General features: G+C 70.3%; 47 protein-coding genes, 1 tRNA gene and 1 pseudogene (2 of these 49 only partly in view). 36 read left to right on the top strand and 13 right to left on the bottom strand.

All coding sequences use genetic code 11. The annotated features are described in order from the left end of the window. Positions 1–372, bottom strand: the 5' portion of a protein-coding gene (locus OIC96_RS07310; protein ID WP_330308678.1) for a 2-dehydropantoate 2-reductase. It extends 600 nt beyond the left edge of the window; 372 of the gene's 972 nt are visible here — the first part of the coding sequence; the start codon lies at positions 370–372; its stop codon lies off the left edge, out of view. A gap of 257 nt (positions 373–629) precedes the next feature. On the opposite strand from OIC96_RS07310, the gene OIC96_RS07305 reads away from it, so the two are divergent. From OIC96_RS07305 to OIC96_RS07295, 4 genes are all read left to right on the top strand, one after another. Further along, a complete protein-coding gene (locus OIC96_RS07305) occupies positions 630–1,961 on the top strand; it encodes an OFA family MFS transporter (protein WP_330308679.1) in 1,332 nt (443 codons plus the stop codon). Further along, positions 1,930–2,064: an MFS transporter small subunit gene (locus OIC96_RS49830; protein ID WP_417851931.1), complete on the top strand. Its 135-nt coding sequence runs from the start codon at positions 1,930–1,932 to the stop codon at positions 2,062–2,064. The genes OIC96_RS07305 and OIC96_RS49830 overlap by 32 nt, the downstream gene beginning before the upstream one ends. Before the next feature lie 157 nt (positions 2,065–2,221). Continuing rightward, complete coding sequence (locus tag OIC96_RS07300; protein ID WP_330308680.1) at positions 2,222–3,169, top strand: beta-ketoacyl-ACP synthase III; 948 nt, start codon at positions 2,222–2,224, stop codon at positions 3,167–3,169. A gap of 146 nt (positions 3,170–3,315) precedes the next feature. Continuing rightward, complete coding sequence (locus tag OIC96_RS07295; RefSeq protein WP_330310357.1) at positions 3,316–3,990, top strand: GntR family transcriptional regulator; 675 nt, start codon at positions 3,316–3,318, stop codon at positions 3,988–3,990. 51 nt (positions 3,991–4,041) lie between these two features. On the opposite strand, the gene OIC96_RS07290 is transcribed toward OIC96_RS07295, so the two are convergent. Continuing rightward, on the bottom strand, positions 4,042–5,241 hold the full coding sequence (locus tag OIC96_RS07290) for a low temperature requirement protein A (protein WP_330308681.1): 1,200 nt from the start codon (positions 5,239–5,241) through the stop codon (positions 4,042–4,044). Positions 5,242–5,465: 224 nt separating this feature from the next. On the opposite strand from OIC96_RS07290, the gene OIC96_RS07285 reads away from it, so the two are divergent. The 15 genes from OIC96_RS07285 to OIC96_RS07215 all read left to right on the top strand — a co-directional run bounded on the left by OIC96_RS07285 (position 5,466) and on the right by OIC96_RS07215 (position 24,744). Next, positions 5,466–6,647, top strand: a complete 1,182-nt coding sequence (locus tag OIC96_RS07285) for an ROK family transcriptional regulator (RefSeq protein WP_330308682.1) — start codon at positions 5,466–5,468, stop codon at positions 6,645–6,647. A 197-nt stretch (positions 6,648–6,844) separates the two neighbouring features. After that, entirely contained in the window at positions 6,845–8,383 is a 1,539-nt protein-coding gene (locus tag OIC96_RS07280) for a sugar ABC transporter ATP-binding protein (RefSeq protein WP_330308683.1), read from the top strand. After that, positions 8,380–9,399, top strand: a complete 1,020-nt coding sequence (locus OIC96_RS07275; protein WP_330308684.1) for an ABC transporter permease — start codon at positions 8,380–8,382, stop codon at positions 9,397–9,399. The genes OIC96_RS07280 and OIC96_RS07275 overlap by 4 nt, the downstream gene beginning before the upstream one ends. 52 nt (positions 9,400–9,451) lie before the next feature. Continuing rightward, on the top strand, positions 9,452–10,510 hold the full coding sequence (locus OIC96_RS07270) for a substrate-binding domain-containing protein (protein WP_330308685.1): 1,059 nt from the start codon (positions 9,452–9,454) through the stop codon (positions 10,508–10,510). A gap of 121 nt (positions 10,511–10,631) precedes the next feature. Next, positions 10,632–11,840 carry a Gfo/Idh/MocA family protein gene (locus tag OIC96_RS07265; RefSeq protein WP_330308686.1) on the top strand — a complete coding sequence of 403 codons (1,209 nt, stop codon included), beginning with the start codon at positions 10,632–10,634 and terminating at the stop codon, positions 11,838–11,840. Positions 11,841–11,852: 12 nt separating this feature from the next. Beyond that, positions 11,853–12,857, top strand: coding sequence for a sugar phosphate isomerase/epimerase family protein (locus tag OIC96_RS07260; RefSeq protein WP_330308687.1), 1,005 nt, complete (start codon positions 11,853–11,855; stop codon positions 12,855–12,857). Positions 12,858–12,950: 93 nt separating this feature from the next. Then, complete coding sequence (locus OIC96_RS07255) at positions 12,951–15,467, top strand: PQQ-dependent sugar dehydrogenase (protein ID WP_330308688.1); 2,517 nt, start codon at positions 12,951–12,953, stop codon at positions 15,465–15,467. A 189-nt stretch (positions 15,468–15,656) separates the two neighbouring features. After that, on the top strand, positions 15,657–16,880 hold the full coding sequence (locus tag OIC96_RS07250) for an inositol-3-phosphate synthase (RefSeq protein ID WP_330308689.1): 1,224 nt from the start codon (positions 15,657–15,659) through the stop codon (positions 16,878–16,880). 170 nt (positions 16,881–17,050) lie between these two features. Beyond that, positions 17,051–18,184, top strand: a complete 1,134-nt coding sequence (locus tag OIC96_RS07245) for an SCO3242 family prenyltransferase (RefSeq protein ID WP_330308690.1) — start codon at positions 17,051–17,053, stop codon at positions 18,182–18,184. Beyond that, positions 18,181–19,176, top strand: coding sequence for a sugar phosphate isomerase/epimerase family protein (locus OIC96_RS07240; protein ID WP_330308691.1), 996 nt, complete (start codon positions 18,181–18,183; stop codon positions 19,174–19,176). Before OIC96_RS07245 ends, OIC96_RS07240 begins: the two co-directional genes overlap by 4 nt. After that, entirely contained in the window at positions 19,173–19,949 is a 777-nt protein-coding gene (locus tag OIC96_RS07235) for an EboA domain-containing protein (RefSeq protein ID WP_406502182.1), read from the top strand. Before OIC96_RS07240 ends, OIC96_RS07235 begins: the two co-directional genes overlap by 4 nt. Continuing rightward, positions 19,949–20,797, top strand: a complete 849-nt coding sequence (locus OIC96_RS07230; protein WP_330308692.1) for a TatD family hydrolase — start codon at positions 19,949–19,951, stop codon at positions 20,795–20,797. The genes OIC96_RS07235 and OIC96_RS07230 overlap by 1 nt, the downstream gene beginning before the upstream one ends. A gap of 3 nt (positions 20,798–20,800) precedes the next feature. After that, a complete protein-coding gene (gene eboE, locus OIC96_RS07225) occupies positions 20,801–21,970 on the top strand; it encodes a metabolite traffic protein EboE (protein WP_330308693.1) in 1,170 nt (389 codons plus the stop codon). Beyond that, positions 21,967–23,394, top strand: a complete 1,428-nt coding sequence (locus tag OIC96_RS07220; protein WP_330308694.1) for a nucleotide pyrophosphatase/phosphodiesterase family protein — start codon at positions 21,967–21,969, stop codon at positions 23,392–23,394. The genes eboE and OIC96_RS07220 overlap by 4 nt, the downstream gene beginning before the upstream one ends. 189 nt (positions 23,395–23,583) lie before the next feature. Continuing rightward, positions 23,584–24,744, top strand: coding sequence for a sugar phosphate isomerase/epimerase family protein (locus OIC96_RS07215; RefSeq protein WP_330308695.1), 1,161 nt, complete (start codon positions 23,584–23,586; stop codon positions 24,742–24,744). A 38-nt stretch (positions 24,745–24,782) separates the two neighbouring features. On the opposite strand, the gene OIC96_RS07210 is transcribed toward OIC96_RS07215, so the two are convergent. From OIC96_RS07210 to frc (OIC96_RS07195), 4 genes and pseudogenes are all read right to left on the bottom strand, one after another. Then, a complete protein-coding gene (locus OIC96_RS07210) occupies positions 24,783–26,189 on the bottom strand; it encodes an OFA family MFS transporter (protein ID WP_330308696.1) in 1,407 nt (468 codons plus the stop codon). After that, positions 26,189–27,577 carry an OFA family MFS transporter gene (locus OIC96_RS07205; protein ID WP_330308697.1) on the bottom strand — a complete coding sequence of 463 codons (1,389 nt, stop codon included), beginning with the start codon at positions 27,575–27,577 and terminating at the stop codon, positions 26,189–26,191. Before OIC96_RS07205 ends, OIC96_RS07210 begins: the two co-directional genes overlap by 1 nt. A gap of 118 nt (positions 27,578–27,695) precedes the next feature. Beyond that, positions 27,696–27,806: pseudogene (locus OIC96_RS07200) on the bottom strand (hypothetical protein); the annotation flags it as partial. Between the two features lie 31 nt (positions 27,807–27,837). Continuing rightward, the gene (gene frc / locus OIC96_RS07195) at positions 27,838–29,070 is read right to left on the bottom strand and encodes a formyl-CoA transferase (RefSeq protein ID WP_330308698.1); all 1,233 of its coding nucleotides are present in this window, start codon (positions 29,068–29,070) and stop codon (positions 27,838–27,840) included. A 166-nt stretch (positions 29,071–29,236) separates the two neighbouring features. Between frc (OIC96_RS07195) and sucC the strand changes: the two genes are divergently transcribed. From sucC to OIC96_RS07180, 3 genes are all read left to right on the top strand, one after another. Next, complete coding sequence (sucC, locus tag OIC96_RS07190; RefSeq protein ID WP_330308699.1) at positions 29,237–30,367, top strand: ADP-forming succinate--CoA ligase subunit beta; 1,131 nt, start codon at positions 29,237–29,239, stop codon at positions 30,365–30,367. A gap of 11 nt (positions 30,368–30,378) precedes the next feature. Beyond that, positions 30,379–31,311: a succinate--CoA ligase subunit alpha gene (gene sucD, locus OIC96_RS07185; RefSeq protein ID WP_330308700.1), complete on the top strand. Its 933-nt coding sequence runs from the start codon at positions 30,379–30,381 to the stop codon at positions 31,309–31,311. A 150-nt stretch (positions 31,312–31,461) separates the two neighbouring features. After that, the gene (locus OIC96_RS07180; protein WP_330308701.1) at positions 31,462–33,018 is read left to right on the top strand and encodes an aldehyde dehydrogenase family protein; all 1,557 of its coding nucleotides are present in this window, start codon (positions 31,462–31,464) and stop codon (positions 33,016–33,018) included. A 49-nt stretch (positions 33,019–33,067) separates the two neighbouring features. Here the strand turns inward: OIC96_RS07180 and OIC96_RS07175 are convergent, their stop codons facing one another. Genes OIC96_RS07175 through OIC96_RS07150 form a run of 6 tightly spaced genes read right to left on the bottom strand, consistent with a single transcriptional unit; the run spans position 33,068 to position 41,963 of the window. After that, on the bottom strand, positions 33,068–34,585 hold the full coding sequence (locus OIC96_RS07175) for a metallophosphoesterase family protein (protein WP_330308702.1): 1,518 nt from the start codon (positions 34,583–34,585) through the stop codon (positions 33,068–33,070). Then, positions 34,582–35,691: an endo-1,3-alpha-glucanase family glycosylhydrolase gene (locus tag OIC96_RS07170; RefSeq protein WP_330308703.1), complete on the bottom strand. Its 1,110-nt coding sequence runs from the start codon at positions 35,689–35,691 to the stop codon at positions 34,582–34,584. Before OIC96_RS07170 ends, OIC96_RS07175 begins: the two co-directional genes overlap by 4 nt. Further along, positions 35,688–36,674, bottom strand: a complete 987-nt coding sequence (locus OIC96_RS07165; protein ID WP_330308704.1) for a hypothetical protein — start codon at positions 36,672–36,674, stop codon at positions 35,688–35,690. Before OIC96_RS07165 ends, OIC96_RS07170 begins: the two co-directional genes overlap by 4 nt. Beyond that, positions 36,671–37,972, bottom strand: a complete 1,302-nt coding sequence (locus tag OIC96_RS07160) for an alkaline phosphatase family protein (protein WP_330308705.1) — start codon at positions 37,970–37,972, stop codon at positions 36,671–36,673. Before OIC96_RS07160 ends, OIC96_RS07165 begins: the two co-directional genes overlap by 4 nt. Further along, positions 37,969–39,498 carry an ArnT family glycosyltransferase gene (locus OIC96_RS07155; RefSeq protein ID WP_330308706.1) on the bottom strand — a complete coding sequence of 510 codons (1,530 nt, stop codon included), beginning with the start codon at positions 39,496–39,498 and terminating at the stop codon, positions 37,969–37,971. Before OIC96_RS07155 ends, OIC96_RS07160 begins: the two co-directional genes overlap by 4 nt. Then, positions 39,495–41,963 (bottom strand): glycosyltransferase, encoded by a 2,469-nt coding sequence (locus OIC96_RS07150; RefSeq protein WP_330308707.1) that lies wholly within the window; start codon positions 41,961–41,963, stop codon positions 39,495–39,497. Before OIC96_RS07150 ends, OIC96_RS07155 begins: the two co-directional genes overlap by 4 nt. A gap of 414 nt (positions 41,964–42,377) precedes the next feature. On the opposite strand from OIC96_RS07150, the gene OIC96_RS07145 reads away from it, so the two are divergent. The 7 genes from OIC96_RS07145 to OIC96_RS07115 all read left to right on the top strand — a co-directional run bounded on the left by OIC96_RS07145 (position 42,378) and on the right by OIC96_RS07115 (position 49,334). Beyond that, entirely contained in the window at positions 42,378–42,749 is a 372-nt protein-coding gene (locus OIC96_RS07145; protein WP_330308708.1) for an ANTAR domain-containing response regulator, read from the top strand. Positions 42,750–42,957: 208 nt separating this feature from the next. Further along, a tRNA-Leu gene (locus OIC96_RS07140) sits at positions 42,958–43,042 on the top strand. Positions 43,043–43,248: 206 nt separating this feature from the next. After that, entirely contained in the window at positions 43,249–44,043 is a 795-nt protein-coding gene (locus tag OIC96_RS07135) for a maleylpyruvate isomerase family mycothiol-dependent enzyme (RefSeq protein WP_330308709.1), read from the top strand. A 230-nt stretch (positions 44,044–44,273) separates the two neighbouring features. After that, complete coding sequence (locus OIC96_RS07130) at positions 44,274–45,194, top strand: immunity 49 family protein (protein WP_330308710.1); 921 nt, start codon at positions 44,274–44,276, stop codon at positions 45,192–45,194. A 316-nt stretch (positions 45,195–45,510) separates the two neighbouring features. Further along, positions 45,511–46,368, top strand: coding sequence for an AAA family ATPase (locus OIC96_RS07125; RefSeq protein WP_330310359.1), 858 nt, complete (start codon positions 45,511–45,513; stop codon positions 46,366–46,368). Beyond that, a complete protein-coding gene (locus OIC96_RS07120) occupies positions 46,365–47,735 on the top strand; it encodes a VWA domain-containing protein (protein ID WP_330308711.1) in 1,371 nt (456 codons plus the stop codon). Before OIC96_RS07125 ends, OIC96_RS07120 begins: the two co-directional genes overlap by 4 nt. A 177-nt stretch (positions 47,736–47,912) precedes the next feature. After that, positions 47,913–49,334: a DEAD/DEAH box helicase gene (locus tag OIC96_RS07115; protein WP_330308712.1), complete on the top strand. Its 1,422-nt coding sequence runs from the start codon at positions 47,913–47,915 to the stop codon at positions 49,332–49,334. An 85-nt stretch (positions 49,335–49,419) separates the two neighbouring features. Here the strand turns inward: OIC96_RS07115 and OIC96_RS07110 are convergent, their stop codons facing one another. Further along, on the bottom strand, positions 49,420–50,343 hold the full coding sequence (locus OIC96_RS07110) for a helix-turn-helix domain-containing protein (protein ID WP_330308713.1): 924 nt from the start codon (positions 50,341–50,343) through the stop codon (positions 49,420–49,422). Between the two features lie 158 nt (positions 50,344–50,501). Between OIC96_RS07110 and OIC96_RS07105 the strand changes: the two genes are divergently transcribed. The 7 genes from OIC96_RS07105 to OIC96_RS07075 form a co-directional block, all read left to right on the top strand. Next, positions 50,502–51,479 carry an aldo/keto reductase gene (locus OIC96_RS07105; protein WP_330308714.1) on the top strand — a complete coding sequence of 326 codons (978 nt, stop codon included), beginning with the start codon at positions 50,502–50,504 and terminating at the stop codon, positions 51,477–51,479. Between the two features lie 85 nt (positions 51,480–51,564). Next, a complete protein-coding gene (locus OIC96_RS07100) occupies positions 51,565–52,416 on the top strand; it encodes an aldo/keto reductase (protein WP_330308715.1) in 852 nt (283 codons plus the stop codon). A gap of 96 nt (positions 52,417–52,512) precedes the next feature. Further along, positions 52,513–52,896 carry a DoxX family protein gene (locus tag OIC96_RS07095; protein WP_330308716.1) on the top strand — a complete coding sequence of 128 codons (384 nt, stop codon included), beginning with the start codon at positions 52,513–52,515 and terminating at the stop codon, positions 52,894–52,896. A gap of 119 nt (positions 52,897–53,015) precedes the next feature. Further along, positions 53,016–53,171: a hypothetical protein gene (locus tag OIC96_RS07090; protein WP_330308717.1), complete on the top strand. Its 156-nt coding sequence runs from the start codon at positions 53,016–53,018 to the stop codon at positions 53,169–53,171. Beyond that, positions 53,168–54,091, top strand: a complete 924-nt coding sequence (locus OIC96_RS07085; protein ID WP_330308718.1) for an RNA polymerase sigma-70 factor — start codon at positions 53,168–53,170, stop codon at positions 54,089–54,091. The genes OIC96_RS07090 and OIC96_RS07085 overlap by 4 nt, the downstream gene beginning before the upstream one ends. Before the next feature lie 335 nt (positions 54,092–54,426). Further along, the gene (gene frc, locus OIC96_RS07080; RefSeq protein WP_330308719.1) at positions 54,427–55,656 is read left to right on the top strand and encodes a formyl-CoA transferase; all 1,230 of its coding nucleotides are present in this window, start codon (positions 54,427–54,429) and stop codon (positions 55,654–55,656) included. Positions 55,657–55,887: 231 nt separating this feature from the next. Beyond that, positions 55,888–57,671, top strand: partial view of an FdhF/YdeP family oxidoreductase gene (locus tag OIC96_RS07075; protein ID WP_330310360.1) — the 5' portion only. Its footprint extends 508 nt past the window's final position; the window shows 1,784 of its 2,292 coding nt (coding positions 1–1,784); the start codon lies at positions 55,888–55,890; the stop codon falls past the right edge of the window.

The following is a 57,671-nucleotide window of genomic DNA, read 5'->3' as shown; positions in this document are numbered from 1 at the left end:
CACGCTCTCGATCCGGTGGCCGTCGTGCGGGCCGCCGTGCCGGTGGAAGTACCACCAGGGGATGCCGTTCTGGGCGGCGATCACCGCCGTGGTGTCGTGCAACAAGGGCTCGATCAGCGGCCCGCACGCCGCGTACGAGTTGGCCTTGAGGCCCAGGAACACGTAGTCGACCGGACCGATCTCGGCCGGGTCGTCGGTGGCGTGGGCCCGTGCGGTGAAGTCTCCGCGCGGGCTGAGGACTCTTACTCCGTGCTGCCTCATGGCCGCCAGATGCGGTCCACGGGCGACGAGGTGCACATCGGCGCCTGCGCGGTGCAGCGCGGCGCCGACGTAGGCGCCGATCGCACCGGCGCCGAGAACTGCGACTTTCACTGTGTGGCGCTCCGTTCGGTCGAGGGTACCGAGGGGCTGCCGAACTTTGTCGACGGAATATTGTCTACAGGATGGAAGGGGTGGCAGCAAGAGGTCGGGCGGTACCCGGGGGGGGGCTTTTGTACGGCGGCCTCGGGGCCGTCCGTCCGGCTCCACCGACCGTTCGTCGCGCCAGGAGTACCGCTCATCGCATACGGTCGACCAGTTTCCGCCGTGCGACTTCCCCATCGGACAACCGCTTCCTATCGTTCGGGATCATGAGCCCCCCTGTCGCACCGCCCGGTTGGAGCCGCTGGCTCGTCCCGCCGGCCGCTCTGTCGGTCCATCTCTCCATCGGTCAGGCCTACGCCTGGAGCGTCTACAAACCGCCGCTCGAATCCGCGCTCGACCTCAGCGGAACCGAGAGCGCTCTGCCCTTCCAGCTCGGCATCGTCATGCTCGGCCTGTCGGCCGCGTTCGGCGGCACGCTCGTCGAGCGCAACGGGCCGCGCTGGGCGATGACCGTCGCCCTGATCTGCTTCTCCTCCGGCTTCCTGATCGCCTCGCTCGGCGCGGCCACCGAGCAGTACTGGCTGATCGTCTTCGGCTACGGCTTCGTCGGCGGGATCGGCCTCGGCATCGGCTACATCTCGCCCGTCTCGACCCTGATCAAGTGGTTCCCGGACAGGCCCGGCATGGCCACCGGCATCGCGATCATGGGCTTCGGCGGCGGCGCGCTGATCGCCTCACCGTGGTCCACGCAGATGCTGAAGTCGTTCGGCTCCGACTCCTCCGGGATCGCGAAGGCGTTCCTCGTGCACGGGCTGACGTACGCCGTCTTCATGTCGCTCGGTGTCCTGCTGGTGCGGGTGCCGCGCACCGAGAAGCCGGTCGCGTCCGGCCCCAGCTCGCTGGACGGTGTGCAGGTGTCCGCCCGGAACGCCGTACGCACCCCGCAGTTCTGGTGCCTGTGGGTCGTGCTCTGCATGAACGTGACCGCGGGCATCGGCATCCTGGAGAAGGCCGCCCCGATGATCACGGACTTCTTCGCGGACACCTCCACGCCCGTGTCCGTCTCCGCGGCCGCCGGATTCGTCGCGCTGCTGTCGGCCGCCAACATGGCGGGCCGTATCGGCTGGTCCTCGACGTCCGACCTGATCGGGCGCAAGAACATCTACCGGGTCTATCTCGGGGTCGGCGCGCTGATGTACGCGCTCATCGCCTGGTTCGGGGACTCCTCGAAGCCGCTGTTCATCCTCTGCGCGCTGGTGATCCTCTCGTTCTACGGGGGCGGCTTCGCGACGATCCCCGCGTACCTGAAGGATCTCTTCGGCACCTACCAGGTCGGCGCGATCCACGGCCGGCTGCTCACCGCGTGGTCCACGGCGGGCGTCCTGGGCCCGCTGATCGTCAACTGGATCGCGGACCACCAGGAGGCGGCGGGCAAGCACGGCTCGTCCCTCTACGGCCTCTCGTTCCTGATCATGATCGGCCTGCTCGCCGTCGGCTTCGTCGCCAACGAGCTCGTACGACCCGTCCATGTCCGGCACCATATTCCCGCACCGAGGGAGGCCGTCGATGTCGAACAGCAGCAGCCAGAGTCCGCCTGACCGGAGGCCGTTGATCGTCTTCGCCTGGCTCTGGGTGGGCGCTCCGCTCGGTTACGGAGTGTACGAACTTGTGCTGAAAGCGAAGCAATTGTTCACAGGGTGATCCAGGCACACGTACGGACGGTGTTCGGGCGTCCGAGGGTCTGACAGAAGCCGACAAGCCTGGCGCCCCTTTCCTGTGGCATCACCTGCCGCCGTACCCGCGAGTCACTGATCAGACTGGTGGATCCCGCTACCCAAGGCAACGAGGGGGACCACTCATGAACGGCTCACGGATCGCCGCCGTCGGCCATTACCAGCCCGCCAAGGTACTCACCAACGAGGACCTGGCGGGCCTGGTCGACACCAACGACGAGTGGATCAGGAGCCGGGTGGGTATCCGCACCCGCCATATCGCCGGGCCCGACGAGCCGGTCGACGAGCTGGCCGCGCACGCCGCCGCCAAGGCACTCGCGGCGGCGGGCCTTGTTCCGGCCGACATCGATCTGGTCCTGGTCGCCACCTCCACGGCCGTCGACCGCTCCCCGAACATGGCCGCCCGGGTCTCCGCCCGCCTCGGCATCCCGTCCCCCGCCGCCATGGACGTCAACGTCGTCTGCGCGGGCTTCACACACGCCCTCGCCACCGCCGACCACACCGTGCGCGCGGGTGCGGCGACCCGGGCGCTGGTGATCGGCGCCGACAAGATGTCCGACGTGACGGACTGGACCGACCGCACGACGTGCGTGCTGGTCGGGGACGGGGCGGGAGCCGCCGTCGTCGAGGCCTGTCCTTCCGGAGAGGAGCCCGGCATCGGTCCGGTGCTGTGGGGCTCGGTGCCCGAGATGGGGCACGCGGTGCGCATCGAGGGCACGCCGTCGAGGTTCGCGCAGGAGGGGCAGAGCGTCTACCGCTGGGCGACGACCCAGCTGCCGTCGATCGCGCGCAAGGCCTGCGAGCGCGCGGGCTTCGCCCCCGAGGAGCTCGCCGGAGTCGTACTGCACCAGGCGAACCTGCGCATCATCGAGCCCCTCGCCGGGAAGATCGGCGCCGTGAACGCCGTCGTCGCACGGGATGTCACCGACTCGGGGAACACGTCCGCCGCGAGCATTCCGCTCGCCTTCTCCAAGCTCGTCGAGCGCGGGGAGATCTCCTCGGGCGACCCCGTCCTGCTGTTCGGCTTCGGCGGAAACCTGTCGTACGCGGGCCAGGTCGTCCGCTGCCCGTGAGCTGCTCGTACGATCCCTCACAGGGCCCCATGCGACAAGCCCAACTCCTGTGCCTCCCGGCGTTTGTGCGCCGTAGACTGTAGGCGAAAGACAATTCATAATTGACTTTCCTATCGCGGCGACGGCGCTGCCCAGGAGGGACCGTGATGTTGTCGACAGGACTGCCGCAGGGAGCGGTGCCCAAGCTCGAACGGCCCGGTCCGCTGCGTGACCGTGTCTACGAAGCACTGCTCGAACTCATCACCACCCGAGCCCTCCAACCCGGCCAGCACCTCGTCGAGAGCGAACTCGCCGGGCACCTCGGGGTGTCCCGGCAGCCCGTGCGCGAGGCCCTGCAACGGCTCAGCACCGACGGCTGGGTCGATCTGCGGCCCGCCCAGGGCGCGTTCGTGCACGAACCCACCGAGGAGGAAGCGGACCAGCTCCTCACGGTCCGTACGCTCCTGGAGGCCGAAGCCGCCCGGCTCGCCGCCGCCAACGCGGGCAGCGAGGCCATAGCCACACTCGAAGAGCTGTGCGCGGAGGGCGAGCGGGCGGTCGCCGCCGACGACGTGGACGCCGCGGTCGCGATGAACGCCCGGCTCCACGCCAAGGTCATGGAGCTCGCCGGCAACACGGTCCTCGCCGAGCTCGCCGCCCAGGTCGACCGGCGTGTCCGCTGGTACTACACGCCGGTCGCCCGGCAGCGCGGCCGGCAGTCCTGGATCGAGCACCGTGAGCTGATCGCGGCGATCGCGGACCGCGACGGGCAGCGCGCCACGGCGGTCATGCGCGCCCACACGGAACACACGCGGAAGATGTACCACGAGCGCGAGAAGTAGCCGGCCGGTTCCTGGAGCGTGGTCGGCCGGTTCCTGGAGGGTGCGAAACCGTCAGGCCACGGCCGCCGGGGACTCGGCAACGGGCCGGCACGGTGACCACCGAGCCTCCGCGCCCAGCATCGCCACCAACACACCGACCAGCGCGAGGAGTTCGACGACCGCCGACAGGCGGATGCCGAGCAGCGCGGTGGCCAGGGCGACGGGCACGGCCGCCGCGCGGTAGCTCACCGGGAAGAGCCGCAGTACCGCGCGGAACGCCACGTCCCCGGTGAGGAACAGGGCGACCCCGCCCGCGAGCGCGAGAGCAGGACCGGTGTGCAGATGCTCGGTGAGATGCCCGAGCGTCCTCTTCACACCCGCCGCGATGTAGGCGATGCCGAGCAGCATGGGCAGGAAGGCGTAGTAGTAGGCGTTCATGGCCAGGCGCCAGCGCCGGTCCGGCGCCGTCGCCGTGAACGCGACCTCCGCGCCGTGCTCGTCGCGCACGAAGTACGTCCACCACAGCGCGGCGGCCAGCGCGAGAGCGAGAAAGGCTCCGCCGAACAGGTCCGCCGTGAGCGGCAGATGGCCGATGCCGATGCCGATCGCGATGACGGACTCGCCGAACGCGACGATCAGCAGCAGCCCGTGCCGCTCCACGAAGTGGGCCGGGTCGAGAGCGCCCAACTGGGTGCGCAGCCGCGCGGCGTCGCGTCCGTCCCGGCGCCGCGGACCGTGCTCGGCGATGAACGGCGTGACGAACTGCAGCACCAGCGCGAGCAGCCACAGCCCGTCGGCGACGAGGCCGTGGAACAGTCCCGCCGCCGTGACCGACAGTGCGGCCAGGGAGTTCGGCACCGCGTACCAGATGACATCGCGGCCATGGCTACGGGTGTAGAGCGCGCTGTGCACGAGGACCACGGCCAGGAAACCGAGGCCGAAGACGACTCCGCCGTCGTCGAAGGCGCGCGGGATGGCCAGCGCGCACACCAGGAACGCGCCCATGCCCAGCATCAGGAGGAGCCGCCGCGAAGGCCGGTCGGGCGGTACCTGGTTGGTGAGATACGCGTACGCGCCGTACATCCAGAACAGCACCACGAAGATCAGCGCCACGCGCGCCGCCGTCGCGAACGACAGGTCGGCGGTGAGTAGCACGGTGAGCTGGGTGAGGGTGAAGACGAAGACCAGGTCGAAGAAGAGCTCCAGGGTGCTGACTCTGCGCCCTGCCTCGTCGGATGCGGTGTACTCCGCCGCGTCCACTGCCGTGTTCATGTTTCCCCCTGAACCGATCGATGCGCAGATCGTAAGCCGCCTCCGCGGCTGATTGCAGACCTCGCTTTGTCCTGTGAGTGGAGAAAGTTGACGGCAATTCGTGCGCAACTTCTTCCCACTCCCGGCAGCCGCTGCTACGTTCCCCTCGAAAGCACGACCGGCGAGGTGGCCGGAACTCGACGCAGGCGCAAGCCGATTGAGGCGGGGAGGGGCTCGTGAGACGGATGACGGCACGACCCGCGAACGCGCACCAGGCCCGGCTGCTGCGCCTGTTGCGCGACGGTGGCCCCAACTCCCGTGCCCAGCTGGGCGATCAGATCGACCTCTCCCGGTCGAAGCTGGCCGTTGAAGTGGACCGGCTGCTGGAGACGGGCCTGATCGTGGCCGACGGACTCGCCGCATCCCGTGGCGGCCGCCGCTCCCACAACATCCGGCTCGCGCCCGCCCTGCGCTTCCTGGGCGTCGACATCGGCGCGACCTCGATCGACGTCGCCGTCACCAACGCGGAACTCGAAGTACTCGGGCACATCAACCAGCCCATGGACGTACGCGAGGGCCCGGTCGCGGTCTTCGAGCAAGTCCTCGCCATGGCCGCCAAGTTGAGGACCTCAGGACTCGCGGAGGGGTTCGACGGCGCCGGGATCGGCGTACCCGGCCCCGTCCGCTTCCCCGAGGGCGTCCCGGTCGCACCGCCGATCATGCCCGGCTGGGACGGCTTCCCGGTCCGCGAGGCGCTCAGCCAGGACCTCGGCTGTCCGGTCATGGTCGACAACGACGTGAACCTGATGGCCATGGGGGAGCAGCACGCGGGCGTCGCACGCTCCGTGGGCGACTTCCTCTGCGTCAAGATCGGCACGGGCATCGGCTGCGGCATCGTCGTCGGCGGTGAGGTCTACCGCGGTACGACGGGCAGCGCCGGCGACATCGGGCACATCCAGGCCGTGCCCGACGGGCGACCGTGCGCCTGCGGCAACCGGGGTTGTCTGGAAGCCCACTTCAGCGGCGCGGCGCTCGCGCGGGACGCCACGGAGGCCGCCCAGCAGGGCCTTTCGATGGAACTCGCGACGCGGCTGGAGACCAACGGCAGCCTCAGCGCCGTCGACGTCGCCGCCGCGGCCGCCGCGGGCGACGCCACCGCGCTCGATCTGATCCGCGAGGGCGGCAATCGTACCGGTCAGGTCATCGCAGGCCTTGTCAGCTTCTTCAATCCGGGCCTGGTGGTGATCGGGGGCGGGGTGACGGGTCTCGGCCACACCCTGCTCGCCGCGATCCGCACCCAGGTCTACCGCCAGTCGCTGCCCCTGGCGACCGGCAATCTCCCCATCGTCCTCGGAGAGTTGGGACCCACCGCCGGAGTCATCGGCGCGGCCCGGCTCATCAGCGACCACCTGTTCTCACCCGCGTAAGGCCCCGAGCGTTCCCACCCGCGTAAGGCCCGAGGCCGGTACAGCCTCACGTCACTTACCTCCCGTCACGTACCTCATGCCACTTACCTCATGTCACCTCACCAGTACAGCGCCCTGCTCTGCCACGCCCTGAAGTCGCTTGCCCTGTAAGCGCCCTGCCCTGAAACCGGCCCGCACGCCCGCCAAGGGGAACCGTCATGGCACCAGAACCACCGCTGCTCACCATGTCCGGCATCACCAAGTCCTTCCCCGGAGTCCGGGCCCTCGACGGCGTCGACCTCGACGTCCAGGCCGGCGAGGTGCACTGCCTGCTCGGCCAGAACGGCGCCGGAAAATCCACGCTCATCAAGGTCCTGGCCGGCGCCCACCAGCCCGACGACGGCGCCATCGGCTGGCGCGGTGAACAGGTCACCCTCAGGTCGCCGATCGCCGCCATGCGCCTCGGCATCGCCACCATCTACCAGGAACTCGACCTGGTGGAGGGCCTGTCGGTCGCCGAGAACGTCCACCTCGGCCATGAACCCACGGCCGCCGGCTTCGTCGTACGAGGAAAGACCGCACGGGCATCAACTGCCGCTCTTCTCAAGCGACTTGGGCATCCGGAGATCGACCCGGCACGACTCGTCGGCGAGCTGTCGGCGGCCCAGCGGCAGATCGTCTCCATGGCCCGGGCGCTCTCCCACGACGTACGCCTGATCGTCATGGACGAACCGTCCGCGGCCCTCGACCCCGACGAGGTCGACAACCTCTTCCGCATCGTGGGCGATCTGACCGCGGACGGAGTCGCCGTCGTCTACATCTCGCACCGTCTGGAGGAGATCCGCCGCATCGGCGACCGCGTGACCGTGCTGAAGGACGGGCGCGCCGTGGCGGGCGGACTCCCCGCGAAGTCCACACCGACGCGCGAGGTCGTGGCGCTGATGACGGGGCGCAATGTCGAGTACGTCTTCCCGGAACGGCCCCGGTCACGGCCACCCGGTGAGCCCGTCCTCACGGTCCGAGGTCTCGCCCGCGAAGGCGAGTTCGCGCCGCTCGATCTCGATCTGCGTCCCGGCGAGATCGTCGGACTGGCCGGACTTGTCGGCTCCGGCCGCTCCGAGATCCTGGAGACGATCTACGGAGCCCGTAAGTCGACGGCCGGTCAAGTGAGCCTGAACGGCCGCGTGTTGCGCCCCGGCAGCGTTCGCGCCGCCGTCCGCGCCGGACTCGGGCTCGCCCCCGAGGAACGCAAGGCGCAGGGCCTGCTGATGCTGGAGTCCGTCACCCGCAATGTGTCGGTGTCCTCCATGTCCCGCTTCGCGTACGGGGGTTGGATCGACCGGCGCGCCGAACGCGGCGCGGCGCGGGCGGCGACACGCGAGCTGTCCCTGCGCCCCGACAACCCGTCGGTGTCGGTCCGGACGCTGTCCGGCGGCAACCAGCAGAAGGCCGTCCTGGCGCGCTGGCTGCTGCGCGGCTGCCGCGTGCTGCTTCTCGACGAACCCACCCGAGGGGTCGACGTCGGCGCCCGCGCCGAGCTGTACGCGGTGATCCGCCGCCTCGCCGACGAAGGGCTCGCCGTGCTGCTGGTCTCCAGCGAAGTGCCCGAAGTGCTGGGGCTCGCCGACCGCGTCCTGGTGCTTCGCGAGGGGCGCGTCGTCCATACGGCGCCCGCCCGCGAACTCGACGAACACCGTGTACTCGATCTCGTCATGGAAGGAAGCCCGGTGGCCGATGAAGGGAGCCCGGCGTCGTGACGCAGCCCGTATCCCCGCCCAGGGATGACACCCCCAAGGTGTCACCGCTCAAGGAACACGCCCCGTGGCGCACGCTCGCGGCCGCCGCCGACGTCCGTACCCTCTCGCTCCTCGGCGTACTCGCCGCCCTGATCGTCATCGGCGGCATCACCAAACCCGACGAGTTCCTCGACACCCGCAACCTCCAACTCGTCCTCACCCAGGCCTCGGTGATCGGTGTCGTCACCGTCGGCATGACCTTCGTCATCACCTCCGGCGGCATCGACCTGTCGGTCGGCGCGATCGTCGCGCTCTCCTCGGTGTGGGCGACCACGGTCGCCACCCAAGAGTACGGTTTCGCCGGCATCCTCTTCACCGCGGTGCTCGTCGGCGTCGGCTGCGGCCTGGTCAACGGCGTGCTCATCGCGTACGGCGGGATGGTTCCGTTCATCGCCACCCTCGCCATGCTCGCCTCGGCCCGCGGACTCGCACTCCAGATCACCGACGGCAAGACCCAGATCGTCAGCGTCAACGGGATCCTGAAGCTCGGCGAGCGCGACTCGTACGTCCTCGGCATACCGCCCCTGGTACTCGTCTTCGCCGTTGTCACCGTGATCGGCTGGCTGATCCTCAACCGCACCACCTTCGGCCGCCGCACGATCGCCGTCGGCGGCAACGCGGAGGCGGCCCGGCTCGCCGGCATCGACGTACGGCGCCAGCGGCTGTACCTCTATCTGCTCTCCGGACTGTGCTGCGGCATCGCCGCCTTCCTGCTGATCATCCTGTCCGGCTCGGGTCAGAACACCAACGGCAACCTGTACGAACTCGACGCGATCGCGGCGGCGATCATCGGCGGCACGCTGCTGAGCGGCGGCCGCGGCACCATCACCGGCTCCGTGCTCGGCGTCCTGATCTTCACGACGATCACCAACATCTTCGCGCTGAACAACCTCCAGAGCGACGTCCAGCAGATCGCCAAGGGCGCGATCATCGTCGCCGCGGTCCTGGTCCAGCGGCGCACAGCGAACACCGCCTGAGCCGTAGCGCATCACGCGCACCACAGACCTGACATGGGAAGGGTCCACCGTCATGCCAGAACCCACCAGCCTCACCAGCCGCAGAGGACTGCTCTTCGGGACCGCCGCCGTCTCGGCCGGTGCCTTCCTCGTCGGCTGCACCAGCAACGACACCAAGAACACCGATAACGGGGACCCTGCCGCGAACAGCCGGCCGGCCGCCGACGACAAGCCCGGCAAACACGTCACCATCGGCTTCGCCGGCCCGCAGGCCGACCACGGCTGGCTCAACGCGATCAACGACAACGCCAAGAACCGGGCCAAGAAGTACTCGGACGTCACCCTGGAGATCACCGAGGGCTCCAACGACACGGCCGCGCAGATCGGCCAGATCGAGACGCTGATCAACAAGAAGGTGGACGTCCTGGTCGTCCTGCCCGCCGACGGCAAGGCGCTCACCCAGGTCGGCCTGCAGGCGATGCGCGCCGGAATCCCCGTCGTCAACCTCGACCGGATCTTCAACTCCCCGCAGGCATACCGCTGTTGGATCGGCGGCGACAACTACGGCATGGGCCTCAGCGCCGGGCACTACATCGGCGAGAAGCTCAAGGACAAGCAGGACGCCCGCGTCATCGAACTCGCCGGGCTCGACAACCTGGAGCTCACCAAGCAGCGCACCCAGGGCTTCGACGCGGCCCTCAAGAACTACCCGAACATCAAGAAGGTCGCCCGGCAGGCCGCCGAGTTCACCGTCGAGTCCGGGCAGGCCAAGATGGCCCAACTCCTCCAGGCCCAGTCGAAGTTCGACGCCCTGTGGAACCACGACGACGACCAGGGCGTGGGCGCGCTGCGCGCCATCAAGCAGGCCGGGCGCGACGACTTCCTGATGGTCGGCGGCGCGGGCGCGCTCTCCGCCTTCCAGGCCATCGACGCGGACGACAGCGTCCTCAAGGCCACCGTCCTGTACCCGCCGACGATGGCCGCGTCCGCGATCGACCTCGCCCGCGCGCTCGGCCAGGGCAAGGGAGTCGGCGGCCTCGCCGAGTTCGAGATCCCCGCGTCGCTCACGCTGTACTCGGCCGTCGTCGACAAGGACAACGTCAAGCAGTACATGGCCACCGGCTTCAAGTGAGGAGTCCTGCCCCGGGGATCTGTCCGGCGGGTCCGGCCGCGGCGGCGAGCGCCCCCGGAGCCCGCCCGGTGAGTCAGGCCCCACCCCCCACCGCGCCACGACGACGAGGAGGACATTCCGCATGGCACAGCCGCAGCAGTCAGAGGGGACCGAGGGCGAGAAGCCGCCGCTCCGTGTCGGCATGGTCGGCTACGCCTTCATGGGCGCCGCCCACTCCCAGGGCTGGCGCACCGTAGGGCGCGTCTTCGACCTGCCCCGACGTCCTGTCCTGGCCGCGCTCTGCGGGCGGGACGGCGCCGCGGTGCGCGCGGCGGCCGACCGGCACGGCTGGGCGGCGGCCGAGACCGACTGGCGCGCCCTGATCGAACGGGACGACATCGACCTCGTCGACATCTGCACCCCGGGCGACAGCCATGCCGAGATCGCTCTCGCCGCGCTGGCCGCCGGCAAGCACGTGCTGTGCGAGAAGCCCCTCGCGAATACCGTCGAGGAGGCGAGAGCCATGACGGCGGCGGCCGAAGAGGCCTGCGGGCGCGGCCAGTTGGCGATGGTCGGCTTCAACTACCGCCGCGTGCCCGCGACAGCACTGGCGCGCCGGATGGTGGCCGAGGGCAGGCTGGGAAGCCTGCGGCACGTCAGGGTGACGTACCTTCAGGACTGGCTGGTCGACCCGGAGTTCCCGCTGACCTGGCGGCTGCGCAGGGAGCAGGCCGGGTCGGGTGCGCTCGGTGACCTGGGCGCGCACATCGTCGACCTCGCGCAGTATCTGGCGGGGGAGCGGCTGACCGGGGTGTCCGCGCTCACCGAGACCTTCGTACGGGAACGGCCGCTGCCCGGCGGCCCGACCAGCGGCCTGACCGCCGTCTCGGCCACCGGCACCGGACAGGTCACCGTGGACGACGCCGCCCTGTTCACCGGCCGCTTCGCCTCGGGCGCCCTGGCCTCCTTCGAGGCCACCCGCTACGCCACCGGCCGCAAGAACGCCCTGCGCATCGAACTCAACGGCGAGCGGGGTTCGTTGGCCTTCGACCTGGAGCGCCTCAACGAACTCTCGTACCACGACGGTACGGAGCCCGGAGCGCACGCCGGCTTCCGGCGCATCCTCGTCACCGAACCCGACCACCCCTACCTGGACGCCTGGTGGCCGCCGGGGCACGGCCTCGGCTACGAGCACACCTTCGTCCACCAGGCCCGCGACCTGATCCACGCGATCGCCGAGGGCCGCCGGCCCGAACCCTCCTTCGCCGACGGGCTGCAAGTGCAGCGCGTGCTGGCGGCGGTGGAGGAGAGCGCCGAGAAGAACTCCGTCTACACCCCCATAGCGGTCTGAGGAGGCCCGGGAATGCCGCGCGACTTCACGCTCTTCACCGGCCAGTGGGCCGACCTGCCCCTCGAAGAGGTCTGCCGCCTCGCCCGCGACTTCGGCTATGACGGACTCGAACTCGCCTGCTGGGGCGACCACTTCGAGGTCGACAAGGCACTCGCCGACCCCTCGTACATCGAGTCCCGGCACGCGATGCTCGACAAGTACGGCCTCAGGTGCTGGGCGATCTCCAACCACCTGGTCGGCCAGGCGGTCTGCGACGCCATCATCGACGAGCGTCACCGGGCCATCCTGCCCGCCCGCATCTGGGGCGACGGCGAACCGGAGGGCGTACGCCAGCGGTCCGCCGCCGAGATCGCCGACACCGCACGCGCGGCGGCGGCCTTCAGCGTCGACACCGTCATCGGGTTCACCGGCTCGGCCATCTGGCACCTCGTCGCGATGTTCCCACCCGCTTCCGAGTCGATGATCGAGCGCGGTTACGAGGACTTCGCGACGCGCTGGAACCCGATCCTGGACGTCTTCGACGCGCAGGGCGTGCGGTTCGCGCACGAGGTCCACCCGAGCGAGATCGCGTACGACTACTGGACAACGCACCGGGCGCTGGCGGCAGTTGACCACCGTCCCGCCTTCGGGCTGAACTTCGACCCCTCGCACTTCGTGTGGCAGGACCTTGACCCGGTCGGCTTCCTCTACGACTTCCGCGACCGGATCTACCACGTCGACTGCAAGGAAGCCCGCAAGCGGCTGGACGGACGCAACGGCCGCCTCGGCTCGCACCTGCCCTGGGGTGACCCGCGCCGCGGCTGGGACTTCGTCTCCGCGGGCCACGGCGACGTCCCCTGGGAGGACGTCTTCCGGATGCTGCGCTCCATCGACTACACGGGCCCCGTCTCCGTCGAGTGGGAGGACGCCGGCATGGACCGGCTCCAGGGCGCACCCGAGGCCCTGACCCGCCTCAAGGCATACGACTTCGAGCCGCCGTCGGCTTCGTTCGACGCGGCGTTCGGCGGCAACGACTAGGCCGCGACACAGAGTTCCCATGCTTCCGGGGTGACGGCGCACCCCGGCGTCACGCACCCACCCGTACGACCAGCCCCTTCATGGAGGCATTTCGTGCACCCGTACGCCAGAAACACGAAGAACAGGAAGAGCAGGAAGAACACCAGCCACTTCAGACGTCCGAGACTCCGCGGGGCACTCGCCCTGCTGAGCGGCGCGCTGCTCACGGCCGCCTCCCTCACCCTCACCACACCCCAGGCCGGCGCAGCCGTCGCCGACCCGTCCGCCACCACTGCCGCCGCGGCCGAGGACTTCCAGCAAGTCACCCTCGCCAAGGGCGAACCCGAGGTCGGCGAGCCCATGTCGCTCGCCGTGCTCCCCGACCGCTCGGTCCTGCACACCTCACGCGACGGCGAACTCCGCCTCACCGACGCGGCGGGCAACACCAAGCTCGCGGGCAAGCTCGATGTCTACTCGCACGACGAGGAAGGCCTGCAGGGCGTCGGCATCGACCCCGACTTCACCGCCAACCGCTACATCTACCTCTACTACGCACCGCCCCTGAACACCCCCGCGGGCGATGCCCCGGAGACGGGCACCGCCGCGGACTTCGCGCCCTTCGACGGCGTCAACCGCCTCTCGCGCTTCGTCCTCAAGGCCGACGGCACCCTCGACAACGCCAGCGAGAAGAAGATCCTCGACGTCCAGACCTCGCGCGGCATCTGCTGCCACGTCGGCGGCGACATCGACTTCGACGCGGCCGGGAACCTCTATCTCTCCACCGGGGACGACTCCAACCCGTTCCAGTCGGACGGCTTCACCCCCATCGACGAGCGCGCCGACCGCAACCCGGCCTTCGACGCCCAGCGTTCGGCCGGCAACACCAACGACCTGCGCGGCAAGATCCTGCGCATCAAGGTGAACGCCGACGGCTCGTACTCCATCCCCGACGGCAACCTCTTCGCCCCCGGCACCGACAAGACGCGCCCCGAGATCTACGCGATGGGCTTCCGCAATCCGTTCCGCTTCAGCGTCGACAAAGCGACCGGCATTCTCTACGTCGGTGACTACGGCCCGGACGCCGGCGCGGCCGACCCCACGCGCGGTCCCGGCGGCCAGGTCGAGTTCGCCCGCGTCACCGCCCCCGGCAACTTCGGCTGGCCGTACTGCACCGGCAAGAACGACGCCTACGTGGACTACGACTTCGCGACCAAGACCTCCGGCGCGGCCTTCGACTGCGACGCGCCGAAGAACACCTCCCCGCACAACACCGGCCTCACCGACCTGCCCCCGGCCCAGCCCGCCTGGATCCCCTACGACGGCGCGTCCGTCCCGGAGTTCGGCAGCGGCTCGGAGTCCCCGATGGGCGGCCCGGTCTACCACTACGACGCCTCGCTCGACTCGCCGGTGAAGTTCCCGCAGGCGTACGACGGGAACTTCTTCGCCGGAGAGTTCGGCCGCCGCTGGATCAAGCGGATCGTGAGCGATTCCTCCGGCGCCGTGCAGTCCATCAACTCCGTTCCGTGGACCGGCACTCAGGTGATGGACATGGCGTTCGGACCCGACGGCGCGCTGTACGTCCTCGACTACGGCACCGCCTGGTTCGGCGGCGACGAGAACTCGGGCCTGTACCGCATCGAGAACGCCACCGACGGCCACTCGCCCGTGCCGCAGGCGGCGGCCGACCGCACCTCGGGCCAGGCACCGCTCAAGGTCCGCTTCTCCTCCGCCGGTTCGACCGACGCCGACGGTGACGCCCTCACGTACAGCTGGGACTTCGGCGACGGAGGCAAGTCGACGGCACCGAACCCTACGCACAAGTACAAGAAGAACGGCACGTACACGGCGACGGTGACGGCCAAGGACCCCGGCGGGCGCACGGGAAGCGCGAGCGTGCAGGTCGTGGTCGGCAACACCGCGCCCAAGGTGACGCTCGAACTTCCCCGTGACGGCCAGCTGTTCAGCTTCGGGGACACCGTTCCCTTCAAGGTGAAGGTGACCGACCCGGAGGACGGGACGATCGACTGCTCCAAGGTGAAGGTCAACTTCATCCTCGGCCACGACAGTCACGGCCACCTGCTGACCTCGGCCAACGGATGCAGCGGCACCATCGACACCGGCGCGGGCAACGGCCACGACGACGACGCCAACATCTTCGGAGTCTTCGACGCCGAGTACACGGACGGCGGAGGAGGCGGCCAGGCCCCGCTGACCAGCCACGACCAGAATGTCACCCAGCCCAGGCACCGCCAGGCCGAGCACTACGGCAACGCCTCCGGGATCACGGTCCAGTCGAAGGACACCGCGCACGGCGGCAAGACGGTCGGCGACATCGACAACGGGGACTGGATCTCGTTCACGCCGTACGTCCTGAGCGATGCCAAGAAGATCACGGCACGTATCTCGTCCGCCGGTTCGGGCGGCACCCTGGAGGTCCGCGCGGGCTCCAAGACCGGCCGGGTACTGGGCACCGCGACCGTGCCGGTGACCGGTGGCTGGGACACCTTCCAGGACGTGACCGCGGATCTCTCCGGTGCGCCGCGCGGCACCACCACGCTCTACCTCGTCTTCAAGGGAAGCGGACCCGGCGCGCTCTACGACGTGGACGACTTCACCTTCACGACGGGCTGACGGGAGGGGTGACCAAGGAGCTGCCCTGGAAGCCCTCGGCTGGTACGGCTTCGCCGGGCGACTGAACGGCGGCGGGCGGGAGACGCCGTACTCCCGCCCGCCGTCTCCACCCCTCGCTTTCTCCATGGCCGACGCACGAGCTGACGCAGGAACCGACGTTCGAGCTGCCGTATGACAAGGAGGCTGCCCATGCCCGCGTCCCTTTCCGAACCCCGGGTGGGGGTGTGGCTGATCGGAGCGCGCGGCTCCGTCGCCACCACCGTCATCGCGGGCTGCGCGGCCGTCACCGCCGGCCTGCATGCCCCGACGGGCATGGTCACCGAAACCGACCTCCTCGCCGACTGCGGTCTGCCCGCCCTGCCGTCCCTCGTCTTCGGCGGCCACGACACGGTGGACTGCCCGCTCCCCAAGCGCGCGGAGGCCCTGGTCGCCGGCGGCGTACTCCCGCACGGCCTCCCCTCGGCGATCACGGCCGAACTGGCGGCCGCCGACCGGGAGATCCGCCCCGGAGGGCCGGCCCCTGGCGACACCCGCGAGCCGACCGAGCTGGTGGACGCCTTCGCGACGGACATACGGGACTTCGTACGCCGGTGCGGACTGGCCCGGGCGGTGGTGGTGAACGTGGCCTCGACGGAGCCGACGCCCGTCGGGATCGCCTCCACGGAGTACGCGCCCACCGAGACGGCATCCCTGGAGCGCGCGCACGGAGGGACGGCCTTCGTGGCGGGGGCTCGCGGAGGGACGCCGCTGCCACCGAGCTCTCTGTACGCGGCGGCAGCGCTGCGGGCCGGCTGCCCCTACGTGAACTTCACCCCCTCGACGGGCCTGCACCACCCGGCTCTGGCGTCCTTGGCCGAGTCCAGCGGGCTGCCCTACGCGGGGCGCGACGGCAAGACCGGCCAGACGCTGCTCCGGTCGGTGCTCGGCCCGATGTTCGCCCAGCGCGCGCTGGCGGTCCGCGCCTGGTCCGGCACGAACCTCCTGGGCGGCGGCGACGGAGCGGCCCTCGCCGACCCGGCCGCCGCCGCGGCCAAGAACGCCGGCAAGGAGCGCGTGCTGGCGGACACCCTCGGCACGGCCCCGGAGGGCGAGACCCACATCGACGACGTCCCCGCCCTCGGCGACTGGAAGACCGCCTGGGACCACATCGCCTTCGACGGCTTCCTCGGCACGCGGATGTTCCTCCAGACCACCTGGCAGGGCTGCGACTCCGCGCTCGCGGCCCCCCTGATTCTCGACCTCGCCCGCCTGACGGCCCGCGCCCACGAGGCAGGCCTCACCGGCCCATTGACCGAACTCGGCTTCTACTTCAAGGACCCGGTGGGGAAGGGGCCCGCTGCGCTGGGGGAGCAGTACGCGGCGCTGGGCGGGTTTGCGGCTCGGCTTCGGGCCCTCTCCGGGGAGGTCCGGTGACGGTGCGAGGGGTGGGAGCGGGGAGGTTGGCCAGGTCGGGTGTGACGGCCTGGTCGAGTGGGTCTAGTGGGTCGGCCGGGTCAGGCACGTTGGCCGCGAGTGGCGGGTATTCCGGGGCGATCGGGGCGACCGGGGTGGCCGGGGTGGCCGGGGCGACCGGGTTCGCTGGGTTGGCCCGACTGGGCCCGCGGGCGTGGGAGCAGGCCCGGGCCTGGGCTGAACTTCTCCGGCTGCCCGCCCTGTTCACCGTCCCCGGAGACGCTCTCGCGGGGGCCGCCGCCATCGGCGTCCGCCCGAACTCCCGCACCCTCCTCGCCATCGGTTCCTCCGTCTGTCTGTACGAGGCGGGCATGGCCCTGAACGACTGGGCCGATCGCGCCGAGGACGCCGTGGAACGCCCGCACCGTCCGTTGCCCTCCGGCCGCGTACGCCCGGCCGCAGCGCTGGTGGCGGCCGGAGCTCTGACGGCAGCGGGCCTCGCCCTGGCGGACCGCGCGGGCCGTCCCGCCCTCGCGGTCGCCGTGCCCCTCGCCGCCACGGTCTGGGCGTATGACCTGGCGCTCAAACGAACGCCCGCCGGACCTGCGGCGATGGCCACGGCGCGGGGCCTGGACGTACTGCTCGGCGCTACGGCGACCGGAGGTACCTCTCCGAGCGCGCACATGCTCCCCGGCGTGACCGCCGCCTGCCGCACCGCCCGACGCGCCCTCCCCTCTGCCCTCGCCGTGGCCACCCACACCCTCGCGATGACCATGGTGTCGCGCGGCGAGACGCAGGGTGGTTCGCCGGTGGCACCGCTGACCGCGCTGGCCACGACCGGTGCGCTGGCCTGGGCATTGGCGAACAGCCCGGCAGGCACAGGGCAGCCCGGGCACCCCGCGGCTGCACGGTCACAGCCCGCCGGGGACACCCCAACAGCCCCTGAGTCGACGCCCCTTGGCGGAGCGAGAGCGAGCCTCGACCAAACACCCGGCGTCACCCCAAGTCCAAGTCCAGGCCCAGGCCGCCCAGGTCCAAGTCCAAGCCCTGGCCCCGCTCCCCGCCTTTCACCGACCCCTGTGACAGACACCCTCCGCGGAGCCCTCACCCTCGCCTACGCCGCGACCTCCGCCCGCCCGCTCTTCCACGCCGTCCTGAACCCCTCACCCCCGCTCACCCAACGAGCCGTCGGCGGCGGAATCCGCGCCATGATCCCCCTCCAGGCCACCCTCGCCGCCCGAGCGGGCGCCCCCGTCACCGCTCTCCTGACGGCCGCGCTCGCCCCAGCTGCCCGCAAGTTCGCGAGGAAGGTGAGCGTCACATGACCGCGAGCCCCCGCCCGACCGGCCAGGCGAGCCCCCACTCGACCGGCCGAGCGAGCCGGCGACCGACCCCGCGGACGAGCTTTGGCTCGACCGTCCACGCGAGCCCCGCCCCGGCCCCCCACCCCCTCCGCTTCGGCTACGGCACCAACGGCCTCACCGACCTCCGTCTGGACGACGCCCTCGCCCTCCTCGCCGACCTCGGCTACGACGGTGTGGGCCTGACCCTCGACCACATGCACCTCGACCCGCTCGCCCCGGATCTGGCTGCCCGCACCGGGAAGGTGGCACGCAGGCTGGCGATCCTCGGCCTTGGCGTGACGGTCGAGACCGGCGCCCGCTATGTCCTCGACTCGCGACGCAAACACGGCCCCTCCCTCCTGGACCCGGACCCGGACGCCCGCGCGCGCCGTGTCGACCTGCTCATCCGTGCCGTGCGGGTCGCCGCCGACCTCGGCGCCCACGCCGTGCACTGCTTCAGCGGAGTCACCCCGGTCGGCACGGACGAGGACACCGCCTGGAAACGCCTGGCGGAGGCGCTCGCCCCCGTGCTGGACGCTGCCACCCGTGCCGGCGTCCCGCTCGCCGTCGAGCCCGAACCCGGTCACCTGCTCTCCTCCCTCGCCGACTTCCACCGTCTGCGCCGAGCACTCGGCGACCCGGCCGCCCTCGGTCTCACCCTGGACATCGGCCACTGCCAGTGCCTGGAACCTTTGCCGCCCGCCGACTGCGTGCGCGCCGCCGGCCCCTGGCTGCGGCACGTCCAGATCGAGGACATGCGCCGCGGCATTCACGAACACCTCCCGTTCGGGGACGGGGAGATCGACTTCCCGCCCGTACTCGAAGCCCTGGCCGCCACCGGCTACCAGGCGCTGACCGTCGTCGAACTGCCCCGCCACTCCCACGCGGGCCCCCACTTCGCCGAACAGTCCCTCCCGTTCCTCCACCGCGCGGCCCGGGCGATCCCCACCGGCCCCGAAGGGAGAACCCCGTGAACCACCACCCGCACCGAACTCAGCGCGGCCACCACAGCCAGGCCGGCCGGGACCGTCAGCCCGGCCGCACCGTCCAGCCCGCCCTCGCCGCCCTGCGCACCCGCCTGAACACCCACCTGGGAGGAGCCGCCCGCGCCTGGCTCGACCAGGCGCTCGACGAGGCGGCCGCCCACCCCGGCATCCACGGCCCCATCTCCGTCTGGGAGTTGCGGATAGCCGAGGCCGGGCGCCGATGCGGGCCCGAGTACGCCGACGCCGCCCGCGTACTCCTCCTGCATGCCGCCCGAGCCGACCCGGACGCACTCGCCCGCGTCTACCGTCAGGGCACCGCCGCCGAACGCCGAGCCGTCCTGCACGCCCTGCCCCACCTGGTGCCGGGACCGGAGGCGCTACCCCTCGTCGAGGACGCCCTGCGCACCAACGACACCCGGCTGGTCACGGCCGCCGTCGGCCCGTACGCCGCGCGGCACCTGGACGCGCACAACTGGCGCCACGCCGTCCTGAAGTGCCTGTTCACCGGCGTCCCCGTCGACGAGGTGGCCGACCTGCCCCGGCGCGCCCACTCCGACGCCGAACTCGCCCGGATGCTCGGCGACTACGCCGACGAACGCGCCGCCGCGGGCCGTCCCGTACCCGAGGACCTGTACCGCGTCCTGGCCCTGACCGAGCCCACCGCCACCCCCACCGGCACGCCCGGAAGCCCCGACGTGCCCGGAGTCCACGGAATCCCCGGAACCTCCGGCACGTCCGGCACCCCCGGCAAGGAGTCCTGATGCGCATCTTCGATCCCCACATCCATATGACGTCACGGACCACCGACGACTACGAGGCCATGCACGCCGCCGGCGTCCGTGCCGTCGTCGAACCCTCCTTCTGGCTCGGCCAGCCCCGCACCTCGGTCGCCTCCTTCCTCGACTACTTCGACTCGCTCCTGGGCTGGGAACCCTTCCGCGCCGCCCAGTACGGCATCGCCCACCACTGCACGCTCGCCCTCAACCCCAAGGAGGCGAACGACCCCCGCTGCGTCCCCCTCCTCGACGAGCTGCCCCGCTATCTCGTCAAGGACCAGGTCGTGGCCGTGGGCGAGATCGGCTACGACTCGATGACCCCCGCCGAGGACACCGCGCTCGCCGCCCAGCTCCAGCTCGCCGCCGACCATGAGCTGCCCGCGCTCGTGCACACCCCGCACCGCGACAAGCCGGCCGGCCTGCGCCGCACGCTGGACGCCGTCCGCGCGTCCGCCCTGTCCCCGGACCGGGTCCTGGTCGACCACCTCAACGAGACCACCGTCAAGGAGGCCAAGGACAGCGGCTGCTGGCTGGGCTTCTCCGTCTATCCGGACACCAAGATGGACGAGGAGCGGATGGTCGCGATCCTGCGCGAGTACGGGCCGGAGCAGGTGCTCGTCAACTCGGCCGCGGACTGGGGGAGAAGCGACCCCCTCAAGACCCGCCGGGTCGGCGACGCCCTGCTGAAGGCCGGGTTCACCGACGACGACGTCGACCGGGTGCTGTGGCGCAACCCCGTGGCCTTCTACGGGCTCAGCGGGCGGCTGGATCTGGGGAGCACGACTACGGACGTCACCCACGAAGGCAACTCCATCCTCCGCGGCGGGGAGTGAGCGATGCGCTTCCGCCACCCCGACGGCTCCACCGTCCACCTCGCCTACTGCACCAATGTCCACCCGGCCGAGACCCTCGACGGCGTCCTCGCCCAGCTCCGCGACCACTGCGAACCCGTCCGTCGCCGCCTCGGCCGGGACCGCCTCGGCATCGGCCTGTGGCTCGCCAAGGACGCCGCCCACACGCTGGTCACCGACCCGTCCGCGCTGCGCGGCCTGCGCACCGAACTCGACCGCCGCGGCCTCGAAGTGGTCACCCTCAACGGCTTCCCGTACGAGGGCTTCGGCGCCGAAGAGGTCAAGTACCGCGTCTACAAGCCGGACTGGGCCGACCCGGAGCGACTCGACCACACCACCGCCCTGGCCCGCGTCCTCGCCCAGCTCCTCCCCGACGACGTCACCGAAGGCAGCATCTCCACGCTGCCCCTCGCCTGGCGCACCGTGTATGACGACCAGCGCGCGGCGACCGCCCACACAGCGCTGACCACACTCGCCGAACGCCTCGACGCCCTTCAGGAACTCACCGGCCGCTCCATCCGTGTCGGCCTGGAACCCGAACCCGGGTGCACCGTCGAGACCACCGCCGACGCCCTCGCCCCGCTCACCGTGATCGGCCACGACCGCATCGGCATCTGCGTCGACACCTGTCATCTCGCCACCTCCTTCGAAGACCCGCACACCGCCCTGGACGCGCTCACCGAAGCCCGCGTCCCCGTGGTCAAGTCACAGCTCTCGGCCGCCCTGCACGCCGAACACCCCCATCTCCCCGAAGTCCGCACGGCCCTCGCCGCCTTCGACGAACCCCGCTTCCTGCACCAGACCCGCACCCGTACGTCCGCCGGCCTGCGCGGTACCGACGACCTCGGTGAGGCGCTGGCAGGCGACGCCCTGCCCGACGCCTCCCCGTGGCGCGCCCACTTCCATGTCCCGCTGCACGGGGCCCCCGCCGCGCCCCTCACCTCCACACTCCCCGTCCTGAGGGCCGCGCTGGCCCAGCTCGTCGGCGGCCCGCACCCGCTCACCCGCCACCTGGAGGTCGAGACCTACACCTGGCAGGCCCTCCCGCCCGAGCTGCGCCCCCGAGCCCGCGCCCAGCTCGCCGACGGCATCGCCGCCGAACTCACCCTGGCCCGCGATCTGTTGACGGACCTCGGCCTCAAGGAGCTGCCGTGACCCAGCCGCCGGTACCGACACCGCGACCCGAGCACTCCAGCGGCCGGCCCCGACCCACCCCTCTCCTCGTCCTGGACGTCGTAGGTCTCACCCCCCGTCTCCTCGACCACATGCCGCACCTCAAGGCCCTCGGCCAGTCCGGCTCCCGTGCCCCGCTCGGCACCGTCCTGCCCGCCGTCACCTGCGCCGCCCAGTCCACCTTCCTCACCGGCACCCACCCCTGCGAGCACGGCATCGTCGGCAACGGCTGGTACTTCCGCGAGCTCGGCGACGTACTCCTGTGGCGTCAGCACAACGGCCTGGTCTCCGGCGACAAGCTGTGGGACGCCGCCCGGCGCGCGCATCCCGGTTACACGGTCGCCAATATCTGCTGGTGGTACGCCATGGGCGCCGACACCGACATCACCGTCACTCCCCGTCCCGTCTACTACGCCGACGGCCGCAAGGAACCCGACTGCTACACCCGGCCCCCAGCCCTGCACGACGAACTCACCGAGAAATTCGGCACGTTCCCCCTCTTCCACTTCTGGGGTCCCGGCGCCGACCTCGTCTCCAGCCGCTGGATCATCGACGCGACCCGCCACATCAACCGCACCCGCCGGCCGGACCTGACCCTCTGCTACCTCCCTCACCTCGACTACGACCTGCAGCGCTTCGGCCCCGACGACCCGCGCTCCCTCCAGGCGGCCGCGGACCTCGACGCGGCCATGGCTCCCCTCCTCGACGACGCGAAGGCCGAGGGCCGTACCGTCGTCGCGCTCTCCGAGTACGGCATCACGCGCGCGGACCGCCCCGTCGACATCAACCGCGCCCTGCGCCGCGCCGGCCTCCTCGATGTGCACACGCAGGACGGCATGGAGTACCTGGACCCGATGGCATCCCGCGCCTTCGCGGTCGCCGACCACCAGATCGCCCATGTCTATGTGCGACGCCCGGAGGACCTGGAGGCCACGAAGGCGGCGCTCGCCGGCCTGCCCGGCATCGAGCGACTCCTGGACGACGAGGGCAAGAAGACCCATCACCTCGACCATCCGCGCTCCGGCGAACTCGTCGCCGTCGCGGAGCCGGACGCCTGGTTCACGTACTACTACTGGCTCGACGACGCCCGCGCGCCCGACTTCGCGCGGCTCGTCGAGATCCACCGCAAACCCGGCTACGACCCGGTCGAACTCTTCATGGATCCCCTCGACCCCTACGTCAAGGTGAAGGCGGCCACGGCACTGGCCCGCAAAAAGCTCGGCATGCGCTACCGCATGGCGGTCGTGCCCCTGGACCCCTCACCTATCCGCGGCAGCCACGGCCGCCTCCCCCTGAGCGACGACGAAGGTCCGCTCATCATCTGCTCCACCCCCCGCGCAGTCACCGGCCGCGTCGCGGCCACCGATGTGAAATCCCTGCTGCTCGACCTGGCAGGCCTCACCTGAAGAGTCCTGACGGGCTGTGACGAGCCCGTGTCGAGCGACTACGGAAAGTGAAACACGCGCCACTGACAACGCGTCCGGTCACGCGTCCCATACGCGCCCGGCCCGTGTCCCGCACACCTCTGACCTGCACACGAGCCGCACACAGCCCGGCACCGTCAGAGCCCACCAGCGACCCGAAAGAGAGAAACCGTGACCGCGTTCAACGACGAATCCGGAACCGGCGACGCCCTGCGCCGCACTCTCGGCATCGACCGCCGCCGCTTCCTCAGCACCTGCACCGCCGCCGCGACCGCGGCGATCGCCGCACCCGTCTTCGGCGCCTCGCCCGCCGTCGCCCAGGACCGGGACAGAGGCCAGGACAGCGGCGGCGACGTCCTCGTCCCCCCGGACAGGCGCGGCATCATCCTCTACACCGTCCGTGACGCGACGGGCCGCGACCCGCTCGCCACCGAACTGCCCTCCGGTTTCCGCGAGGTCTTCCAGCAGCTCTCGCGATTCGGCTACCGCCAGGTGGAGTTCGCGGGGTACGGCCAGCACGCCAACGCCCCGGGCGGCGCGAGCCTGGAGTCCGTGGAGGGCGCCAAGCTGCTGCGTTCGTGGCTCGACGAGTACGGGCTGCGGGCGCAGGGCAACCACGGCTTCATACCGCCGTCCTGGCCCTTCACCACACCCGACCTGGACACCTTCAAGAAGCACCTGGAGATCGCCAACATCCTCGGCATGGCGCACATGGGCACCGGCGGCGACCCCACCGGCAGCGCCTACCGCGCCGACTGGGACGTGGCCGCCGACAAGTGGAACGCGCTCGGCGAGATCGCCCGTCGCGAGGGCATCAAGCTGTACACCCACAACCATGACGCGGCGTACGGCTTCCTGCTCGACGGTGGCCCGCTGGACGCCCAGGGCCGTCCGACCCGCAGCTCCGGCATCCGCAAGCTGGAGTACTTCCTGAAGATCACCGACCCGAAGGTGGTCTGGCTGGAGATGGACATCTTCTGGGCGCACGTGGCCCAGTACAAGTTCCACACGTACACGGCCCAGGACGGCTCCACCCAGGAGAACGTCTTCGATCCCGCGGGGCTCGTCGCCCGCAACAACAAGCGCTACCCGCTCTTCCACGCCAAGGACGGCACCGTCAACACGACGAACGGCATGGGGTACGACATGGTGCCGTTCGGCACCGGAGTCATCGACTACACCACGTTCTTCTCTCGTGTCGGGGCCCGGAACTACCACAACCCGATGGTCGAGCAGGACAACGCCCCGAGCGCCACCGACCCCGCTCAGTCGCTGAAGCACGCGAAGATCGGCTACGACAACCTCGCGGCCCTGCGCAAGAAGTGCGGCTAGCCGCAGCCGCGCCCGCCCGTTCACGTGATCTTCCCTGCTCAGCCCACCGGTTGCGGCTGCGGAACCGCTGTGTCCGCCGTGCTCCGCCCCGGCTGCCGCAGCAGCAGAGCGATCGCCGCCGCCACCATGGAGATGCCGCCGGCCAGCGCGTAGGCGCCGTTGTAGCCCCAGGCGGCCACCACCATCGAGCCGAGCCCGCCGCCGAACAGTCCGCTGATCAGCTTGCCGCTGTACACCAGCCCGTAGTTGGTGGCGTTGTAGTTCTCGCCGAAGTAGTCCGGGGTCAGGGCCGCGAACATCGGGTAGAAGGCCCCGCCGCCGAACCCGGAGAGGAAGGCGAAGAACAGGAACAGGGCCTCGCTGTGCATGTCACCGGCCCAGATCACGCCGAACTGGGCCAGACCCAGGACGACAATGACGAACACCAGGGTCTGCTTGCGGCCGTACCTGTCGGACAGCCAGCCCACCACGCCCCGGCCGATGCCGTTGATGACGGCCATGACGCCCATGGACGACGCCGCCACCAGCGGGCCGAAGCCCACCTCCTTGGCGAAGTCGACCTGGAAGGAGATCCCGAAGATCGACACACCCGCGGTCATGACGAGAGCGATCCACATGAGGGGGAGCATGCCGGTCCTGATGGCCTCCTTCGGTGTGTACTGCTTCACCGCGGGAGGGTTCTTGGCAAGGCTCGCCGCGCCCTTCTCGGTACTGCCGTAGGTCAGCGGGTCGATGTCCGCCGGCCACCAGTTCTTCGGCGGGTCCTTGAAGAAGAACGCGGAGGACAGCACCACGATCATCACGTAGCAGCCGATGAGGTCCAGTACCCGGTGGTAGTTGGCCGTGTCGAACGCGTAGTTGAAGATGAAGATGAACGGCAGTGAGCCGTACGCGAATCCGCCGTTGACGAATCCGGTCTTCGCGCCACGTCGCTCGGGGAACCACTTGCCGACCATGTTGATGCAGGTCGCGTACACCAGGCCGGATCCGATGCCGCCGATGACACCGAAGCCGAGGATCGCCAGGAGCACATTGCTCAAGTGCGAGAGGGCGAGGAAGCCGAGCAGGCACATGACCGACCCTGTGTACATGGCCTTGCGGGCGGTCAGGATTCCCTTCTCCCGCAGCCAGCCGGCGGGGAAGGCTATGCCGGCCTGGAAGAAGACCCAGACGCTCAGGATCCAGAAGGTGTTGCTCTGCGTCCAGCCGTGGGCGTGGGACAAGGTGTCCTCGGCCGAGCCGTACGCGTACTCGAAGACACTGATCGCCATCATGGCGAGCCATGGCAGATACACCATGAACTTGCGTGAGTGGCCCAGGATGTCCCGGTCCGTCTCGCCGATCCGGTAGACACGGCCCCGGGGGTCGGTGACTTCACGGTACGCGCGGTGCGAGGCGTCGGGGTCGTCCGACGCTTCCTTCGCGGCGATGGGTTCCGCCGTCATTACGCCATCTCCTCGCCAAGCGGTTGCGGGTTGGGAACGATGCTGCGGGCCTGCGGGCGGCCCGGAGACTTCAGGAACAGCGCCAGCACGGCGGAGGCCAGGCCGACGGATCCGGCGAGCACGAAGGCGCCGTGGTAGTCCCACGCGTCGACGACGATCGCGCCCATACCGGATCCCACGAGGCCGGAGATCAGCTTCGAGCTGTAGACCATTCCGTAGTTGGAGGCGTTGTGGTTCTCGCCGAAGTAGTCCGCCGTCATGGCCGCGAACAGCGGGAAGATCGCCCCGCCGCCGAAACCGGAGACCATGGAGCAGAACAGGAAGAACGGCATGCTGCCCATCTGGCCGGAGACCAGCACACCGAACTGGGCGGAGCCCAGCACGAGACAGACGATGATCAGTGTGTGGCGGCGGCCGACGCGGTCGGATATCCAGCCGATGACGCCGCGTCCGGTGCCGTTGACGATGGCCTTCAGGGACATCGCCGTGGCCACGATTCCGCCGGCGAAGCCCATGTCCTTGCCGAACGGCACCTGGAAGGCGATGCCGAAGATATTGATCCCGGCCGTGCACAGCAGACAGAACCACATCATCCAGAGCACGGGGGTACGAGCGGCCTCCTTGGGGGTGTACTGCTTCACCGCCGGCGGGTTCTTCTCCAGCGCCCGCCGGATCTTCGGGTCGTCCGACGCCTTCAGGGGGTCCACGTTCGCGGGCCACCAGCCCTTCGGCGGGTCCTTGAAGAACCAGCCGGCGACGGCGACGACGGAGCAGCACAGCAGGCCGACCGCCACCAGGACGCCCTTGTAGTTGCTCAGGTCCATGTACGAGGTGAACAGGAAGACGAAGGGCACGGATCCGTAGGCGAAACCGCCGTTGACGAAGCCCGTCTTGCCGCCCTTGCGTTCCGGATACCACTTGCCGACCATGTTGACGCAGGTCGCGTAGACGAGACCGGCGCCGATGCCGCTGCACATGCCGAAGCCGAGATAGGCGACGATCACATGCGGCGCAAGGGCCAGTGACAGATAGCCCAGCAGGGTGCCCAGCGCACCCAGCAGCATCGCCGTACGGGCGGGGAGGCGGCCGCTCTCCCGCAGTTGCCCGGCCGGGAAGGCCACGGCCGCCTGGAAGAACACCCAGACGCCCATCAGCCAGAAGATGTGTCCGCTGCTCCACAGGTGAGCCTCGTGGAGTGTGTCCTCCGCCGACGTGAACGCGTACTCGGCGGAGCTGATGCCCAGCATTCCTGCCCAGGGCAGGAAGACCATCCATTTGCGTTTGCGGCCCATGATGTCGACATCGGACTCGCCGACGCGATACACACGGCCGTTGTGGTCCGTCACCTCTTGATAGGGGACGGATGTGGAGACATCGGTGGTTGTCATATAGCTCAAGCACCCCTTGCGTCGAAAGATCTGGTCAGCGCCCCCTGCCAAATGCCTTTCGTGCGCTCACGGGTCCCGGGGGTGGCCGACGCGCACCGTCGGCCGCCCCCGTGCACACTCATGTCATGAACGCTCCCCCCAACAGCCCTGCCGCGCGGGCCCAGCGGTACTTCGCGCCGAGTACGGTCACCGGCTTCTCGGTCGTGTACGGGTAGGCGACGACCCCCCGCGCCCTGGACGCCCGGTCCTCGGCCGCCACGTCAGATCACCCCGCTCGACTTGAGGAGGCGGAGTTCCTCGTCCCCGAGGCCGAGCTCGCCGATGTAGACCTCTTCGTTGTGCTCGCCGAGCAGCGGCGAACTGGTCACATCCACGGGGGAGTCGGAGAGCTTCAGCGGGCTGCCCACGGTCACGAACTCGCCCCGCTCGGGGTGCGCCACCTTCACGACCATCTCGTTGGCGATCAGCGACTCGTCCTCGATGATCTCCTTGGTGGAGAGGATCGGGCCGCACGGAACGTTGTGGGAGTTGAGCTGCTCCAGCACCTGCCATTTGGGGAGGGTGGAGGACCACTCCTCGATGAGCTGGAACATCTTCTCCAGCTTGGGCAGCCGGGCTTCCGGGGTGGCCCACTCGGGGTCATCGGCCAGCTCGGGCCGGCCGATGAGTTCGCTGAGGGGCTTCCAGCCGACGGGCTGGACGATGACGTAGACGTAGTCGTTCGGTCCGCCGGGTGCGCACCTGATCGCCCAGCCGGGCTGACCACCGCCGGAGGCGTTCCCGGACCTGGGAACCTCGTCGCCGAAGTCCTCGTTGGGATATTCGGCGAGTGGGCCATGTGCCAGTCGCTGCTGATCGCGCAGCTTCACCCGGCAGAGGTTGAGCACAGCATGCTGCATGGCCACATTGACCCGCTGACCACGCCCGGTGTTCTCCCGCTGGAACAGCGCCGCGAGAATCCCCGCCACGGCGTGAATGCCCGTGCCCGAGTCACCGATCTGGGCCCCCGTCGCCAGCGGTGGCCCCTCCTCGAAGCCGGTGGTCGACATCGACCCGCCCATGGCCTGCGCGACGACCTCGTACGCCTTGAAGTCGGTGTACGGGCCTTCGCCGAAGCCCTTGATGGAGGCGTAGACGATACGGGGGTTGATCTCGCGGATGCGGTCCCAGGTGAACCCCATGCGGTCGATGGCGCCGGGTCCGAAGTTCTCGACCATGACGTCGGAGCGGCGGATCAGTTCGGTGAGGATGTCCTTGCCGCGTTCGGTCTTGGTGTTGAGGGTGATGCTGCGCTTGTTGCTGTTGAGCATCGTGAAGTAGAGGGAGTCGACGCCGGGCAGGTCCCGCAGCTGCTTGCGGGTGATGTCGCCGGCCGGCGCCTCCAGCTTGATGACGTCCGCGCCGAGCCAGGCGAGGAGTTGGGTCGCCGAGGGACCGGACTGGACGTGTGTCATGTCGAGGACGCGGATGCCTTCGAGAGCCTTGGTCGTCACAGGTCACCTCACTTGTCCGTTGCTTCGAGCCACCCTGGCGTCGCCACTCCCGGGCCACGTCCGGCACATTGCATACAGTCGACGGATACTGTATGAAGATTGTTATCCCGCATCCGATGGGTGATGTCCAGGGGTCGTGCAGCACTTTTAAGACAGGAGCCGAATCATGGACCTGTACGAGCATCAGGCGCGGGGACTCTTCGAAGAACACGGCATCGTGGTGCCGCGGGCCGAGGTCACGGACTCGCCCAAGGAAGCGCGGGAGATCGCCCGCAGGCTTGGGGGACGCGTCGTCGTGAAGGCCCAGGTCAAGACGGGTGGGCGCGGCAAGGCGGGCGGCGTGAGGCTTGCCGCTGACCCGGCCGCCGCCGAGCTCACGGCACGGCAGATCCTCGGCATGGACATCAAGGGCCACAAGGTCCGCAAGGTGATGCTGGCTCAGCCCGTCGACATCGACAGCGAGTTCTACGTCTCGTACGTGCTCGACCGCGCCGCCGGACGCTTCCTCGCGATCGCCTCGGCCGAGGGCGGCATGGACATCGAGGAGGTGGCCGCGACGCGGCCGGAGGCGGTGGCACGCGTTCACATCGACCCGGCGCAGGGCGTCACCTCGGCGAAGGCGACCGAGATCGCCGAGGCGGCCGGGCTGCCGCAGCAGACCGTCGACGTCCTGGTGCGGCTCTGGGAGGTACTGACGCGCGAGGATGCCGTCCTCGTCGAGGTCAACCCGCTCGTCCGCACCGCCCAGGGGCAGATCCTCGCCCTGGACGGCAAGGTCACCCTTGACGACAACGCCCGCTTCCGACAGGCGCGTTGGGGTGAACAGGACGCCGCGCACGACGATCCGCTGGAGGCGCTGGCCGCCGCCAAGGGCCTCAACTACGTCAAGCTGGACGGCGAGGTCGGCATCATCGGAAACGGCGCGGGCCTGGTCATGTCGACGCTCGACGTGGTCGCCGGCTGCGGCGCCCGGCCCGCCAACTTCCTCGACATCGGCGGCGGCGCCTCCGCCCAGATCATGGCCGACGGCCTCTCGGTCATCCTCTCCGACCCGGCCGTGAAGTCGGTCTTCGTCAACGTCTTCGGCGGCATCACCGCCTGCGACGCGGTCGCCGACGGCATCGTGCAGGCCCTGGAGACCGTGCGGCTGACCAAGCCGCTGGTGGTCCGCCTCGACGGCAACAACGCCGTGCGCGGCCGCGCCGTGCTCGACGACCGCGCGCACCCTCTCGTCCAGCAGGCCACCACCATGGACGACGCCGCCCGCCGCGCCGCCCAACTCGCCAACACCAGCTGAAGGAGCGGGGCATGGCCATCTTTCTCACCCAGAAGTCCAAGGTCCTCGTCCAGGGCATGACCGGCGGCGAGGGTATGAAGCACACCCGGCGCATGCTGGCGGCCGGCACGGACGTCGTCGGCGGCGTCAACCCACGCAAGGCGGGCCAGACCGTCGGCTTCGACGTCCCCCAGAGCCTGACCGGCCGGGGAGGTGCCCCCATCGCCGTGCCCGTCTTCGGATCGGTGCGCGAAGGCATGGCGGCGACCGGCGCGGACGTGAGCGTCGTCTTCGTGCCGCCCGCCTTCGCCAGAGCGGCCGTGATGGAGGCCGTCGACGCGGGCATCGAACTCGCCGTCGTCATCACCGAGGGCATCCCCGTCCACGACTCCGTCGCCTTCCACGCGTACGCCGCCTCGAAGGGCACCCGGATCATCGGCCCCAACTGCCCGGGCCTGATCACCCCGGGCCAGTCGAACGCGGGCATCATCCCCGCCGACATCACCAAGCCGGGACGCATCGGCCTGGTGTCCAAGTCCGGCACGCTCACCTACCAACTCATGTACGAACTTCGTGACATCGGCTTCTCGACATGCGTAGGCATCGGTGGTGACCCCGTCGTCGGCACCACCCACATCGACTGCCTGGCAGCCTTCCAGGACGACCCCGACACCGAACTGATCGTTCTCATCGGGGAGATCGGCGGCGACGCCGAGGAGCGGGCGGCCGTGTTCATCCGCGACCACGTCACCAAGCCCGTCGTCGGCTACATCGCCGGATTCACCGCGCCCGAGGGCAAGACCATGGGACACGCGGGCGCCATCGTCTCCGGCTCGTCGGGCACCGCCCAGGCGAAGCAGAAGGCCCTGGAGGCGGTCGGGGTGCGCGTGGGCGGCACACCGAGCGAGACGGCGCGGCTGGTGCTGGCCCAGCTGGAAACGGAGCGTGACGTCACTCATAGTTAATGCGAGGTGACTGCCGGAAACAAGGCGGCCTCACTACCTTCCCCCTTACGTACGCGACGCGACCACTGCTCGCGCGGGCCCGCGCATCCTGCGGTTCGGCAGCTGCCAGGCCCCCCGCCCCCGACTGTGCACCGAGAGCGGAGACACCGAATGACCACCACCCTCAACCCCACCCACCTCGTCGTGAAGTCCGGTACCTCCTGGACCGACGCCTGGCAGCGGTGCCTCACCGTCGCCCCCGAGGCGTTCCGTGACGACCGTGTCCTCAACCTCTGGGGCGCCGCCTGGCAGGCGGACGGCCGGGCGCTGCCCGCCACCAGCCCCGTCGACGGCAGCCCCATCGCGGGCCCGCCGCGGCTGGACGGCGCCACCGCCCAGCAGGCCGTGCGCGCCTCGCTCGACCAGCACCGCGCCTGGCGCCATGTGCCGCTCGCGGAACGCCGTGCCCGCGTGGCGGCCACCCTCGACGCCCTCACCGAGTACCGCGAACTGCTCGCCCTCCTTCTGGTCTGGGAGATCGGCAAGCCCTGGAGGCTCGCGCAGGCCGATGTGGACCGGGCGATCGACGGCGTGCGCTGGTACGTCGACGGCATCGAGTCCATGGTGGACGGCCGGGCTCCGCTCGACGGACCCGTGTCCAACATCGCGAGCTGGAACTACCCGATGAGCGTGCTCGTTCACGCCATGCTGGTACAGGCATTGGCAGGCAACGCGGTCATCGCCAAGACCCCGACCGACGGCGGTGTCGCCTGCCTCACCCTGGCCGCCGCGCTCGCCGCGCGCGAAGGGATCCCCGTCACCCTCGTCAGCGGCAGCGGCCGCGAGCTCTCGCAGGCGCTCGTCCGCGCCCCCGAGATCGGCTGCGTCTCGTTCGTCGGCGGCCGGGACACGGGCGCCGCGGTGGCCACCGCCGTCGCCGACCTCGGCAAGCGGCATGTACTCGAACAGGAGGGACTCAACACCTGGGGCATCTGGAACCACACGGACTGGGACGCGCTCACGGCGGTCATCCCCAAGCTCTTCGACTACGGCAAGCAGCGCTGCACGGCCTATCCGCGCTTCGTCGTCCAGCGTGAGCTGTTCGACGAGTTCCTCGCCGCGTACCTGCCGGCCGTCCGCACCCTGCGGGTCGGTCACCCGCTCGCGGTCGAGCACCCCGACGACCCGTACCCCGTGCTGGACTTCGGCCCTGTCATCAACGCGGCCAAGGCCAAGGAGCTGCACGACCAGGTCGCCGAGGCCATCGACCGGGGCGCCGTCCCGCTGCACCGCGGCAAGCTGTCCGACGCACGCTTCCTGCCCGGACAGGACACGGCGGCGTACGTCCAGCCCGTCACGATCCTCAATCCGCCGCCGTCCTCACCGCTGCACCACGCGGAGCCCTTCGGCCCGGTCGACACCATCGTCCTGGTCGACACCGAGGCCGAGCTGCTCGCCGCGATGAACGCGTCGAACGGCGCGCTCGTCGCCACGCTGTCCACGGACGACGAGTCGACGTACGACCGGCTCGCCCCGCAGATCCGCGCGTTCAAGGTCGGCCACGGCAAGCCCCGCTCCCGCGGTGACCGCGACGAACTCTTCGGCGGCTTCGGGGCGTCGTGGAGCGGTGCGTTCGTCGGTGGGGAACTGCTGGTGCGCGCGGTGACGCAGGGGCCGGCGGGGGAGCGGCTGCCCGGCAACTTCCCGGACTATCACCTCATGCCGTGAGGTGAGGGCGGGCGGCGTCCATGACGGGGTGCCGCCCGCCCCCGGCTGGTCACGGAGTGACCGTGTAGGTCTGCACGTCGAAGGTCTGCCCCAGCGAGTCGGTGGGCGCGACCGTCACCGAGGTGCCGTCCACCGTCACCTTCAGGAAGTGGTAGACCTGCGCGTCGTCCGTGGGAGCGGTCGCCGCGCCGCAGGCCGAGCCGCGGTTACGGCTGTACGACCAGCCGATCCCGTACGCGTCGGTCGCCGAGCAGCCGTTCTCGCCCACGGAGTGCACATCGGCGCCGCCGCCTCCCGTGACATACGAGACGATCCGTCCCGCGCCGGCGCTGTTGCGCTGGTACAGATGCGAGTGGCCGTTGAAGACGAGGTCGACACCGCCGTCCAGCAACGTCTGCTCCACGTCCGCGAGGAAGGTGTCGCTCGGCTCGCTCGCACTGTCGGAGCGCAGCGGGAAGTGGAAGAACGCGAACTTCGGCCCGGTCGGATGCGCGGCGAGGTCGGCCTTCAGCCACGCGTACTCGGCGGACCCGCTCTGCCAGTGGGCGTGCGCGTCCTGCTCGTAGATCGCGCAGTGCGAACCGCACGAACCTCCCGTCGCCGAACCGGTGTTGGAGTTCCCCCATGCCGTGTCGAGGACGTAGAAGCGGACACCGCCGGTCGTGAACGCGTAGTACGTCGTCGGATAGCTGATCGCGTTCGAGCCGAGGTAGGACGGGTAGTCGACCATCCCGAACACGCCGCCCGACGCGGCCGTCAGCGCCGGCTGCCTCCACACGGACAGATAGGTGGCCGTCATGCTGTGGTTGCCGACCGTGCCGATGAGCGGGATACGCATGCCGGGCTGGGCCCAGTACGACGGCCCGAACCACGAACTCACGTCGGGGCCGGTCTGGTTGAGGTCGCCGTACTGCGTCTGCGAGGTACCCGGATGGGTGTTGTCACCGGTCTGCAGGACGAAGCGCGCGCCGCTCGACCCGATCCGGCTCATCACGTTCGCCTGGTTCACGTTCACCGAGCCGTCGTCGACACCGCTGTTCGTGGTCTCACCGGTGTCTCCGAGCACCGCGAAGGTGAAGGGCGCGGTCGAGGACGCGGAGTCGGGGGTGGTGAAGCCCGGGGTGGCCAGGGTGCCGAGGAGATCCGTCCCCGAGGCGGTGTAGACGCGGTAGCAGAATCCGGTGCTCGCGCTCAGCCCCGTCAGTGTCACCGAGTTCGCGTACTCGCGGGTCGACCCGACGGTGATCGGACTGCCCAGAGACGCCGAAGTCGCCGTCTGGGCCGCGCAGTCACCGAGCGGTCCATAGCGGACTGAACCCCGACTCTGCGTCGTGGTGGCCCAGTTGACCTGAACGGAGGTCGTCGTGGCGTCCGAGAGGTACGGCGCCCGCGTCAACTGCGCGTCGGCGCCAGGGAGATCGGCGTGCGCGGGAGCCGTGAACGACAGCGCCGCGCCCGCCCCCAGCACGAGGGCGAGCGCGGCGAGACGCGCCCTTCTGCTCAGCGAGCCGCGCGGTGAACCGGCCGTCGAACCGGCCGGCGAACCGCTCAGCGAAGATCTGCTCATGTTCTTCTTTCCTTTCTCGTTCTGACACTCCGCAGCCGGGCGAGCCCCGCCACCGCGCCCACCAGCAGCGCGGCGCATCCGGCGATGCGCAGCAACCCCGGCCAGTAGCCGAGGCGTTGGTGCCGGACGCTCCCCGAGGAGGCGGGTGGAACGGACGGCGCGGCGGAGGCAGGCACACCGCGCAGCCGGCGCAGCTCGTCGAGGGCCTGCGTGCCGTGCTCCACCGATGGCTCCACATGCGAGTTCTCACTGAACTCGTTCCAGCTGATCAACCCGAGCACATCCGGGCCCGAGGTCTCGGCGGCCGCGTACTCGACCCGCAGCGTCCGCCCCCCGTCGCGCGGCACCGACTTGGTGCCGCCCACCTTCCGCGCGTCGAAACCGGGCGCGAACGGCGCCATCCAGTAGCCGCCCGCCCCGTGCACGGCCCCGGCCATGGCGCGCAGCTTCGTCTCATGCCGGTCGTTGGTGTCGGGGTTCACCGACGACCAGTAGTACGCGTCCCCGTCGGTGACCCGCGCCAGCCTGCGGCAGCCCTCCGGGTTCTTCTCGGTGCCGAGGACGGTCAGCCGCGACCGCACCGGCCCGGTGATCCGCGCGATGTCCGTCGTCGCGTACCCCCAGGTCCCGCTGAACACGGTGAGCGGCTTGCCGCCGAGGCGGAAAAAGGCCGGATCCCGCGCGTAACGGTCGCGCAGGAGCCGGAAGTCGGCGGCGACACGGGCCGTCGCCAGCGGGCGGTGGTGGAAGTCGAGGCCCTGGTAGATCACCGCGACCTTGAAGTCCTGCGCCCGGGCCTCGGCCAACAGCAGCTCCAGCCGGCGGTTGTTGACGGCAGTGGATTTCCAGCTCACCACGAAACCGTCGATTCCGGCCGACCGCGCCCATGCGATATGCGTTCGGATCACGGAGGCGTCGTCGCTCGAATACCGGCCCAGGCGCGGGTAGTCGGTCTTCGCCCGCTGCCAGGACGAGCGCTCGAACCACTGGTAGTAGTACGCGAGAAGCGGCGCCCGGCCCCCGCGTACCTCCGAGGCCGGGGCGGGCGCCGGCAGCAGCCCGGCCACCACCAGGGCCAGGACCACCACCAGCGCCGCTCGTCTCACACCCCACCCCGCCGTCTGCGCAGCCTCCGCCCCGCGAGGAGCAGTCCGAGCGCCACCGTCGCCAACACCCCTGCGGCCAGGGTGAGATCGGCCCGGCTGACCACCCGTACCTGTACCGACTGCGTTCGCGAGAGCCGGATCTGCTGCTCGGCCCGCAGCCCGTTGCCGCCGGTGACCTCCACCTCGTACCGCCCGTGCGGCAGATTCCGCAGGGTGGCCGTCCGGTCGTCGCCGAACGGCACGGCGCGTACGGATCCGTCGGGCAGCGTCACCCGAGCCGTGCTCCCGGCCTCCGAACCGAACACGGCGTCACGTGCCGAGACGGTCAGATCGTGCAACGGCGTCGTCAAGGTCACCTCACGCTCCTCGGCGGGCCGGAACCGCTGCCGCCCGGCGTCCACGGTGTTCGCGCCGTACGCGTTGGCCGACAGCAGCACGTATCCGACCCTGCGCGAGGTGAGCACGCTCTTGCGGTACACGGGCCGCAGCCCGTCGAGCCAGACCGGGCGCCCCATCGGAAGCCGCTGTGTGCGCCCCGTGTCACTGCGTACGGTCACCTTCGGCACCAGCGCCCGAGGTACCGCCTTCCCGTCCTGGTCGACGCAGCGCAGAGTCACCCGGAAGCGCGCGGTGAACGCCGCCGTCACCGTGTAGTCCGCCCGCAGCGGCAGACCGGACACCGTGCGCCGGAACGCCTGGTCGGGGTCCCGTTGCCCGGCCCACCGCGCGAAGCTGAACTCCTTGTCAGCAGAGCCCAGTTCACCGTCGTCGACCGCCAGCGTGTGCCCGTTGAAGTCGTGCGCGCCGGTGAAGCGAGCCGTGCCGTCCGTCCCCGTCACGCCCGTCCGGCCGTCGAACACGAAGCGCACTCCGGCCAGTTGCGGTGCCGTGCGCACGGTGACGGTGATCGGGCCCGCCGCGAACGCGGGCGTGGGCAGCAGGCAGCAGCCCAGGACGACCACGGCCAGCGTCAACCACCTCATGATGTACGCCACTTGGGCCGCACCGCCCCCCACAGCAGGAGCGCCACCAGGGCCGAGGCTCCGCCGTACACCGCGTACACGGGTGTGGGCGAGGGCCGGTGGGCCACGGGCAGGGCGGCCTCCCGCGCGTCGTCGGGGATGAGTTCGGCCCGGCGCGGCGGCGACCGGAAGTCGAAGGCGGCGGCCAGGCTGCGCACTTCGGTGGTCCGCCCACCGAGCTTCCGCAGTCCCCAGTTCTCCTCCACGAACCGCAGGGCGCTCGCTGCCTCGTACCGGCCGTGCTGCACCTGGCCGCGCGCCGTGTACGGGCTGACCAGCAGCGCGGGCACCCGCAGCCCGCGTCCGGCCGGCGGCTTCACATGGTCGTACCAGCCGCCGGATCCGTCGTACGACCACAACAGGGCTGAGGAGCTCCAGTACTGACTGACCATCAACTGGGAGGTCAGTTGGCGCACCAGCCGCTGCCCGGCGGGGATCGACCGCGCGGACCGCTCGCCCGCGCCCGACGACGCGATGTACGCGACCGCGGGCAGTGTTCCGCGCTCCAGGTCCCGGTAGTACTCGCTGAGATCGGCGATGTGGGAGTTGAGTTTCGGGTCGTCGACGAAACGCGGGACGTCGAGGAGGGGCACGCGCACCGTCTGCGTTGCCGGGTCGGTGGGAGAGGTGGTGCGGTAGGTCTTCTCCGGGTCGTAGTTCTGGACGTAGAACTTCCAGCTGACGCCGGCTTCTTCGAGCCGGTCGAAGACGGTCGCCCCGCTGAGATCGGGACCGCCGGTCACCCACTGGGCGCGGTTGGCGCGGGTGCCGTCGAGCGAGGACGCGAAGTAGTGGTCGAAGAGTTCGTAGCGGTCCGCCGCGTTCCAGTAGAAGGGCAGGTCCCGGCGGTCGTAGTGGCCCATCGCCACCCGCCCGTCCCGGCCCTGCCGCTCGAAGGCGGCGACGAAGGAGTCCATCCGTCCCCCGTTGTACTGCTGTTGGACCAGACGGGGCCCGGCGCCGGGCGACACGGGTGCCGCGTCGTGCAGCGGATAGGGCGCCACCAGGCCGTCGCCCGGATGCTTCGGATCGATCGCCTGACGGGCTCGCGCGGGCAGCCCTTCGGCTCCCGGATACGTGCCGAAGTAGTGGTCGAAGGTGCGGTCGCCCTGCATGAGGTAGACGAAGTGCTCAATCGGCGTACGAGTGGACGGAGTTGACGCCGAAACCGCCCCGGTCCCGGATGCCGATGCCGTGCCGCTTCCCGTGAGGAGCAGCAGGAGCATCGCGGCGAACACCGCCCTGATCCGGGGGATCATGACACCCTCACCCGGTAGACGATCACGACCCGCACCCCGTCCGTGTTCCGCGCGGTGAACACCGCGTCCCCGTGGTAACGACCCACCAGTTCCTGGAACTTGGCGGTGAAGAAGGGGGTACGCCGGGCGGTGTACGCGTCCCACACCAGGTACTGGAAGCGGCCGTCCCGCAGGGCGCGGTCCGGGTTCTCGACGGCCCGGTAGCTGGGGTTGCGGCGCGCCGGATCGGGCGAGACGGACAGGGCGGAGACGGGCCGCAGCCCGTAGTACTGCACCACGTTCGCCATCGAAGGGCCGATGGCCAGCAGCCGCGCACCCTCCGGCGCGTTCGTCCGCACCCACAGCCCCGCCTCGCGCCCGCCCGGCAGCCCGCCGGTCCCGGCCAGGAACCGGGTGCCGGTCAGCGGCGCGGTCCGCAGCCAGGACGGAACGGTGAGGGAGACGACCACCAGACAGACGGCGGCAGCGGCGGCGACGCGCTGGGCGCGCACCACGCGCGGGAACGAGGTGAGCGTGCGCCCTGCCAGCAGCGCGAAGACGGGCGCGGCGGGCAGCAGATACTGGAAGCCCTTCACCGGCCAGACCGTGAAGAACAGCGCGGGCACGGCCACCCAGCACACCAGCAGCCGCTCCCTCCAGGTGTTCTCCCGCCGTAGCCACACCAGCCCGGCGACGGCGGCGACGACCACCAACGGGCCCACCGCCCAGGGGACTTCGCGCGCGTAGAAGTAGTAGGGGTGGTTGGCGCGGCGGAAAATCTGCCACAGCAGATAGTTCCCGCCCGCCTTCGAGTGCCCGGCCAGCGCCTGCGACAGCGGATGCGCCACCGCCACCACCGCGATCGCCGCCAGCGCGGGCAGCAGATGCCGCCAGCGGGTGCGCACGGCCGGGGTGAGCGCGAAGAAGGCGTAGAGCGAACCGAGGAAGACGATCGACGTCTCCTTGGCGAGCACCGTGAGCCCGAGCATGCCGCCCGCGGCCAACAGCCAGCGCGGCGCGGGCGATTCGGCGTAGCGCACGACGCAGTACAGCGCACCGGTCGCGCACAGCGTCATCGGCGCGTCGAGCAGCACCTGACGGCTCACGACGACGTGGTACGGCATCACCGCGAGCAGCAGCGCGGCCACCAGCGCGGCCCGCCGCCCGTACAGCCGGCGGCCAAGACCGTACGTCATCGCGACCGTCACCACGCCGAGCAGCGCCGGGACCGCGCGCGCCGCCCAGTCGCTCTCGTGCACCCGCAGCGCCAGCGACACCAGCGACTGGAAGAGCACGGGGTGCGCCCTGAACACTGGGAAGAGCGAGCCAAGTCGGCCGTCTCCGGCGAGCGAGGCCGACGTGCCCGTGTACACCGCCTCGTCGCTGTTGAACCCGGTGTCCGTCAGCCGGTACAGGCGCAGAAACGCCGCGACGAGCAGCACCGCGGCCAGGGGTACCGCCCGCCGCAGGGACACCCCGGCGCCGGAGGGGGCCGGCGCCGGGGTGGTGCGGGGTGCCCCCGAGGGGAGCATGGACCGTTCGGTCATGCGGCGGCGCCGGGCATGAGCCCCCAGCGAGGCCACGCGTCGACCCGCACCTGTGCGGTGTGCGGCTCCTCCTCAACGCGCGCGGTGTCCCGCTCGCCGGCCAGCAGCCGCGGGATCTCGTCCGCCCAGCCGAAGCAGTCCGACGCGAGGACCCGGGTGCGGACACCGGAGAGGAACCCGGCGAGGATCTCCCGTTCGAGGGCGCGCAGTTCGGCGTGGTCGAGGCCGCCGATACGCAGCGCGGGCGCCAGATAGCGGTACGGCGGAAAACCGTACGCGTCCTCCGTGTTGACGAGCATCCGCTCCAACGCCTCGGTGCCGTCGAGGTCGTACAGGGACGGCGTACCCCGCTCGATGACGAAGAGGTCCTTCACCTCGACGCTCGACCCGAGCCGGCAGGGCACGAGCCGGTCGACGCTGTACTTCGGCGGCGGCACCAGGATCTGCGTGATCGCGTTGATGCCCATGATCGGCAGATTGAAGCGGGCCAGCATCAGCGCGATCGACCGGCCGCCCTTGGAGTGCAGCCGCGACTGGAGGTTGAGCCGGCGCCACTCCTTCTTCGTCAGATCCTCGGCGTGCACGGCACGCAGGGTGTGCGCGCTGATGGTGAGCGGCTTCGGGAAGCACACCGCCCGGCCCGTGGCGTCCACCACGGTCATGTCGTCCGACAGGAACCGCCCGCCGTGCTCGCGCAGCAGCCGCAGTACGGTCGCGGTCTTGCCGGTGTCGGTGAGCGCGGACAACATCACACCGTGGCCGTCGAGTTCGACACAGGCCGAGTGCAGCAGCATCCGCCCGCGCGAGATGAGCACAAACCGCAGCAGCGCTTCGACTACGTTCGTGTAGACGACGTGCGGGGAGCGCGCGAGCAGCGGACCTACCTCTACGGTGATCGGTGGACCCAGCCGTACGCGGAAGTTGGCGCCGAACCGGCCCAGGTGCTCCTCGTAGCGCAGTGCGGCCGACTCGCCGCGGTCCTCGGTGAGCGCCGCGCGCCGCCGGGGCATGCGCCGGCCGACGTCACCGACGCGTACCGCGATGTCGACCTCCGCGTCCGGGATCCACTGGGCGCGGAAGAACTCCAGCTCGGGCAGCCGGATCTGGGATCCGATGGTGACGGTACCGGCGACGTCGTACCGGTAGGGGAGGTACACGGACCGCTTGCGGCTGGGTGCCTCAGCGGCGCTCTCCGCGTCCGGATCCACCAACATCCGTACGGGATCCCGCCATTGGACCTTCTTCTCGCCACCCCGGTAGATCATGCGATCGCTGATCAGGAAGCGGAGCACGAAGAGGAGTACGAGGCTGAGGGCGTTGGCGGTGAGCACGCCCATGCCCGCGAGCACGAGCCATTGGAGCAGCGGCAGCCGGGCGACGAGCAGCAGGTTGTTCATCGCGAAGAACCGGCCCGCGCGCCCGTACCAGGTGCCCTTCCGCTGCCGCCCGCGGTACACGGCGGCATCGGTGAGGACGAAGTTCCAGGCGGTGGAGAACTGCGTGGCGAGAGCCGCGCCGACCAGGTGATGGACGCCGAGCAGATCGAAGAAGAGCCACAGTGCAGCCGTGTTGACCGCGACCCCGGACAGACCGACCGCTCCGAACGCGCTCATCCGCAGCAACTGCCGCTGCCCGCCCGCCACTCCACGGCGCAGCCGCCCGACATGCCGTACGAACGCGATCCCTTCCCGGAGCGACGCCTTGGAGCGGCCCGCCTCGCGGGGCGCGAAGGTGTACGCGACCTCGGCGACCCGGGCCGCCGGGTGCCGCACCAGGATCTCCAGCAGGATCTTGAAGCCGACGGGCCGCAGCCGGTCGGTGTCGACCGCGTCCTTGCGGAAGGCGAACAGTCCGCTGAGCGGATCGCTGACGGTGGCGAGCCGACGCGGGAACGCCGCCTTGACCAGACGCGTCGCGGTCGACGAGGTCGCCTGCCGGCCGGCGCCCGCGAGCCCCTCGGACTGACCGGTACCGGCGTACCGGGTGCCGACGGCGATGTCGACGCCCTCCCGCATCGCCGTCCTGGCCAGCAGCGCGGCGGCCCCCGGCGGATGCTGCAGATCCCCGTCCATGACGAGGACCCAGTCGCCGCGCGCGACCCGGGTGCCGGCGACCACCGCACCCGACAGGCCCCCGCCGCGCAGACCTGGCGGACGGTGCAGCACGCGGACCGGGACCCGGCTGCCCGGTGCGAGGGCCGCGATCTCCTCGACCGTGCCGTCGTCGCTGTCGTCCACGAACAGGATCTCCGCGCCGAGCGGCGCGACCGCGGGCGAGAGCCGGGCCAGGAGCAGCGGAACGCTCTCCTGCTCATTGCGCGTGGGCACCAGGACGGTCAGCCGGGGCGCGGCACCGTCGCCGTGTGCGCCCCCGCCGAGATCCTGGACACCGGGATCCTGGACACCTGGATCCTCCGGATGGTCCCCCTCGCGGGCATCCGTACGGGAATTGATGACATGCGTCATGGAGTCCCCCCTGAACGCGCGCCCGTCGGCGACACAGCGCGACGGGCACCGAGTCCGCCCGAGGAAACGGACGGAGAAGTGAGCGGTGACCCTCGCGGCGTGCGGTCTCGACGCGGCGCGGGGAGGTACAGGACGTGCCAGAGGTACGGGACGTACCTGGCTCCACGGTCAGGAGCGGAAGCCAGAGATTAGCAGCGGGCGTGCGCGGTTCGCCGGGGATTCGGCTCGTATCGGACGGTAATTAGCTTGCTGTTAACCCGAGTTGGTCCGCTGTTGCCCCTTGAGCCTTTTCTCGTCCCATCTGTCCCGGTCAGACGTAGGCAGATCTACGCATCGATTACATGGAGGTGAAAGTCTGCGCATTCTTCACGTGCGCCCTGCTGAAGCCACCGTTCCGCGACAACCATGACCCGCATGCCTTCCGACGAAACAGCATCCCTGCCGGAAGCCCCCACCGGTGCGCCCGGGGGTGCGCCGCCCTTCCCCGCGCGGGACCACGAGGTCACCTTGATGGACGCGATGCGCGCGGTCCTCGCCATGATCGACGACCTGGAGGCCCTGAGAACCGAGAACCGCCAGCTCAAGGAGGCCCTTGAGGGCCGCGCCCTGATCGAACGCGCGAAGGGCATCCTCATGGCCCGCCGCGGCTGCGATGAGGCGACCGCGTTCCGCATGCTCGTCGCCGTCTCCCGCAAGCAGCACCGCAAGGTGCGCGCGGTGGCGGCGGACTTCGCGGAGGGGGCCGGGACCGGTGGGGTGGATTCGGGGGTGCATCCCCTGACGTGAGGGCGGCCGACCCCGGAGTCGTTCGCCTCCGGGAAGGCGGCCCCTGGTAGTCGGACGGTCACCCATGGTGAGACCGGAAGTGCACCCCCACCCCGTCCCGTGTATCCGCTCCAGCGGCCCGGATATGCAGGTGAAAGGCACTCCGAAACCTTGGTATTGTTGTCCATGTCGCCGCGGGGAACACCCCCGGCCAGGCGGCAGACACCTAGTCCGGGTGGCGGAATGGCAGACGCGCTAGCTTGAGGTGCTAGTGCCCTTTATCGGGCGTGGGGGTTCAAGTCCCCCCTCGGACACAATCTCTGCATACGCGCATGGCGCCGATCGATTTCCGGTCGGCGCCCTGCGCGTTTTCGTTAGGGTTCAACTTGAATATTCAAGTTCTTGGCGAGTGGATTTCTCGAAGCGCTCGTTCCAGACCCCCGTGTGAAATCCCTGACCGCTCCGCGGCGTTGCATCACCACAGGCAGCAGTCCGCCCCCCTCTTCTTCGGAGTTGAGTCATGACCGAGCGAGCCGACCACATCATCGACGCCCTGCGCAGCGGGCACGACTACCTGACCTCCGTGGTGCGCGGAATCGCCGCCGCCGACCTCGGGCGGCCGTCCGGAGCGTCGGAGTGGGATGTGTCGCAGGTGCTCAGCCACCTCGGCAGCGGCGCGGAGATCGGCCTCGCCACTCTCGAAGGCGCACTGAACGGCACCGGCCCGCAGGACGGCGACTTCAACAAGTCGGTCTGGGCGCGCTGGGACACGATGTCCCCGGCCGAGAGGGCCGAGGGCTTTGTGACGGCCAACGAGACACTGGTACGCCGCTACGAAGGCCTCGACGCTCGGACGCGCGAGGAACTGCGCATCGATCTCGGCTTCCTGCCGGTGCCCGTCGACCTCGCGACGGCGGCCGGTCTGCGACTCAGCGAGTTCGCCCACCACTCCTGGGACGTGGAGGTCGCCTTCGACCACACGGCGAGCCTGGCGCCCGCCGCGACGGAGCTCCTCCTCGACCAGGTCGGCCTGCTCATAGGTTTCCTCGGCAAGGCCGACGCCCTGCACGGCCGCCGGGCCGACCTCGCCGTGCGGACCACCGACCCCGCGCGGGCCTTCGGGCTCGGCCTGGGTGACAGGGTCACGCTCACCGACCAGCCGGCCCAGCCCGACGCGGTGCTCACCGCCCCCGCCGAGTGGTGGCTGCGACTCACCACCGGCCGTCACGCCCCCGCGTACACCCCGAGCACCGTGACCCTCACGGGCGACAGCCTCACCCTCGACGACCTGCGGCGGGTCTTCCCCGGCTTCTGAGCCGCGCTGTACCCGACCGGTCCGGTCCGGGAAGCCCGCCCGGAGCAGAACCGAACTCGCCCCCACAGCGGGGGCGTTTCGGCCCGCACGCGTTCCGGCCTGCCTCCCGGATCACGGGTTCCGCTTGGCAGGCAGGCGGGCAGCCAGTCGTCGTTCGGTTGAGGCACTCGGTGACGGATCCGTTGGTACCGTGCCGCCGGCAGCCTGAAGGATCAAGGAAGGACGGCAACGTGCGGGAAGTGACGTGCCACAGCGTCAGCGAGCAGCGGATCTCCCACGCCTTGGAGGACATCTGGGGGCGGGCGTTCGACCGCTGGCACGGGCTGCGTTACGACCGCCTGTCCCTGAAGTCCCTTCAGGAGATGGGCGACGAACTCCTCGACCACGTCGCCGCTCGTGCCCTGGAGGACCCCGGGCTCGGCGCCGCCTCCGCACGCACGGTCCTGCGTACCGCGGCCGAGTGCGCTCTCGGGGTGCTGAGCCTCGGCGCCTTCCCCGACGGCGACTTCGAGGTCCCCTTCCCTCTCGTCGACGAGACGCTCAGCAGTGAGGACTTCGGGTTCGGGGACGCGGTGGACCTCGCGCCCACCCCGGGGACCTGGCTGGACGCGTTCGCGTTGTGCCTGATCAGTGGCGCGGTCTGGGAGCGGGACCGGGTGATGGGTCTGCTGCTGCGGGAGGACTACGCGCCCGCGATCCGCGACGGGGTGCCGTACTCGCCGCTGGAGTCGCGGCCGAATCCGGCGGGCCTCGCGGAGATGGACGCGCTGTGCGGCTACCTGACTCCGTCACGCGGGCACCTGCCCCGGGACTGGCCCTCTGTGACGCTGTGCAAGCCGGACGCCGAAGAACGCCTGGAAGCGACTCGGCGACTGGACGCCCTCGATGCGCTGACGCCGGATCAGCGGCTTCTCCGCGTACTCCTGGAGGACGACCAGCCGGCCTTCGAGCGGGCCCTGGCCGGTCGTCTCGTCCAGCACCGTGAGAGCGCGGCAGCCGATGCGGCCCCCCGGAGCCTGTTGCCGGTCGGCACGATCGCTCTGGCCGCGCTGGCTGTCCAAGTGCACGGGTGGGAGTTGCGCCTCAGCTCCGGCTATCTGCCGGAAGGCCTGCTGCGTGCCCCGGAGGGCGCTCCGCGGGTCGGCATCTGACGCCGGGATCCTGGGCGCGGCCCCGCGGATGTTCGCCGACAAGGGCCCGGCGGCCGGAGACCCTGCGCCTGCTGACCGCCGAGGCTGTCGATGACCACCCCGGCCAGTACGTCGCGCCCCCAGTCCTTTTGGACCCCGGACCCCGCCACCGGCGATGCTCGGGAGCGAGGGGCCGGAGTGGGTGAGAGGGCGATCGGCTGCCGGTGCCGCGTGGGCGCCATCACACGTGACAGGGGTGGTGAACAAGCGCTTAGATAGTGAGTCTCGGCCTTGCCCGAGTCTCGACCTCGTCCGCGCCGAGCTGGAGGCCCTGTTGCTGTTCTCATCCGTCGACGACGTCGCCGCGCGCCTCGCCGAGACCGGCTATCTGGCGTCGCCCGCGGTCGCCACGACCGTCTTCCTGGCCGACCGCCTCGGCAAGCCGCTCCTGGTGGAGGGCCCCGCCGGGGTCGGCAAGACGGAACTCGCCAAGGCCGTCGCGGAGGTTGCCGGAGCCCGACTGGTCCGGCTGCAGTGCTACGAAGGGGTCGACGAGTCACGGGCGTTGTACGAGTGGAACCACGCCAAGCAGCTCCTGCGCATCACCGCGGGCCGCGACGAGTCGTGGGACGAGACGCGCACGGACATCTTCAGCGAGGAGTTCCTGCTGGCGCGCCCGCTGCTCACCGCCATCCGCGGCGACGACCCCAAGGTGCTCCTCATCGACGAGACCGACAAGGCCGACGTCGAGGTGGAGGGCCTGCTGCTCGAAGTGCTCAGCGACTTCCAGGTCACCGTCCCCGAGCTGGGGACGATCGCCGCGACCAGCCGCCCCTTCGTGGTGCTCACGTCGAACGCGAGCCGGGAGCTGTCCGAGGCGCTGCGCCGCCGCTGTCTCTTCCTCCACATCGGGTTCCCGGACGAGGAGCTGGAGCGTCGCATCGTACGGCTGAAGGTGCCGGGCCTCGACGAGACCCTGAACGAGTCCGTGGTGCGGGTGGTCGGGGCGCTGCGCGAGATGGATCTGCGGAAGGTTCCGTCGGTCGCCGAGACCATCGACTGGGCGCGCACGCTGCTCGCGCTCGGGGCGGACACCCTCGACGAGAGCGTCGTACGCGACAGCCTCGGCGTGATCCTCAAGCATCAGGACGACATCCTCAAGGCGGCGGCCAAGCTCGACCTGGACGCCATGTGAACGCTCCCGCGCCGGCGACGGGTGTCGCGGAGCGGCTGACAGGTCTTGTCGGCGCGCTGCGCTCGCACGGCGTCCGGATCGGCACCGGGGAAACCGTCGACGCCGCACAGGCGTTGGAGGCGCTCGGCCTCGCGGACCGCGAGCGGCTGCGCGAAGGGCTGGCCGCCACGCTGCTGCACACCAGCGGACAGCGACGGGTGTTCGACCCCGTCTTCGACGTGTTCTTTCCGCGCGGCGTCGGATCACCCGACACCGAAGCACCCGCGGACCGGGAGGATCTGCGCGACCGGCTCGCCGCCGCGCTCGCCGCCAACGACCAGGCGATGCTGGCCCGGCTGGCGGTCGAGGCGGTGGACGGCTTCGGCGGGTACGGGGCATCGCCCGGATCGGACGGCTGGTCGTCGTACCAGACACTCGACCGGCTCCGCCCGCAGACGCTGATGGCCCGCGTGCGGGACACCGTCCGAGCGCGGGGCGACGGCACGGGGTTCACCGACCGGCTGCTGGAGGACGAGATCCGGCGGCGTATCGAAGGCTTCCGGCGCCAGGTCGCCACGGAGGCGCGCCGCCGGGTCGCCGAGCGGCGCGGCCGGGACCAGATCGCGCGTCGGGCGGTCGCCACGACCGCCGACCGGGTCGACTTCCTGTTCGCCGGACGGGACCAACTCGCCGAGCTGCGCAAGGTGGTTCAGCCGCTCGCACGCAAGCTGGCCACCCGGCTCGCCGCGCGCCGCCGCCGCGCCGCCCGCGGCACCATCGACCTGCGGCGGACCCTGCGCGGGTCGCTGTCGACGGGCGGGGTGCCGATGCGACCGGTGCTCCGCCGGCGCCGCCCCGTCCGGCCCGAACTGGTGCTGCTGTGCGATGTGTCGGGCTCGGTGTCGGGCTTCTCCGACTTCACGATGCTGCTGGTGCAGGCGCTGCACGACCAGTTCAGCAAGGTGCGGGTGTTCGCCTTCGTCAACCTGATCGACGAGGTGACCGGGCTGCTGGTGCACGGCGCCGCCGACGCGGACGGACTGAGCGCCCGCATCCGGGCCGAGGCGACCCTCACGGGCTGGCACGGCAGCAGCGACTACGGCGTCTCGTTCGGCGCCTTCGACGAGCGGTACGCCGACGCGGTGGGCCCGCGCACCACCGTGTTCATCCTCGGCGACGCCCGTACCAACATGAGCGACCCGAACCTGCCGGCCGTACGGCACCTGTCCGAAAGGGCCCGGCGCGTCTACTGGCTGAACCCCGAGCAGCGCTCCCAATGGGGCACGGGCGACTCCGCCGCGCCCGCCTACGCGGAACTCGTCGAGATGTACGAGTGCCGCAACGCCCAGCAGCTGAGCGGGCTGATCGCCCGGCTGCTGCCGGTCTGACCAGGTCACCGGCCCGCCAGGGCAGCCGGCGGTCCGTGGCCGGCCACCCTTTGTGGTAGCGTCAGACGTTTGCACGGTCGTGACGGCCGACGGCTCTGCCGTCCGGTTCCCGTTGTTCGTCGACTGCTCATTCCTGCCGGGCCTTCCTCGGTACGTTCCCCCTGCGGAAGGCTCTTCATGAATCACCCGGACCGCCCCGACACCTCGCAGGGCGACCTCGCCCAGCCGAAGACCCTCACCCCGGCGTTGCCCGCGGTCGCCTCCTTCGCCGACCTGGAACTGCCGGCCGAGGTGCTGCGAACGCTCACCGAGCTCGGCGTGCGCGAGCCCTTCCCGATCCAGGCGGCCACGCTGCCCAACGCCCTCGCGGGCCGAGACCTCCTGGGGCGCGGGCGCACCGGATCGGGCAAGACGCTCGCCTTCGGCCTGCCGCTGCTCGTACGGACGGCCGGGCGGCGCGCGGAGCCCAAGCAGCCCCTCGCTCTGATCCTGGTGCCTACCCGGGAGCTCGCTCAGCAGGTCACCGAGGCGCTCGCACCGTACGCCGACGCGCTCCGGCTGCGGATGGCCACGGTCGTCGGCGGTATGTCGATCGGCCGGCAGGTCGCCGCGCTGCGCGACGGAGCCGAGATCGTCGTCGCCACCCCCGGCCGCCTGCACGACCTCATCGAGCGCAAGGCCTGCCGCCTGGGACGGGTACGGATCACCGTCCTCGACGAGGCCGACCAGATGTGTGACATGGGCTTCCTGCCGCAGGTCACCGAGGTGCTCGACCAGGTGCACCCCGACGGCCAGCGGATGTTGTTCTCGGCCACCCTGGACCGCGACGTCGATCACCTGGTCCGCAGCTACCTCCACGACCCCGTCGTCCACTCGGTCGACCCGTCCGCGGGCGCGGTCACGACGATGGACCACCATGTGCTGATCGTCCACGGCCCCGACCGGTACGCCGTCACCACGGAGATCGCCGCCCGCGACGGCCGCGTACTGCTGTTCCTGGACACCAAGCACGCCGTCGACCAGCTCACCCGGCATCTTCGGGCCAGCGGAGTGCACGCCGCGGCCCTGCACAGCGGCAAGGCCCAGCCGCAGCGCACACGGACCCTGGCCCAGTTCAAGAACGGCCAGATCACCGTCCTGGTGGCGACCAATGTCGCGGCCCGTGGCCTGCACATCGACGACCTCGATCTCGTGGTCAACGTCGACCCGCCCACCGACCCCAAGGACTACGTGCACCGCGCGGGCCGCACCGCCCGGGCCGGTGAGTCCGGCCGCGTCGTCACGCTGGTGCTGTCGGGCCAGCGCCGCGAGATGAGCCGGCTGATGTCCGAGGCCGGCATCGAGCCGACGGTCACCAAGGTGCGCTCGGGCGAGGCGGAGCTGAGCCGGATCACCGGGGCCAGGACTCCCTCCGGCGCCCCGCTCGACGGGCCCGCCGCACCCCGGCCCAAGAACACCAACGCCCCCTTCCGCGGCCTGGGCACCAGCAAGGACACCTCCCGCGGCACGGGCGGCACGGGCGGCAAGTCCCGCAAGTCCGGCGAGGCCCGCAAGCTCGCCGAGGCCCGCAAGGCGGCCATGGTCCGCCGCGGCCGCTGAGCGGGGCGCCCACCTGACACTCCCGCTGTCGCCGTTCTCGCGTTCTGTCCGCCGATGGCGGTGGCGGCGCGTGGCCGGACCGGGGTCAGAGCTGCTTGCGCGACTGCTCGGGGTTCATCTCCGCCCCGCGCGAGGCCGGTTGAGGCGCGGTCATGTCCAGCAGGAGCAGGGCGTCGTGGTCGGGGGTGCCTGGTTCGGCGACGTAGACGCCGAGGCGCCGGCCCGGGGTGCCCTCCAGTTCCATGCTCTGGCCGGTGAGGGTGATCGTGCCGACGTGGGGATGGTGAAAGGTCTTGCGCACGGGTTTGCGGCCGGTCACGTCGTAGCGTTCCCAGAGTCTGGCGAAGTCGGGGCTTTTGAGGAGCAGTTCACCGACGAGGTGGGTCAGGTCGGGGGCGTCGGGCGCGGTGCCGGCGATGGCACGCAGCCGGGAGACGCAGGTGCGGACCTGGATGTCCCAGTCGGGGAACAGGGTGCGGGCGGTGGGGTGGAGGAAGAGGTAGCGGGCCAGGTTGCGTTGCTTGGCGGGCCATTCGTCCAGACCCGCGTACAGAGCGAGGCCACCGGGGTTCCAGGCGAGGAAGTCCATGCTGCGGCTGACGATGTAGGCCGGGTTCGGGCGCATCGACTCCAGCAGCAGCTTCAGATGCGGGCGCACCGTGCGGCTGGGTGCGGGAGGCGGCTCGGGTGCGTACCGGGCGGCGCGGGCGACCAGCTCGCGCAGATGATGGTGCTCCTGGTCGTCGAGGTGCAGGGCGCGGGCGAGGGCGTCGAGGACTGAGGGGCTGGGGCGGGTCTCCTTGCCGCGTTCCAGGCGTACGTAGTAGTCGATGCTGATCCCGGCCAGGGTGGCCAGTTCCTCCCGGCGCAGCCCCGGGGTGCGACGCAGACCGGCACCGACGGTGAGACCCACCTGCTCCGGAGTCGTCTGGGTGCGGCGGGCACGCAGGAACCGGCCGAGCTCCAGGCCGCCGCTTCCGCCGCCGGTGGTGGTGCGCTCAGATGCCATGGATTCAGTGTCACACCGCGCTGACCTGCTCGGCAGCGCGGTGGGGGGCCCTGTCATTACCCCGAAGAGCGCGGCCTGCCACACAGCGGGAAAAGGCGCGAAGGTGGTTTCCGGGCCAGAGTGGAACCCGCCGGAAGGCACTGGAGCGGAGAGAACCGATGCGCTACATCACCCTGCGTGACCTGGAGGTTTCCCGGAGCGGCCTCGGTGCGATGGGGATGTCCCACGGTTACACCGACTCCGGGACCGACGAGGTGGAGTCCATCCGTACCCTCCACCGCGCCCTGGAGCTGGGCGTCACCTTCATCGACACCGCCGAGATCTACGGTCCGTACGTCAATGAGGAACTGCTGGGCCGTGCCCTGAAGGGGCGCCGTGACCAGGTCGTGCTGGCGACGAAGTTCGGCCTCGTCTCGCACGCGGGCGAGGGAGCGTGGACCCTGGACAGCAGCCCGGCCAACATCCGCACCGCCGTCGAAGGCTCGCTCACACGCCTCGGCACCGACCGCATCGACCTGTACTACCAGCACCGCGTGGATCCGCGGGTGCCGATCGAGGAGACCGTCGGGGCGCTGGCCGAGCTGGTCGCCCAGGGCAAGATCCGCGCCATCGGCCTGTCCGAGGCCGGGCCCGACACCATTCGCCGCGCGCACGCCGTCCATCCGGTGACCGCGGTGCAGTCGGAGTACTCCCTGTGGACCCGCGACCCCGAAGCGCGGGTGCTGCCGCTGCTGCGCGAGCTGCGCATCGGCTTCGTACCGTTCGCGCCCCTGGGACACGGCTTCCTCACCGGCACGATCCGCTCCACCGACGGTTTCCGGCAAGGCGACTTCCGGCACGGCAACCCGCGCTTCACCGGCGAGAACTTCCAGCGCAACCTGCGCCTCGCCGACGAGGTGCAGGCCGTCGCCGCCGAGGCCGGCGCCACCCCGGCCCAAGTGGCCCTGGCGTGGCTGCTGGCTCAGGGCGACGACATCGCCCCCATCCCCGGTACCAAGCGCGTCCACCGGGTTGAGGAGAACACCGCCGCCGACGGCATCCGGCTGACCGCCGCACAGCTCGACAGGCTGACCAGCCTCCCTCCGGCGGCCGGAGCCACCCACACGGAAGCGGGTCTGCGGATGCTCGAACGCTGACCACCCCGGCTTCCCGGCTCCTCCCACCCCGGCTCCCCGGCTCCTCCAACGCTCACCGCCTCATCCCGCACAGAAGGACACCCGCATGCAGAACGTCACCCTGAACAACGGCGTCGAGATGCCGATCCTCGGATTCGGCGTCTACCAGATCCCGCCGGAGCAGACCGAGCAGGCCGTCTCCGATGCCCTCGCGGCGGGCTATCGCCTGCTCGACACGGCGGCCGCCTACCAGAACGAGGAAGCTGTCGGCCGCGCGATCAAGAACAGCGGCGTCCCGCGCGAGGAACTGTTCGTCACCACCAAGCTGTGGATCCAGGACGCGCCCGCGCAGGAGAACACCCGGCGCGCCTTCGAGACGTCGCTGAACAAGCTCGGCCTCGACCACCTCGACCTGTATCTGATGCATCAGCCCTACGGCGACGTGTACGGCCAGTGGCGAGCCATGGAGGACCTCCAGCGCGCGGGCCGCGTCAAGGCGATCGGCGTCGCCAACTTCTACCCCGACCGGCTCGTCGACCTCATCGCCAACAACGACGTCACGCCCGCGGTCAACCAGATCGAGACCCACCCGTTCTTCCAGCGCACCGCCGACCAGGAGCTCATGCGCGAGCACGGGGTCCAGATCCAGTCCTGGGGCGGGTTCGCCGAGGGCAAGAACAGCCTGTTCACCCACCCGCTGCTGAGCGAGATCGCAAAGAAGCACGCCAAGTCCGTGGCGCAGGTCGTGCTGCGCTGGCTGACCCAGCGCGGCGTCGTCGCGATCCCCAAGTCGGTCCGCGCCGAGCGGATGGCGGAGAACATCGACATCTTCGACTTCGAGCTCACCGGCGACCAGATGGCGGCCATCGCCGCCCTGGACACCGGAACGTCCTTGTTCTTCGACCACCACGACCCGGAGATCGTCACCTGGCTCAGCAAGCGGCGCCTGGACAGCTGAGCCCGCGGGGCGCATCGACGCGCCCACAAGATGTCACAGGCGGGTTCGCTGTCTCGTCGTACGAGGTGCAGGCAATCCTCGATCAAGGAGCAGATGATGAACCTCGCGCTGTGGATCGCTGCCGGACTGCTGGCCGCAGTAGCCCTGGGCGGCGGCGTCAGCAAGACATTCGTGCCCAAGGAGAAGCTGGCCGCGGTCCATGGCGGGGGATGGACCCAAGAGGTCGGCGGCGGCTTCGTCAAGACCCTCGGCGTCCTCGAACTCCTGGCCGCGCTGGGCTTGGTCCTGCCCGCCGCGCTCGACATCGCACCGGTTCTGGTGTCGGTGACCGCCGTCTGCTGGATCCTGCTGATGGTCGGCGCGATGATCACTCACGGCCGACTCGGCGAATTCAAGTTCGTGGTGCTGAACCTGATCTATCTCGCGCTTGCGGCATTCATCGCGTGGGGCCGCTTCGGCCCCGAGTCCTTCACCGGCTGACCGGCGGCAACATACGGTTCCCGATGATCGAGCCCCGTCTCGTCTCGGGGGTTGAGAGTCGATTGTCGATCATGGAGGGTGAGGGGCACGCGAGTGTTCGTGGCAGGCAGGCAGGGGCGATGGCGTGGAGCCTGGTGCCGCGGCTGGGCGCGCGGGGGGTGGTGATGTACGGGATGGACGCGGTGTCCGTCGGTGAGGCGGTGGCCAAGCGGCGACTCGGCCGGCAACTGCGCCGCCCCTCGTGGCGCCAGGGCTTCAAGGAGGAGCTGGTATGAGCAAGACCGAGGAGTTCCAGGAGCTGCGGCCGCTGCTGTTCTCGATCGCCTACCGGATCCTGGGCAGCGTGAGCGAGGCCGAGGACGCGGTCCAGGAGACCTGGCTGCGCTTCGAGGCCTCCGCGACACAGCCCAGGTCGACCAAGGCTTTTCTCTCGGCCGCGGTGACCCGGCTCTCGATCGACGTACTGCGCTCGGCCCGTGTCCGGCGGGAGGAGTACGTCGGTCCGTGGTTCCCCGAGCCGCTGCTCGCCGACCCTTATGAGGATCCGGCGCGGTCGGCGGAGCTGGCCGACTCGGTGTCGATGGCGGCCCTGTTGCTGCTGGAGCGGCTCAGCCCGCTGGAGCGCGCGGTCTTCGTCCTGCGGGAGGTGTTCGACTTCGGCTTTCCCGAGGTCGCGTCGGCGGTGGGGCGCTCGGAGGCGGCTTGCCGCCAGCTCGCGGTGCGGGCGCGACGCCATATGGCCGCGGGCCGGCCCCGGTTCGACGCGGACCGCAAGGAGCGGGAGCAACTGGCGTCGCGGTTCTTCGACGCCCTCCGCGAAGGCGACGTCGTCGGATTGCAGGACCTGCTCGCCGCCGATGTGTCGATGGTCGGCGACGGCGGCGGCAAGGCCCCGCAGTTGGCCAGGGCCGTCTCCGGCGCCGAGAACGTGGCCCGGCTGCTCGCGTCCGTCTTCCCTCTGCTGGCCCGGATCGACGTGACGTTCGAGCCGCACGAGGTGAACGGCCAGCCGGGCGCCATCTTCCGCGACCGGGACGGCAAGGTGCTCCACACCCTGGTGCTCGATGTACTCGACGGGCAGATCCAGGCGATCCGCGCGGTGATCAACCCCGACAAGCTCGGGCACGTGGGCCCAGTAGCGGACGCCTGGGCAGTCCACCGCGACGTACAACAGGCACGCCGGCCCACGAAATAGCCGCTACGGCCGGCGGAATTGCCGCAACAGCCGGCCGTACCTCGAACCCCCTGCAACCAGCTCAACACCTCCACCGGCAGGAGCACTTCGCCATCCCCGGGGATGAGGTACCCGGGGAGTTCGCCCCACCGCACCCCGCCCCGCAGCTCCTCCCCACTCGCGCCCGCCCGTCCTGAGCAGCGGTCCAGGGATTCCTTGAGGTGGGCGAGCGGGGGCGGGGGCGTGGCGAAATCTTCTCGGCGCCCTCTGGACATCCCCCTCGTCTGCCGCAACCATGAAGGCAATTCCATACGGTATGCAATCTACACGCGACGGCGTACAGTGAGGTGGCGATCATGACCAAGGCTCTCGAAGGTATCCGCGTCCTCGACATGACACACGTCCAGTCCGGTCCCTCGGCGACCCAACTCCTCGCCTGGCTCGGCGCGGACGTCATCAAGCTGGAGGCGCCGGCCGGCGACATCACCCGCAAGCAGCTGCGGGACCTGCCCGGCGTCGACTCCCTCTACTTCACGATGCTCAACAGCAACAAGCGCAGCATCACCCTCAACACCAAGACCGAACGCGGCAAGGACATCCTCACCGAGCTGATCCGCCGCTCGGATGTCATGGTCGAGAACTTCGGGCCCGGCGCCATCGACCGCATGGGCTTCACCTGGGACCGCATCCGCGAGATCAACCCCCGTATCGTCTACGCCTCCATCAAGGGATTCGGGGAGGGCCCCTACACCGACTTCAAGGCGTACGAGGTCGTCGCGCAGGCCATGGGCGGGTCCATGGCCACCACCGGCTTCGCCGACGGACCGCCGCTGGCCACCGGGGCCCAGATCGGCGACTCCGGCACCGGCATCCACGCTGTCGCCGGTATCCTCGCGGCACTGTTCCAGCGCGAGAACACCGGGCGCGGCCAGCGCGTCAACGTGGCCATGCAGCACGCCGTGCTCAACCTCTGCCGGGTCAAGCTGCGCGACCAGCAGCGCCTTGCCCACGGCCCGCTCGCCGAGTACCCCAACGACGACTTCGGCGACGAGGTTCCCCGCTCCGGCAACGCCTCGGGCGGCGGTCAGCCCGGCTGGGCCGTGCGCTGCGCACCCGGCGGGCCCAACGACTACGTCTACGTCATCGTCCAGCCCGTCGGCTGGAAACCGATCAGCGCCCTCATCGGACGGCCCGAACTCGCCGACGACCCCGACTGGGCCACCCCCGAAGCCCGCCTGCCCAAGCTCACCAAGATGTTCCAGCTCATCGAGGAATGGACCGCCACCCTCCCCAAGTGGCAGGTGCTGGAGCAGTTGAACGCCCACAACATCCCCTGCGGACCCATCCTCTCCACCCAGGAGATCATCGAGGACGCCTCCCTCGCCGCCAATGAGATCGTCGTCGAGGTCGAGCATCCCGAACGCGGCTCCTACGTCACGGTCGGCAACCCCCTCAAACTCTCCGACTCGCCGGCCGACATCAGCACCTCGCCCCTCCTCGGCGAACACAACGAAGAGATCTACGTCGGCGAACTCGGCCTCGGAGACGAGGAACTCCGCCTCCTCAAATCGAGCGGAGTGATCTGACCGACAGCCCCCGGCCGTAGTGGCCGACCCCCGATGCCGGGCGGGGCCGCACCGGCCGGTGATACGTCGTCGCAGGTCGTGCCCAGTTGATAGGCGGCGTTTATCACGTAGAAGTTGTTCTCTCTTTGACTACCTCTCATGGCCTGTCCGAAGCTGATCTCCGAGCGGCCACGGCGCTGGATCCGCCGTACGCGCGGCAGCGACAGCGGCAGAAAGGCACAGGCCAAGACCATGAGCACCATCGAAGACCCGACGGACGACCGGCTGGAAGTCACCGCGCCCAAGACCTGGGCGACGGGACTGCCCGCGGTGACGCACGCGATGCAGTACTCGCTGGGCCAGACGTCGGTCCGGCGGACGGCCCTGACGCTGCTGAACATCAACCAGACCAAGGGTTTCGACTGCCCCGGCTGCGCCTGGCCGGAGCCCGCGCCGGGGCACCGGGCGAAGAACGAGTACTGCGAGAACGGCGCCAAGCACATCAACGACGAGGCGACCTCGCGCCGGGTCACGGCTGACTTCTTCCGTACGTATCCGATCTCGGAGCTGGGGGAGAAGTCCGACTACTGGCTCAACCAGCAGGGCCGACTGACCGAACCCATGGTCAAACGGCCCGGGGCCGATCACTACGAGCCGGTCGGCTGGGACGAGGCGCTCGGTCTGCTCGCCGGGGAACTGCGCCGGCTCGACTCACCCGACGAGGCGCTCTTCTACACCTCGGGCCGGCTCAACAACGAGGCTGCGTTCCTTCTTCAGCTCTTCGCCCGGGCCTTCGGTACGAACAACCTGCCCGACTGCAGCAACATGTGCCATGAGTCCAGCGGCTCCGCACTTCAGGAGACGCTCGGGATCGGCAAGGGCAGCGTGAGCCTGGACGACATCCACCACTGCGACCTCATCCTCGTGGTGGGGCAGAATCCGGGGACGAATCATCCTCGGATGCTCTCCGCCCTGGAGGAGACCAAGCTCAACGGCGGTCACATCGTCGCCGTGAACCCGCTGCCCGAGGCCGGGCTCATCCGCTTCAAGCATCCGCAGAAGGCCCGCGGAATCGTCGGCCGCGGCACCGCCATCGCCGACCAGTTCCTGCAGATCCGGCCCGGCGGCGACCTCGCGCTCTTCCAGGCGCTCAACCTGCTGTTGCTGGAGGCCGAGGACGCGAGGCCGGGAGCGGTGCTGGACCACGCGTTCATCGCGGCGCACACGACGGGCTTCGACGCGTTCGCCGAGCGGGCCCGCAAGGCCTCCTGGGACGACATCCTCGAAGCCACCGGGCTGACCCGGGAGGAGATCGAGGCCGTGGGGGAGCGGGTCCTGCGGAGCGACAGCGTCATCGTCTGCTGGGCGATGGGACTGACGCAGCAGAAGCACGCCGTGCCCACCATCCGTGAAGTCGTCAACTTCCTCATGCTGCGCGGCAACATCGGCCGGCCCGGGGCGGGCGTCTGCCCGGTCCGCGGCCACAGCAACGTGCAGGGCGACCGGACCATGGGCATCTGGGAACGGATGCCGCAGGCCTTCCTGGACGCGCTGGAGCGCGAGTTCGCGTTCACCCCGCCCACCGAGCACGGCCTGGACTCGGTGAACGCCATCCGGGCCATGCGCGACGGCGACGCCAAGGTGTTCCTCGGGGTCGCCGGCAACTTCGTACGGGCCACCCCCGACAGCGAGGTCACCGAGCGGGCGATGCGGCGGTGCCGGCTCACCGCGCACATCTCCACCAAGCTCAACCGCTCCCACACCGTCTGCGGCGACACCGCGCTGATCCTGCCCACGCTGGGCCGCAGCGACCGGGACATCCAGGCGGGCGGCGAGCAGTTCATCACCGTCGAGGACTCGATGAGCGAGGTGCACGCCTCCCGTGGCCGCCTGGACCCGGCCTCACCGCACCTGCTCAGCGAGGTGGCGATCATCTCGCGGCTGGCCCGGCGCACCCTGGGCGACAGCCCCTCCATCCCCTGGGAGAAGTTCGAGGCGGACTACGGCACGATCCGGGACCGGATCTCCCGGGTCGT

This window comes from Streptomyces sp. NBC_00775, from assembly GCF_036347135.1.
GTDB lineage: Bacteria > Actinomycetota > Actinomycetes > Streptomycetales > Streptomycetaceae > Streptomyces > Streptomyces lutosisoli.
Note: the sequence above shows the minus strand (reverse complement) of the source record. Positions and strands in the feature narration are given on the sequence as shown.

Coding starts and splice junctions, on each gene's coding strand:
- OIC96_RS07305 (WP_330308679.1), top strand. CDS start 630: ATGAGCCCCCCTGTCGCACCGCCCGGTTGGAGCCGCTGGCTCGTCCCG.
- OIC96_RS49830 (WP_417851931.1), top strand. CDS start 1,930: ATGTCGAACAGCAGCAGCCAGAGTCCGCCTGACCGGAGGCCGTTGATC.
- OIC96_RS07300 (WP_330308680.1), top strand. CDS start 2,222: ATGAACGGCTCACGGATCGCCGCCGTCGGCCATTACCAGCCCGCCAAG.
- OIC96_RS07295 (WP_330310357.1), top strand. CDS start 3,316: ATGTTGTCGACAGGACTGCCGCAGGGAGCGGTGCCCAAGCTCGAACGG.
- OIC96_RS07290 (WP_330308681.1), bottom strand. CDS start 5,241: ATGAACACGGCAGTGGACGCGGCGGAGTACACCGCATCCGACGAGGCA.
- OIC96_RS07285 (WP_330308682.1), top strand. CDS start 5,466: ATGACGGCACGACCCGCGAACGCGCACCAGGCCCGGCTGCTGCGCCTG.
- OIC96_RS07280 (WP_330308683.1), top strand. CDS start 6,845: ATGGCACCAGAACCACCGCTGCTCACCATGTCCGGCATCACCAAGTCC.
- OIC96_RS07270 (WP_330308685.1), top strand. CDS start 9,452: ATGCCAGAACCCACCAGCCTCACCAGCCGCAGAGGACTGCTCTTCGGG.
- OIC96_RS07265 (WP_330308686.1), top strand. CDS start 10,632: ATGGCACAGCCGCAGCAGTCAGAGGGGACCGAGGGCGAGAAGCCGCCG.
- OIC96_RS07260 (WP_330308687.1), top strand. CDS start 11,853: ATGCCGCGCGACTTCACGCTCTTCACCGGCCAGTGGGCCGACCTGCCC.
- OIC96_RS07250 (WP_330308689.1), top strand. CDS start 15,657: ATGCCCGCGTCCCTTTCCGAACCCCGGGTGGGGGTGTGGCTGATCGGA.
- OIC96_RS07240 (WP_330308691.1), top strand. CDS start 18,181: ATGACCGCGAGCCCCCGCCCGACCGGCCAGGCGAGCCCCCACTCGACC.
- OIC96_RS07230 (WP_330308692.1), top strand. CDS start 19,949: ATGCGCATCTTCGATCCCCACATCCATATGACGTCACGGACCACCGAC.
- eboE (WP_330308693.1), top strand. CDS start 20,801: ATGCGCTTCCGCCACCCCGACGGCTCCACCGTCCACCTCGCCTACTGC.
- OIC96_RS07210 (WP_330308696.1), bottom strand. CDS start 26,189: ATGACGGCGGAACCCATCGCCGCGAAGGAAGCGTCGGACGACCCCGAC.
- OIC96_RS07205 (WP_330308697.1), bottom strand. CDS start 27,577: ATGACAACCACCGATGTCTCCACATCCGTCCCCTATCAAGAGGTGACG.
- sucC (WP_330308699.1), top strand. CDS start 29,237: ATGGACCTGTACGAGCATCAGGCGCGGGGACTCTTCGAAGAACACGGC.
- sucD (WP_330308700.1), top strand. CDS start 30,379: ATGGCCATCTTTCTCACCCAGAAGTCCAAGGTCCTCGTCCAGGGCATG.
- OIC96_RS07180 (WP_330308701.1), top strand. CDS start 31,462: ATGACCACCACCCTCAACCCCACCCACCTCGTCGTGAAGTCCGGTACC.
- OIC96_RS07175 (WP_330308702.1), bottom strand. CDS start 34,585: ATGAGCAGATCTTCGCTGAGCGGTTCGCCGGCCGGTTCGACGGCCGGT.
- OIC96_RS07165 (WP_330308704.1), bottom strand. CDS start 36,674: ATGAGGTGGTTGACGCTGGCCGTGGTCGTCCTGGGCTGCTGCCTGCTG.
- OIC96_RS07160 (WP_330308705.1), bottom strand. CDS start 37,972: ATGATCCCCCGGATCAGGGCGGTGTTCGCCGCGATGCTCCTGCTGCTC.
- OIC96_RS07155 (WP_330308706.1), bottom strand. CDS start 39,498: ATGACCGAACGGTCCATGCTCCCCTCGGGGGCACCCCGCACCACCCCG.
- OIC96_RS07150 (WP_330308707.1), bottom strand. CDS start 41,963: ATGACGCATGTCATCAATTCCCGTACGGATGCCCGCGAGGGGGACCAT.
- OIC96_RS07145 (WP_330308708.1), top strand. CDS start 42,378: ATGCCTTCCGACGAAACAGCATCCCTGCCGGAAGCCCCCACCGGTGCG.
- OIC96_RS07135 (WP_330308709.1), top strand. CDS start 43,249: ATGACCGAGCGAGCCGACCACATCATCGACGCCCTGCGCAGCGGGCAC.
- OIC96_RS07115 (WP_330308712.1), top strand. CDS start 47,913: ATGAATCACCCGGACCGCCCCGACACCTCGCAGGGCGACCTCGCCCAG.
- OIC96_RS07110 (WP_330308713.1), bottom strand. CDS start 50,343: ATGGCATCTGAGCGCACCACCACCGGCGGCGGAAGCGGCGGCCTGGAG.
- OIC96_RS07105 (WP_330308714.1), top strand. CDS start 50,502: ATGCGCTACATCACCCTGCGTGACCTGGAGGTTTCCCGGAGCGGCCTC.
- OIC96_RS07100 (WP_330308715.1), top strand. CDS start 51,565: ATGCAGAACGTCACCCTGAACAACGGCGTCGAGATGCCGATCCTCGGA.
- OIC96_RS07095 (WP_330308716.1), top strand. CDS start 52,513: ATGAACCTCGCGCTGTGGATCGCTGCCGGACTGCTGGCCGCAGTAGCC.
- OIC96_RS07090 (WP_330308717.1), top strand. CDS start 53,016: ATGGCGTGGAGCCTGGTGCCGCGGCTGGGCGCGCGGGGGGTGGTGATG.
- OIC96_RS07085 (WP_330308718.1), top strand. CDS start 53,168: ATGAGCAAGACCGAGGAGTTCCAGGAGCTGCGGCCGCTGCTGTTCTCG.
- frc (WP_330308719.1), top strand. CDS start 54,427: ATGACCAAGGCTCTCGAAGGTATCCGCGTCCTCGACATGACACACGTC.